The sequence below is a fragment of the Streptomyces catenulae genome (genome assembly GCF_000718015.1).
Taxonomy (GTDB): domain Bacteria; phylum Actinomycetota; class Actinomycetes; order Streptomycetales; family Streptomycetaceae; genus Streptomyces; species Streptomyces catenulae.
Genome location: NZ_JODY01000009.1, coordinates 114,185 through 165,063 on the forward strand (window position 1 = coordinate 114,185; position 50,879 = coordinate 165,063).

The 50,879-nt window shown below is 72.5% G+C and carries 41 protein-coding genes and 2 pseudogenes (1 of these 43 cut by a window edge); 16 read left to right on the plus strand and 27 right to left on the minus strand.

All coding sequences use genetic code 11. The annotated features are described in order from the left end of the window. On the minus strand, positions 1 to 294 hold the 5' portion of the coding sequence (locus IF23_RS0111275) for a hypothetical protein (protein WP_157848001.1). 330 nt of this gene lie to the left of the window's left edge; 294 of the gene's 624 nt are visible here — the first part of the coding sequence; its start codon is at positions 292 to 294; its stop codon lies beyond the left edge, outside the window. A 192-nt stretch (positions 295 to 486) separates the two neighbouring features. Here IF23_RS0111275 and IF23_RS0111280 point away from each other — a divergent pair, with 192 nt between their 5' ends. Next, positions 487 to 1,989, plus strand: coding sequence for a PucR family transcriptional regulator (locus IF23_RS0111280; protein ID WP_030282488.1), 1,503 nt, complete (start codon positions 487 to 489; stop codon positions 1,987 to 1,989). Positions 1,990 to 2,001: 12 nt separating this feature from the next. On the opposite strand, the gene IF23_RS0111285 is transcribed toward IF23_RS0111280, so the two are convergent. After that, a complete protein-coding gene (locus IF23_RS0111285) occupies positions 2,002 to 3,180 on the minus strand; it encodes a CaiB/BaiF CoA transferase family protein (protein WP_030282489.1) in 1,179 nt (392 codons plus the stop codon). A gap of 212 nt (positions 3,181 to 3,392) precedes the next feature. Between IF23_RS0111285 and IF23_RS0111290 the strand changes: the two genes are divergently transcribed. The 4 genes from IF23_RS0111290 (at position 3,393) to IF23_RS0111305 (ending at position 6,871) form a co-directional block, all read left to right on the plus strand. Next, the gene (locus tag IF23_RS0111290) at positions 3,393 to 4,556 is read left to right on the plus strand and encodes an acyl-CoA dehydrogenase family protein (RefSeq protein WP_051739502.1); all 1,164 of its coding nucleotides are present in this window, start codon (positions 3,393 to 3,395) and stop codon (positions 4,554 to 4,556) included. A 179-nt stretch (positions 4,557 to 4,735) separates the two neighbouring features. Beyond that, on the plus strand, positions 4,736 to 5,368 hold the full coding sequence (locus IF23_RS34875; protein WP_245654950.1) for a hypothetical protein: 633 nt from the start codon (positions 4,736 to 4,738) through the stop codon (positions 5,366 to 5,368). Between the two features lie 66 nt (positions 5,369 to 5,434). Further along, the gene (locus IF23_RS0111300) at positions 5,435 to 6,283 is read left to right on the plus strand and encodes a hypothetical protein (protein ID WP_030282494.1); all 849 of its coding nucleotides are present in this window, start codon (positions 5,435 to 5,437) and stop codon (positions 6,281 to 6,283) included. A 66-nt stretch (positions 6,284 to 6,349) separates the two neighbouring features. Beyond that, positions 6,350 to 6,871 carry an AAA family ATPase gene (locus IF23_RS0111305; RefSeq protein ID WP_030282496.1) on the plus strand — a complete coding sequence of 174 codons (522 nt, stop codon included), beginning with the start codon at positions 6,350 to 6,352 and terminating at the stop codon, positions 6,869 to 6,871. 22 nt (positions 6,872 to 6,893) lie between these two features. On the opposite strand, the gene IF23_RS0111310 is transcribed toward IF23_RS0111305, so the two are convergent. Further along, entirely contained in the window at positions 6,894 to 8,309 is a 1,416-nt protein-coding gene (locus tag IF23_RS0111310; RefSeq protein ID WP_030282498.1) for an aldehyde dehydrogenase family protein, read from the minus strand. A 58-nt stretch (positions 8,310 to 8,367) separates the two neighbouring features. Between IF23_RS0111310 and IF23_RS0111315 the strand changes: the two genes are divergently transcribed. Beyond that, a complete protein-coding gene (locus tag IF23_RS0111315; protein WP_030282500.1) occupies positions 8,368 to 9,003 on the plus strand; it encodes a TetR/AcrR family transcriptional regulator in 636 nt (211 codons plus the stop codon). A gap of 31 nt (positions 9,004 to 9,034) precedes the next feature. On the opposite strand, the gene IF23_RS0111320 is transcribed toward IF23_RS0111315, so the two are convergent. The 6 genes and pseudogenes from IF23_RS0111320 to IF23_RS0111345 all read right to left on the minus strand — a co-directional run bounded on the left by IF23_RS0111320 (position 9,035) and on the right by IF23_RS0111345 (position 16,847). Continuing rightward, entirely contained in the window at positions 9,035 to 10,213 is a 1,179-nt protein-coding gene (locus IF23_RS0111320) for an MBL fold metallo-hydrolase (protein ID WP_078653916.1), read from the minus strand. Positions 10,214 to 10,337: 124 nt separating this feature from the next. Next, positions 10,338 to 11,997, minus strand: a pseudogene (locus IF23_RS31100) (amidohydrolase). Continuing rightward, positions 11,988 to 13,574 (minus strand): AMP-binding protein, encoded by a 1,587-nt coding sequence (locus IF23_RS0111330; protein WP_051739492.1) that lies wholly within the window; start codon positions 13,572 to 13,574, stop codon positions 11,988 to 11,990. Before IF23_RS0111330 ends, IF23_RS31100 begins: the two are co-directional and overlap by 10 nt. Then, positions 13,571 to 14,413: an enoyl-CoA hydratase/isomerase family protein gene (locus IF23_RS0111335; protein ID WP_245654952.1), complete on the minus strand. Its 843-nt coding sequence runs from the start codon at positions 14,411 to 14,413 to the stop codon at positions 13,571 to 13,573. Before IF23_RS0111335 ends, IF23_RS0111330 begins: the two co-directional genes overlap by 4 nt. A gap of 262 nt (positions 14,414 to 14,675) precedes the next feature. Beyond that, on the minus strand, positions 14,676 to 15,377 hold the full coding sequence (locus IF23_RS0111340) for a TetR/AcrR family transcriptional regulator (protein ID WP_051739493.1): 702 nt from the start codon (positions 15,375 to 15,377) through the stop codon (positions 14,676 to 14,678). Between the two features lie 132 nt (positions 15,378 to 15,509). Further along, positions 15,510 to 16,847, minus strand: coding sequence for an amino acid permease (locus IF23_RS0111345; protein WP_051739494.1), 1,338 nt, complete (start codon positions 16,845 to 16,847; stop codon positions 15,510 to 15,512). A gap of 326 nt (positions 16,848 to 17,173) precedes the next feature. Between IF23_RS0111345 and IF23_RS0111350 the strand changes: the two genes are divergently transcribed. Next, positions 17,174 to 17,614 (plus strand): acyl-CoA thioesterase, encoded by a 441-nt coding sequence (locus IF23_RS0111350; RefSeq protein ID WP_051739495.1) that lies wholly within the window; start codon positions 17,174 to 17,176, stop codon positions 17,612 to 17,614. Between the two features lie 210 nt (positions 17,615 to 17,824). On the opposite strand, the gene IF23_RS0111355 is transcribed toward IF23_RS0111350, so the two are convergent. Both IF23_RS0111355 and IF23_RS0111360 read right to left on the minus strand, forming a co-directional pair. Beyond that, positions 17,825 to 19,696, minus strand: a complete 1,872-nt coding sequence (locus IF23_RS0111355) for an ABC transporter ATP-binding protein (RefSeq protein WP_051739504.1) — start codon at positions 19,694 to 19,696, stop codon at positions 17,825 to 17,827. Positions 19,697 to 20,298: 602 nt separating this feature from the next. Beyond that, positions 20,299 to 21,195, minus strand: a complete 897-nt coding sequence (locus tag IF23_RS0111360) for a helix-turn-helix transcriptional regulator (RefSeq protein WP_030282516.1) — start codon at positions 21,193 to 21,195, stop codon at positions 20,299 to 20,301. A 365-nt stretch (positions 21,196 to 21,560) separates the two neighbouring features. On the opposite strand from IF23_RS0111360, the gene IF23_RS0111365 reads away from it, so the two are divergent. From IF23_RS0111365 to IF23_RS0111375, 3 genes are all read left to right on the plus strand, one after another. Then, positions 21,561 to 22,493 carry an alpha/beta hydrolase gene (locus tag IF23_RS0111365; protein ID WP_030282518.1) on the plus strand — a complete coding sequence of 311 codons (933 nt, stop codon included), beginning with the start codon at positions 21,561 to 21,563 and terminating at the stop codon, positions 22,491 to 22,493. Between the two features lie 91 nt (positions 22,494 to 22,584). Next, positions 22,585 to 23,532 (plus strand): alpha/beta hydrolase, encoded by a 948-nt coding sequence (locus tag IF23_RS0111370; protein WP_030282520.1) that lies wholly within the window; start codon positions 22,585 to 22,587, stop codon positions 23,530 to 23,532. Between the two features lie 112 nt (positions 23,533 to 23,644). Beyond that, positions 23,645 to 24,184 carry a 2'-5' RNA ligase family protein gene (locus IF23_RS0111375; RefSeq protein WP_030282522.1) on the plus strand — a complete coding sequence of 180 codons (540 nt, stop codon included), beginning with the start codon at positions 23,645 to 23,647 and terminating at the stop codon, positions 24,182 to 24,184. Positions 24,185 to 24,225: 41 nt separating this feature from the next. Here IF23_RS0111375 and IF23_RS0111380 read toward each other — a convergent pair whose 3' ends face one another. Next, positions 24,226 to 26,895, minus strand: coding sequence for an NACHT domain-containing protein (locus IF23_RS0111380; RefSeq protein ID WP_051739496.1), 2,670 nt, complete (start codon positions 26,893 to 26,895; stop codon positions 24,226 to 24,228). Between the two features lie 317 nt (positions 26,896 to 27,212). Here IF23_RS0111380 and IF23_RS0111385 point away from each other — a divergent pair, with 317 nt between their 5' ends. From IF23_RS0111385 to IF23_RS0111405, 4 genes are all read left to right on the plus strand, one after another. Continuing rightward, a complete protein-coding gene (locus IF23_RS0111385; RefSeq protein ID WP_030282526.1) occupies positions 27,213 to 29,270 on the plus strand; it encodes a phosphocholine-specific phospholipase C in 2,058 nt (685 codons plus the stop codon). Between the two features lie 737 nt (positions 29,271 to 30,007). Then, the gene (locus IF23_RS34885; RefSeq protein ID WP_030282530.1) at positions 30,008 to 30,535 is read left to right on the plus strand and encodes an alpha/beta hydrolase; all 528 of its coding nucleotides are present in this window, start codon (positions 30,008 to 30,010) and stop codon (positions 30,533 to 30,535) included. Between the two features lie 104 nt (positions 30,536 to 30,639). Then, entirely contained in the window at positions 30,640 to 30,897 is a 258-nt protein-coding gene (locus IF23_RS0111400) for a hypothetical protein (RefSeq protein WP_030282532.1), read from the plus strand. Continuing rightward, positions 30,894 to 32,699 (plus strand): helix-turn-helix domain-containing protein, encoded by a 1,806-nt coding sequence (locus IF23_RS0111405; RefSeq protein ID WP_030282533.1) that lies wholly within the window; start codon positions 30,894 to 30,896, stop codon positions 32,697 to 32,699. The genes IF23_RS0111400 and IF23_RS0111405 overlap by 4 nt, the downstream gene beginning before the upstream one ends. Positions 32,700 to 32,816: 117 nt before the next feature. Here the strand turns inward: IF23_RS0111405 and IF23_RS0111410 are convergent, their stop codons facing one another. The 4 genes from IF23_RS0111410 to IF23_RS0111425 all read right to left on the minus strand — a co-directional run bounded on the left by IF23_RS0111410 (position 32,817) and on the right by IF23_RS0111425 (position 37,133). Then, positions 32,817 to 33,407 (minus strand): snapalysin family zinc-dependent metalloprotease, encoded by a 591-nt coding sequence (locus IF23_RS0111410; RefSeq protein ID WP_030282534.1) that lies wholly within the window; start codon positions 33,405 to 33,407, stop codon positions 32,817 to 32,819. A 445-nt stretch (positions 33,408 to 33,852) separates the two neighbouring features. After that, positions 33,853 to 35,223, minus strand: coding sequence for a glutamate decarboxylase (gad, locus tag IF23_RS0111415; protein ID WP_245654953.1), 1,371 nt, complete (start codon positions 35,221 to 35,223; stop codon positions 33,853 to 33,855). Positions 35,224 to 35,403: 180 nt separating this feature from the next. Next, positions 35,404 to 36,375 carry an SLAC1 family transporter gene (locus tag IF23_RS0111420; protein ID WP_078653918.1) on the minus strand — a complete coding sequence of 324 codons (972 nt, stop codon included), beginning with the start codon at positions 36,373 to 36,375 and terminating at the stop codon, positions 35,404 to 35,406. 92 nt (positions 36,376 to 36,467) lie between these two features. Then, positions 36,468 to 37,133 carry a DUF4232 domain-containing protein gene (locus IF23_RS0111425; protein ID WP_030282539.1) on the minus strand — a complete coding sequence of 222 codons (666 nt, stop codon included), beginning with the start codon at positions 37,131 to 37,133 and terminating at the stop codon, positions 36,468 to 36,470. Positions 37,134 to 37,367: 234 nt separating this feature from the next. Here IF23_RS0111425 and IF23_RS33990 point away from each other — a divergent pair, with 234 nt between their 5' ends. Then, on the plus strand, positions 37,368 to 37,541 hold the full coding sequence (locus IF23_RS33990; protein WP_157848002.1) for a hypothetical protein: 174 nt from the start codon (positions 37,368 to 37,370) through the stop codon (positions 37,539 to 37,541). A 76-nt stretch (positions 37,542 to 37,617) separates the two neighbouring features. Here the strand turns inward: IF23_RS33990 and IF23_RS0111430 are convergent, their stop codons facing one another. The 8 genes from IF23_RS0111430 to IF23_RS0111465 form a co-directional block, all read right to left on the minus strand. After that, positions 37,618 to 38,526, minus strand: coding sequence for a hypothetical protein (locus IF23_RS0111430; protein ID WP_030282540.1), 909 nt, complete (start codon positions 38,524 to 38,526; stop codon positions 37,618 to 37,620). Between the two features lie 315 nt (positions 38,527 to 38,841). Then, the gene (locus tag IF23_RS0111435; protein WP_030282542.1) at positions 38,842 to 39,387 is read right to left on the minus strand and encodes a GNAT family N-acetyltransferase; all 546 of its coding nucleotides are present in this window, start codon (positions 39,385 to 39,387) and stop codon (positions 38,842 to 38,844) included. 146 nt (positions 39,388 to 39,533) lie between these two features. After that, entirely contained in the window at positions 39,534 to 40,394 is an 861-nt protein-coding gene (locus IF23_RS31980) for a hypothetical protein (protein ID WP_051739497.1), read from the minus strand. Then, complete coding sequence (locus IF23_RS31985; RefSeq protein ID WP_157848003.1) at positions 40,391 to 40,834, minus strand: hypothetical protein; 444 nt, start codon at positions 40,832 to 40,834, stop codon at positions 40,391 to 40,393. The genes IF23_RS31980 and IF23_RS31985 overlap by 4 nt, the downstream gene beginning before the upstream one ends. Before the next feature lie 111 nt (positions 40,835 to 40,945). Continuing rightward, entirely contained in the window at positions 40,946 to 41,422 is a 477-nt protein-coding gene (locus IF23_RS0111450) for a (2Fe-2S)-binding protein (RefSeq protein WP_030282547.1), read from the minus strand. A 49-nt stretch (positions 41,423 to 41,471) separates the two neighbouring features. Continuing rightward, entirely contained in the window at positions 41,472 to 43,805 is a 2,334-nt protein-coding gene (locus tag IF23_RS0111455; protein ID WP_030282549.1) for a molybdopterin cofactor-binding domain-containing protein, read from the minus strand. A 277-nt stretch (positions 43,806 to 44,082) separates the two neighbouring features. Then, positions 44,083 to 44,763 carry a phage baseplate protein gene (locus IF23_RS0111460; RefSeq protein ID WP_169749993.1) on the minus strand — a complete coding sequence of 227 codons (681 nt, stop codon included), beginning with the start codon at positions 44,761 to 44,763 and terminating at the stop codon, positions 44,083 to 44,085. 187 nt (positions 44,764 to 44,950) lie between these two features. Further along, positions 44,951 to 46,129 (minus strand): aminotransferase class V-fold PLP-dependent enzyme, encoded by a 1,179-nt coding sequence (locus IF23_RS0111465; protein ID WP_030282552.1) that lies wholly within the window; start codon positions 46,127 to 46,129, stop codon positions 44,951 to 44,953. 473 nt (positions 46,130 to 46,602) lie between these two features. On the opposite strand from IF23_RS0111465, the gene IF23_RS0111470 reads away from it, so the two are divergent. Next, positions 46,603 to 47,061: a protein-tyrosine phosphatase family protein gene (locus IF23_RS0111470; protein WP_030282553.1), complete on the plus strand. Its 459-nt coding sequence runs from the start codon at positions 46,603 to 46,605 to the stop codon at positions 47,059 to 47,061. A gap of 110 nt (positions 47,062 to 47,171) precedes the next feature. On the opposite strand, the gene IF23_RS0111475 is transcribed toward IF23_RS0111470, so the two are convergent. The 3 genes and pseudogenes from IF23_RS0111475 to IF23_RS34385 all read right to left on the minus strand — a co-directional run bounded on the left by IF23_RS0111475 (position 47,172) and on the right by IF23_RS34385 (position 50,839). After that, a complete protein-coding gene (locus IF23_RS0111475) occupies positions 47,172 to 47,822 on the minus strand; it encodes a class I SAM-dependent methyltransferase (RefSeq protein WP_030282555.1) in 651 nt (216 codons plus the stop codon). Between the two features lie 335 nt (positions 47,823 to 48,157). Next, positions 48,158 to 50,447: pseudogene (locus IF23_RS34380) on the minus strand (type VII secretion system-associated protein). Continuing rightward, positions 50,429 to 50,839 (minus strand): hypothetical protein, encoded by a 411-nt coding sequence (locus IF23_RS34385; protein ID WP_169749994.1) that lies wholly within the window; start codon positions 50,837 to 50,839, stop codon positions 50,429 to 50,431. The pseudogene IF23_RS34380 and the gene IF23_RS34385 overlap by 19 nt, the downstream one beginning before the upstream one ends. Positions 50,840 to 50,879 lie beyond the last annotated feature (40 nt).

Consider the following 50,879-nt stretch of genomic DNA (forward strand, 5'->3'; position numbering starts at 1 on the left):
GGGCGCGTCGCCGCCCGGCGCGACGGAGAGCAGACAGGCCCGCCGCGCGTCCTTCGCGATGACCGCGCTCACCCAGGCACCCACCGTGGCGGCCACCGAGGACTGCTCGCCCCGCGGCGCCCCGTCGTCGCCCGCCGACGGCCCGCCGGGGCTGCCCGAGGAAGCGGCGCCGGGGGCGGGGCTGCCGCGGTCCGACGAGCCACCGCCGGAGCACCCCGCCAGCAGCGGCGCCGCCACCAGCGTGACCGCCGCGGCCCAGCTCATGACCCTCGTGCCGGATTCCCGTCGTGCCATGACGTTCCCCTCTGTCTGCGTACGTGGTGTCCTGCCCGGATCCTTGACGTCCCGCCCGGCAATCACGCAGCCGCGACCGGAACGGTTGCGCGGCCCACCGCGACGCGGCCGAACGCCGCCTCCGGCGCACCGGGAGCCAGCCGGTCAGGGGCCCGTTCCGGCGCCGTCCCCGCCCTGGTGCACAATCGCCGCGTGTCTGTCTCCCTCGCCGATCTGCTCGCCGAACCGACCCTGCGGCTGCGGGCGCTGAGCAGCCACTGCCACGACGCCGACCGGCGCATCGACTGGGTCTCCACGACGGAACTGCCCGATCCGCTGCCGTTCCTGCGTGGCGGCGAACTGGTGATGACCACGGGCATGCTGGAGCGCGACGGCGCCGGATGGGCCCGGCTCGTCGAACGGCTGGCGGAACTCCCGGTCGCCGCGCTCTGCTTCGGCACCGGACTGGTGCACCAGGAGGTGCCGCCCGCCGTCGTCGAGACCGCCGAGCGCGCCGGGCTGGCGCTCGTCGGCTCCCCGGTCGAGGTGCCGTTCGTCCAGATCAGCCGCCGGGTCGCCGACCGGATCTTCGCGGAGCGGTACGACGCGGTGCGATCGGCCGCCGCTCTCCAGGACCAACTGGTCCGCGAACTCCTCTCCGGCCACGGGCTGCGCGGGATGCTCCGGCGGCTCCACCGGGAGCTGGGCGCGGGCCCGGTGGCGGTGGTCGAACCCGGCGGCCGCGTCCTGGCCCGCCACCCCGCCCCGTCCCGCCGCCCGGACACCCGCCCCGCGGCGGACGGCCGGACCCCCGAGAGCGCGGGAACGTCCGTACCGGTCCTGGTGGACGGCGTACCCGTCGCGGAGCTGCGCACCGGCCGCCCCACCCCGCGGCACGACATCCTCTCCTTCGCCACCAGCATCCTCGGCCTCGAGGTGGCCCGCCATCAGGCCGTGCTCACCGGACGGCGGGAACTGCTCGGCCAGGTCCTGGAGGACGTCCTGCACCGTACGGTCCCCGACGGCGACGCCCGCCGCCGTCTCGCCTCCTACGGGCTCACCGCGGACGGCCCCCACACGGTCGTCGTCGCCCGGGTCGGCGGCGACCCCGCGCGGCTGCGCAGCCTGCCGTGGACCCTGGGCCCGCTCCTGGAACGGGCCCACGACCGGCTGCCCACCGCGCTGGTCGACGACGCGGTGATGGTCGTCGTACCGGACGCCGTCGACGCGGGCGCCGCCGCCGCGACGGTCGCGGCACACCTGAGCGTGGTGGACCCGCGGGTCCGCGTCGGGGTGGGGGAGCCGCGGCGCGGGGTGACCGGGCTGCGGCTCGGCTACTTCGAGGCCCGCCAGGCCGCCCGGTCCGGGCCCGGTGTGCACCGGGCGGCGCCGCTGAGCATCGCCGGTCTGCTGATGGGCAATCTGGACCTGCCGCTGCGGGAGTTGGGCCACGCGGTGCTCGCCCCGCTGCTCCACCACGACGAGGCCCACCGCGCCGCACTCGTCCCCACCCTGCGGTCCTACCTCTCCCACGACTGCTCGCCCGCCGCCACCGCCCGCGCGCTGACCCTGCACCGCAACAGCCTGCGCTACCGGCTCCGGCTCATCGAGCAGCTCACCGCCCGCGACCTCACCCGCCTCGCCGACCGTATGGAGCTGTGGCTCGCCCTGACCGCCCTGGACGCCGACCCGGCGGGGGCACCGGGGGAGGAGTGACGGGGCGCCGGGTCACCCGGCTCCGTCCCCCGCCAGCCACTCCGCGACGACCTCCTCGGCGTGCTCCCCGAGCGCCGGACTCGGGGCCGTCGGCGCGGGCGCCTGCGCGGCGGCGTCCGGGTCCGGCGCCGCGTCCCCGAAGTGCGCCGGTTGCCGCAGAAACGGGGTGCGGCCCAGGACCGGATGGTCGAACTCGCCGATCAGACCGCGCCGCCGGATCTGGTCGCTCCGTACCGCGTCGGTCAGCTCCCAGATCGGGGCGGCGGGCACGCCCGCCGCCCGGGCGAGTTCCAGGGCCTGTTCCGTGGTGACGCCGGTGGACCACTCCTCGGTGATCTCCCGGACCTGCTCGACATGGCGCGAGCGGGCGGTGTCGTCGCCGAACCGCGGGTCGCACGGCAGCTCGGGCCGCCCCACCAGCGTGGCGAACCGCGCGAACACCGCATCGCTCGCCACCGCGATCGCCACCAGCCCGTCGGCGGTGCGGTAGGTGTCGAACGGGGCGGAGACCGGATGCCGGTTGCCGACCCGCCCCGGCAGCCCGCCGGTCGCCGTCAGCAGACTCCACGCGGTCACCTGCAACGACACCAGCGAGTCGAGCATGGCCACATCGATGTGCCGCCCCCGGCCGCTGCGCTCCCGGTCGTACAGCGCCGTGCCGACGGCCCAGGAGGTGAACAGCCCGGCCAGCAGGTCACCGACCGACTCGCCCACCCGCGTCGGCGGCCCGTCCGGCGTGCCCGTCCCGGCCATCAGCCCGGACATCGCCTGCACGATCAGGTCGTACGCCGGGTGCTCCCGCATCGGACCGCTCTGTCCGAAACCCGAGATGCTCGCGTAGACCAGGCGCGGGTTGACCGCCGCGAGCGCCGCGTGGTCGATGCCCAGCCGCTGGGTGACGCCGGGGCGGAAGTTCTCGACGAAGACGTCCGCGCGGGCGGCCAGCCGCAGCAGCAGCGCATGGTCGTCGGGGTTCTTCAGATCGAGGGCGATGCTCCGCTTCCCGCGGTTGAGCTGCGCGAAGTAGACGCTCTCGCCCTCCCGGAACGGCCCGAGGTGGCGGGCGTCGTCACCGGCGGGCGGCTCGACCTTGACCACGTCCGCCCCCAGATCCGCCAGCAGCGCGGTGCAGTACGGGCCCGCCAGCACCCGGCTCAGGTCCAGCACCCGCAGCCCTCGGAGAACCGTCATCGCTTTCTGCCCTTCGGTCGGTGGATCACATCCGGCCTGCGGAACGTATGCGGGCGCCCACCGGGGCGTCGATGTGCGCCCGCACGGACATCGCGCCGATCACGGTGCACCCGCACATTGGCACGGCGCCTCGCCGTACGCCGGAATGGACCCGGGCCGCACCACCGGTGCCCCCGCTCCCCGCCGATCCCGCACCCGTGAAGGACGCCGTCATGACGGACCACGCCACCACGCCGTATCTGCTGCCCGCGATGTACGACGAGTTCCGCGCCGCGGCCCGCGCCGTCGCCGAGAAGGAGTTGCGCCCCCGGGCCGCGGAGGTCGATGCGCGCGGCGGCTTCCCGCACGACAACTACGCGACGCTCACCGCCGCCGGGCTGCACGCGCCCGGCATCCCCGAGGAGTACGGCGGCGACGGGGTCGACGCCCTCGCCGCCGCCATCGCCGTCGAGGAGGTCGCCCGCGTCTGCGCCTCGTCCTCCACCGTCCAGACCTCCAACAAGCTCGGCGTCGTCCCGCTGCTGCTCGCCGGGACCGAGGAGCAGCGGCGCCGGTATCTGCCCGAGGTCGCCGCGGGCGCGGCGCTGATGGCGTACGCGATCAGCGAGCGGGAGGCGGGCAGCGATGTCGCCGCGATGCGCTGCCGGGCGGTCGCCGACGGCGACGGCTGGGTGCTGGACGGCGTGAAGACCTGGATCACCTCCGCCGGGGTCGCGCAATACCTCATCGTCTTCGCGGTCACCGACCCCGACGCCGGATCCCGCGGCATCTCCGCCTTCGTCGTCCACGCCGACGACCCCGGCATCGGCTACGGCGAGCCCGAACGCAAGATGGGCCTGAAGGGCTCGGTCACCCGCGAGGTGTACTTCGACGGCTGCCGGATCCCCGCCGACCGCCTCCTCGGCGAGCGCGGCAGGGGGCTGCGGGTGGCGCTGGGCACCCTCGACCACACCCGCGTCTCGGTCGGCGCCCAGGCCCTCGGCATCGCCCAGGGAGCGCTCGACACGGCGGTCGGCCATGTACGGGAGCGACGGCAGTTCGGCAAGGCCCTCGCCGACTTCCAGGGCGTCCAGTTCATGCTCGCCGACATGGGGATGAAGGTGGAGTCGGCCCGGCAGCTGGTCTACGCCGCCGCGGCCCGCAGCTGCGTGGGCGCCGCCGATCTGACGTACTTCGGCGCGGCGGCCAAGTGCCTGGCCTCCGACGTCGCCATGGCGGTGACGACCGACGCGGTGCAACTGCTCGGCGGCTACGGCTACACCCAGGACTTCCCCGCCGAGCGGATGATGCGCGATGCGAAGATCACCCAGATCTACGAGGGCACCAACCAGATCCAGCGGATCGTGATGGCCCGCGAACTGCTGCGGACGCGGTAGCGGACCCGGAAGACCCACGACGCGGAACGGTGCGTCCGTACCGTCCCCAACGGCGCCGACCGGAGGCCCGGTTCATCACTTCGGTGGATTTCCCCCGGCGCTTCTGGTCGGCCGCGACCGGCCGCCTCGAAACTGGTACGGGATGTCGGGATCACCTGATCCGACCAGGTGTGTCCCGCATGCACAGAAGGGGGAAAGCGATCCGTAACGGAAGATTTCACCTCAGTGTTCTGGCCGTACTCGCCTCGCTGGCCGTCGCGGGCGCGGCGGCACCGGCGACCTCCGCGTCCGCCCGCGGCGCCCACACACCGGGAGGGTTCGCGCCGCAGGCCGCCGCGGACGCGGTGCCGGGCGTCGCACCGCCCGGCGCCGGGGCGACCGCGGTCTATCTGGACGGCGCCGGTCACGCGATGGACACACCCGGAGCCGAGCGCGCGGACCTGCCCTGGGAGGCCGTGGCGTTCGGCTGCACCCCGGTCAGCGGACGGGACAACCCACACCGTTCCGGCACCGGCGTGGCGGCCTCCGGACACGGCTGGTGGAAGAAGGGCAACTGCAGCAACGACCGGGCCAAGGTGTTCAACTGCCTGTACGAGTGGTATACGGACAACAGCTGGCGCCAGCAGGCGTGTTCCGCGACCGAGACGCTCAAGCCCGGCGGCGGGAGCACCCACCGCACGGCGGCCCGGCGCGACTGCCGTGACACCCGGCGGACGTCCTGGCGCAACCATGTGGACGTCGATGTGATCGGCGAGATCGACACCGCCGAGAAGCCGATGAACCAGGCCGATGTGGACTGCCGGGTGTACTGAGAGAACGGACACGGCCTGCCTTCCGGGGCAGGCCGTGGAGACCGCAGCGGAACCACGGAGGACGATGTGCCGGAGCAGGACGCCACCGCACACCCCGGCATCGCGCCCACGGGCCACCGCACCGCGGGCACCCTCTTCGCCGCCCTCTACGGCGAGCTGATCCCGCACCCCTGGCACGACCCCGAGCACGACGCCTACCAACTCTTCCATCAGCGCTCCCTCGCCATGGGCTGGCTCGACGACCGGTCCGGCGTCGCCGCGGAGGCGGACCCCGGGCGCCGCGCGGCCGTCGCCGCGGGGCTGTGGGCCATGAACGACGCCGGTTGGAGCCATCCGGGCGCCGCCCCCGAGCCGCCGCTGATCGCGTGGTTCCAGGTCGAGGCCGGTGCGGTCGCGGCGGACCGGCCGCTGCCCGTACAGCCGTTCCTGCGCTGCGCCGAGGACACGACGGCGCGGATCGGTACGGTGCGGCTCTCCGCGGTGCAGCTCCTGCTGCCGCTCCAGGGGCTCGACCCCGCGGCGCGCCCGCCCTCCGCGCAGCTGCCGTCGCTGCAGACGGCCGACTGGTTCGGCGCGTGCGGCCCACGGTCGCGGACGCCGGTGACGGTCCGCATCGACAGCGGCCGCTCCCCGTCGCTCCCCGCGGTCGCGCCACAACTCGTCCAGCGCCTCGGCCGGTGGGAGCAGAGCGTCTTTGCGTACGGAGCGAGCGACCTCGTGGCAGTGGGCGGGGCGCCGGTGCCGCCGTTCGACGACAGCTTCTGGAACGGTCCGCCGGGGCACGGTGTGACGCTCACCGGCGACCTCGTGGAGTGGTCGGGCGAGGCGGTCGGGTGGCTCGCCGAGGCGGTCGCCGACTCCGCCGCCGCCCTCGGTGTCCGGACGCCGCTGCTCGTCACCGTCACCCGGAGCTGAGCCGCGCGGATCCCCGCGCACCGCGGAGCCTGCCGCCGCGGCCCGTCCCGCGCTAGCGTCGGGCCCATGATCGTATGGCTCAACGGCACCCACGGGGTGGGCAAGACGACGACCGGCGCACTCGTGCAGCAGTTGATCCCGGACTCCCGGGTCCTCGACGCCGAGAAGGTCGGGGTGACCCTGATGGACATCACGCCGGGGCTGCCCTGGACGGGCAACTTCCAGCACTGGCCGCCGTGGCGCCCGCTCGTCGTCGAGACCGCCCGTCAGGTCCTCGACTACGCCGGTGGCACGCTGGTGATGCCGATGACCGTGCTGGTCGAGGCGTACTGGCGGGAGATCAGCGAGGGCCTTGCCCAGCACGGCATCCCCGTACGGCACTTCGTCCTCCACGCCGACGAGAAGACCCTCCGCGGCCGTATCGCGGGGGACACCGTGCTCGGTCCCGACTCGCCCTTCCGCCTCGGCCATCTGGAGCCGTACGCCGAGGCGGCCCGCACCTGGCTGCACGACGCGGCCGAGGTCGTCGACACCACGCACCGCACGCCCGCCGAGGCCGCCGCGCAGATCGCGGCGGCCGTCGGCTGAGCGGCCGGACGCGGCGCCGCGGTCACAGGAAGCGGCGCAGGATGCGGGACTTCCGGGCGGTGAAGGGCGGGTAGACCAGGCGCAGCGGGTCGGCGCGGAGCGGCTTGTCGAGGACGGCCTTGGTGTGGCTGAAGGTGTCGAGCGAGTGCTCGCCGTGGTAGCCGCCCTGACCGCTCTCGCCGACACCGCCGAACGGCAGCCCGGGGACGGTGAGATGGGCGGTGGGGATGCCGAAGGAGAGGGCGCCCGAGGACGTCTCGGTCGTCAGCCGCCGCCTGGTGGTGGGGGAGTCCGTGAAGGCGTACAGGGCCAGGGGTTTGTCGCGGACGGTGAGGAAGGCGAGGGCGGCGTCCAGATCGGGGACCCGGACGATCGGCAGGATCGGCCCGAAGATCTCCTCGCGCATCACCGGCGCGTCCGGGTCCACATCGGCGAGGACGGTCGGGGCGAGGTAGCGGCGGTCCCGGTCGTGGTCGCCGCCGGTGACGATCCGGCCGTCCGTGAGGAGCGCGGTGAGCCGGTCGTGGTGCCGCCCGTTGACGATCCGGCCGTAGTCGGCGCTCCGTGCCGGGTCGGGGCCGTACATCTCCCGGATCGCGGCGGTCAGATGGGGTTCCAGGGCTGGCCCCGCCTCCCCGACGGCGAGGACGTAGTCGGGGGCGACGCAGGTCTGACCGGCGTTCATGAACTTGCCCCAGACGATCCGGCGGGCGGCGGTCGCCAGATCGGTGTCCGGCTCCACGAGGGCCGGGCTCTTCCCGCCCAGCTCCAGGGTGACCGGGGTGAGATGGCGGGCCGCGGCGGCCATGACGATCCGGCCGACCGTGCCGTTGCCGGTGTAGAAGACATGGTCGAAGCGGTGTTCCAGCAGGGCCGTGGTCTCCGGCACACCGCCCTCGACGACGGCCACGGCCCGCGGGTCCAGGGCCTGCGGCAGCCGTTCGGCGAGCAGGGCGGAGGTGGCCGGGGCGAGTTCGCTGGGCTTGACCACCGCGGTGTTGCCCGCGGCCAGGGCGCCGACCAGCGGTGACAGGGCCAGTTGGAGCGGGTAGTTCCAGGGGCTGATGATCAGGACGGTGCCGAGCGGTTCGCGCACCGTACGGGCCCGGGCGGGCCGCAGCGCGAGGGGCACCGGGACGCGCCGCGGGCGCAGCCACCGGTCGAGATGGCGCAGGGTGTGGTCGATCTCGTGGCGGGTGAACCCAATCTCGGTGGTGTACGCCTCGGTGGCGCTCTTGCCGAGGTCGGCGTGGAGCGCGGCGGTGCACGCGTCCTCCTCCTCGACCAGCAGCCGCCGCAGGGCGCGCAGCTGGGCCTTGCGCCAGGCCAGGGGCTTGGTGCGGCCGGTGGCGAAGGTGGCGTGCAGCCGGGCGACGGTGGCTGCCGCGTCGGCCGTCGGGGCGGGCGCGGGCTCGGCGGTCTGCGGGGAAGCGGTCATGGCGGCGAGCATAAACGAAACGAAATGCTTTCGTTTCGTTTTCCGCTAGGGTCATGGCATGACCCGCACCACGCCCCCCGCTCCACAGCCCGCGCCCCGCCGGGGCCGTCCCCGTGACGCCGCCCGGGACCGGGCCCTGCTGGCGGCCACCCTGGCCGTCCTCGCCGAGAGCGGCTACGGCGGACTGACCACCGCCGCGGTGGCCGCCCGCGCGGGCGTCTCCACCGCGACCCTCTACCGGCGCTGGTCCTGCAAGGAGGACCTGGTGGTCGCCGCGGCCGCCACCTTCGCCGAGGACCCCTACGGGCCCCCGGACACCGGCAGCCTCGAAGGCGATCTGCGGGTGGTGCTCCGCGACAAGGCCGCCGCCGTGACCGGCGAGGGCGGCCGGTTGATGCGGGCCCTGATCGGCGAGGCGGCGCGGAACACCGCGCTGGCCCAGGCGCTCACCTCGGCCTTCCTGGAACCGGTCCACCGCCGGGTGGCCGAGGTCGTACGGAGCGCCGCCGAACGCGGGGAGATCCCGCCGGTCGAGGACGCCGACCTGCTCGGGGAGGTGGTGGTCGGCCCCGTGATCAGCAGGTTCTTCCTCACGCCCCGGCCGCCGGACCAGGTCGACGCGGCCACCGCACAGGAGCTGGCCGACCGCTTCCTGCCCTTCGCCCTGCGCGCGGTCGGCGGACGGCCCGCCTGACCCGGGGCGTACGGCGCGCGGCTGCCGCGGGTCACCGCCGGGTCAGCGGGATCCGGTCCAGGTCGTCGCCGACCACCACCCGGCCGTCGAAACCCCGTTGGGCCCGGCGCCGCCAGGAGTCGTGCGGGACCTGGAAGGTGTCCGGCGGCGCGAAGTGGGTGAGGACCAGGGTCGACACCCCGCAGCGCCGGGCCAGCGGTCCGACCTTGGTGACATCGGTGTGCGCCGCCGCCATGTGGTGCAGCAGCGCTTCGCCGTATCCGGTGCCGTTGCGGTAGAAGTCGAGGTCGATCACCTCGTGGACGAGGAGGTCGGCGCCCCGGGCCAGCCGGACCATGTTGGCGGTCGGCGCGGTGTCCCCGGAGAAGACCACCGAGCCGTCCGGGGTGTCGAAGCGGTACGCGAAGCACGGGAAGACCAGCCCGTGGGGGACGAGAACCGCGCTGACGCGGACCGTCCCGTCGTCCATGACGAGGAAGGGTTCCATCTCCGGCGCGGTGTTCCCGAGCGGATCGGCGCCCGTCCCGGGCGGCAGCGGTATCTCGTGGACGTCGATATGGGTGTGCGGGTCAGCGGTGCCGGACTCGCGCATGAAGATGTTGCTGCTGTACGCGGTGGCTTCGAGGGACTTCTCCGTCAGGGTCCGCAGCCCCGGCGTCGGATCGGCCGGGCAGACCGTCCCCACCGGCCCGCCGCCGTAGGCGTCCGGCAGCGCGCCCGCCGGACCGGGCCCGTAGGCGTCGAACGGCGACCGCACCCCGTCCGCCCTGCCGCTCGCGCCGTGCGCGGCGAGCAGGACGAAGTTGGCGTAGTCGGCGAGGTGGTCGATGTGCAGATGGGTGACGAAGACCGCGGCCAGGTCCTGGAAGCGCAGCCCGCTCCGGCCGTACTGGGTGACGGCGGAGCGCCCGCAGTCGACGACGTACACCTTCCCGCGGACGGAGAGCGCGGAGGCGGTGCCCGCCCGGGTGGTGACCGGCGGGGGACCACCGGCGGTGCCGAGCAGGAGGAGTTCGGTGCCCGCCCGGGAGGGAGGCGACGGCGGCTCGGTGGCCCGGGCCGGGTCCGCGCCGAGGACGGTCCCGCCCGTGGCGAGGGCCGCGGCCGAGGCGCCGAGCAGCCGACGGCGGGAGAGCGGGCCGTCCGCGGTGCGGGGCCCGTCCTCGCCGGACGGTGCGGAAGAGTCACGGCGGCGCTGGGCAGGCGTCATGGACGAGTCCTCGGGGCGTGGAGGAGACGGGCGCGTCGAGCATATGGATAGTTAAGCGCTTAGGGAAGACGGGGAGTTGGACGGAGCGGGCCGCCTGCTCGGCGCCGGTCCGGACGCCGTCGCCTCAGCCCCCGGACGTGACGAGACCGTGCGGATCGTGCGACGGACGGCCGCCGACCAGGGTGGCCAGGACACCGATCGCCCCGATGCGGTCGGGGGCGCAGGTCGTCGGATCGGCGTCGAGCACCGTGAGGTCCGCCAGCAGCCCGGGCACCAACCGGCCCTTGCGGTCCGCGGCGCCGGTGGCCCGCGCCGAACCGACCGTCCAGGCGCGCAGCGCGGTCGCGGCGGGCACGCTCTCCCGCGGACCGAAGGGCGCACCGGTCTCCGTCAACCGCTCCACCATCGCCTGCATCGCGGCGAGCGGCGCACCCGGCGCGACCGGCCGGTCGGAGCTGCCCGGCACCGTCAGCCCGAGGTCGAGGAAGGAGCGCAGCCGGTACGCCCAGTCGGCGCGGCGCTCCCCGAGACCGGCGGCCATGCTCCCGCCGAACGCCGGGATGAAGTTGTGCTGCGGTACCGGCACCACCCCCAGCGACGCGAACGCCGCGAGCTGGTCGGGGCGGACCACCCCGGCGTGCTCGACACGGTGCGCCACCCCGGGACGCGGTGCCTCGCGCTGCGCCCGCGCGTACGCCGACAGGGCCAGATCGACGGCGCGGTCACCGATGGCGTGCGCGGCCACCGTCCAGCCCGCCCGGTGCGCGGCGACGACCGTGTCGGCCATCGCGTCCGGATCGCCCTGGAAGTAGCCGGTGTTCTCGTGCGGGCAGCCGCAGAACGGTTCGGTGACCGCGGCGGTCCGCCCGAACAGCGAGCCGTCCAGGAAGATCTTCACCGGCCCCACCGAGAGCGTGTCGTCCCCCAGCCCCGTCCGTATGCCCAGGTCCAGACCGAGCGCGATGCCGTCCTCCGCATGCGCGGTCAGCGGGTGCAGCACATCGGCGGCCACCATCAGCTGCGCCCGCGCCCGGAGCCGTCCGGTGTCCCGGGCGTGCTGGTAGGCGGCGAGTTCCACGGGGGTGTGGCCGATCCAGCCGCCGCCGATCCCGGCTTCCGTGAAGCTGGTGATGCCCTCGGTGAGGTAGTGGCCGGTGGCGCGGTCGACCGCCGCGGCGACCGTCTCCACGGAGTACGGCAGCACCTGGTCCTGGACGAGACGCTGCGCGGTCTCCTCCAGCAGCCCGCCCGTCCGCGCCCCGCGCCACCACCCCGCCGGGCGGATCGGTGAACCCCGGCTCCAGCGCCCCGGCCGCCCGCAGGACCGGCGAGTTGACGAGGCAGCCGTGCCCCGAGGCGTGCTTGAGCCAGACGGGCCGCCCACCCGCCGCCTCGTCCAGCGCGTCCCGGTGGGGCCGGGGGCCGCCCGGGTCCAGGCCCGCGCCGACCACCCACGCCCCGGCGGGCAGCCGCGCCGCGTGCGCCGCGACCGCCGCGCAGACCTCGTCCGCACCGTGCCTCCCGGACAGATCGAGCTGACTGAGCGTCAGCCCGAACCAGGCGGTGTGGCAGTGCGCGTCGTGGAAGCCCGGGACGACGGTCGCGCCGCCCGCGTCGAGCACCCGGACCGCGGCCAGGTCCGCCACCTCCTCGTCGAGTCCGACGACGCGACCGTGCAGCACACCCAGGGTGTGGGCGGTGGGCCGCCGGTCGTCGAGGGTCAGGATGCGCGCATTGCGCACCAGCAGATCGAGCAGCACGGGATCTCCTCTCCTCACCGCCACACGGTGTCCTGGCGGTCGTACGTCCGCCCCGCGGATACGGGGAGCTTGCGGAGTTCGCCCTTGGCGACGCGCTCCGACGGGGTCAGCGGGAGCCGGTCGCGCAGCTCCCAGTAGCGGGGCACCTTGAAGGCGGCCAGCCGCTCGCCGCAGTGGGCGGCCAACTCGTCCGGACCGGGCCCCGGACCGTCGCCGTCCGGTACGACGTACGCCTTGATCTCCTCGCCGCGCAGCTCGTCGGCGACCGGGACGACGGCGGCCAGCCGGACCCGTGGATGCGCGGTGAGCACCTCCTCCACCTCCGCCGCCGCGACGTTCTCCCCGCTGCGCCGGATCATGTCCTTGAGGCGGCCCCGGAAGTGGACCCGGCCCTCCTCGTCCAGATGACCGAGGTCCCCGGTGTGGAACCAGCCGTCCGCGAACGCCGCCGCCGTCTCCTCCGGGCGGCCGAGATAGCCCGCCATCATGCCGGGCCCGCGCAGCTGGATCTCACCGACCGCACGGGCCGGGAGCGCGGCGCCGTCCGGCCCGGCGATCCGCACCGCACGGTGGCGCAGCGGCCGTCCGATGCAGCCGCTGCCCACGGCCGCGTCGTGGTCCGCGGGCCCGACCCGCAGATCCGCCCCGGTCTCCGTCATCCCGAACGCCTCGTACCACGGGACGCCCCAGCGCTCCTCCAGCCGGGAGTGGAGCGCGGGCGGGATCGCGGAACACTGCACGGCACGGACGTGGTGGTCACGGTCGTCGGGGTGCTCCGGCATCCGCAGCAGCAGCGTGGGCATCAGGCCCAGACAGTAGAAGTACGTGACGCGGTGCTCCCTGACCTTCCGCCAGAAGGTGGTCGGGTGGAACCGGTCCAGCACGACGAGACGGCTGCCCGCCAGGAGCGCCGCGGCGACGTTCCACTGCGGGTCGATGTAGTGGAACGGCTGGCAGGTGAGGAGTGTGTCCTCCGGCCCCAGGTGCGGGAACTCGGTGACGAGACTGCCCGCCAGCGCCAGCCAGTAGCGGTGCGGCAGCAGACAGCCCTTGGGGCTGCCGGTGGTGCCGGAGGTGTACTGCACGTTGACGAGTTCCCCGGGCCCGGAGGGACCGCCGGGCGACACCGGAGCCGGGACGGCGGGCGGCGTCGACCCGTCCACGTACCGCACGGCGCGCAGCGTCGGCACGGACGCCAGCAACTCCTCCGCCAGCGGCCGGAACTCCTCGCAGGTGACGAGGAGATGGGCGCCGGAATCGCGCAGTACGTGCTCCGCGTCATGGCTGCGGTAGGCCGTGTTGACCGGCACCATCGCGGCACCGAGCGCCGCCAGGGCCAGCCAGGTGAGCGGAAACTCCGGGCGGTTGCGCAGCAGCACCGCGACCCGGCCGTCCCGCCCGACCCCGGCCGCGCTCAACTCCGCCGCCGTCCGCCGGACGCCCCGCGCGACCTCGGCGAAGGTCAGGTCCCGCCCGAACTCGTCGAACGTCCAGGCCACCCGGTCCGGCCACCGGGCCGCCGCCCGCTCCACGAGCGTCGCCAGATCCGGCACCGACTCCGGCGGCAGCCCCGCACACTCCGCGGGGTCGTACCCGCTCATCGCCCGCCCTCCCCGACCTCCGCGGCCACCTGCGCGAACGCCTGCCGGGGGCGCTCGTGTTCACCGCTCCCCCCGGTGATCTGGGCCGCCGCCACCTCCCGCGCCAGGGCCTGGTCGACGGTGCCGTCCAGCCCCTCGTCGATCAGCTGCTTGGCGAGCGCGAGCGCGAACGGCGGTCGCGCGGCGAGGACGGCGGCCAGCTCCAGCGCCACCGCCTCGTGCCGCCCCGGCGCGCTGACCCGGGCGACCAGCCCCAGCCGCCGCGCCTCCCGGGCGTCGAAGTGCTCGCCCAGCAGGACGAGTTCCTTCGCCTTGAGCGCGCCGACGGCGGTGGTGAGCAGCCGCGAGACGCCACCGGTCACGCTGAGCCCCACGCCCACCTCCGGGAAGCCGAACCGGGCGTCCTCCGCCGCGACGACCAGATCGCAGGAGAGAGCGAACTCGCAGCCCGCGCCCAGCGCATAGCCGTGCACGGCCGCCACGACGGGGAAGGGGGCGTCCCGGATCAGCCGGGTCACGTCCTGGATCCGGTCCAGCCGGGCGCGGGTGCCCGCGGCGTCCGTCGGCGCGGGCTCGGCCTTGAGATCGTGACCGGAGCAGAAGGCCCGGCCCGCACCGCACAGGACGACCGCGCGCACACCGTCGTCGGCCGCCCGCCGCAACGCCGCCAGCAACTCGTCGACGAGCTGCTCGGTCACCGCGTTCAGCCGGTGCGGACGGGACAGCCGGATCCGCGCGATGCCGTGGTCGAGGACCGTGTACGCGACGCGGGGATCCCCGGCGCCGTCGGCCGGCCGGGCGCTGTCCGCCGTACCGGTGGGGATGGTGTCAGTAGCCACAAGGTGCTCCTCGGGAGTCGCCGAACAGCGCGCACGTTACTCTATCGATCGGTCGATCGATAGAGCTTGGTGTGCGGAAGTGCGACCTGATGGAGGAGCGGCTCCACGGCGTCCGGAACGGGGCCGGAACGAGGTCGGGACGAGGCCGTGACGGGGCTGGACCGGGACGAGCGGAGGGCACGGCCGTACGCCGCCGCGCGAGGCGCCGCGTGAAAAAGCCCGGCCGGAAAGGGCCCGGCCGGAAAGAAAGAAGGGGCGGCGGTCAGGCCGGATCGGGTGCGCTCGCGCCCAGGCTGACCTGCCAGATCTCCTCCACCAGCGCCCGCGCCGCCTGGATCTCGGCGGGATCGGGGCGCGGCATCGTGTGCGCCGGGACGCCGAGCAACTGCAATGCCAGCCGCGCGTGGGCCGTCGCCACCCCGTCCAGGGCGATCGAACCGTCGGGGGAGTACCACTTGGCCACCCCGGAACACATCTCCAGCAACGCCATCCGCGCGAAGGTCCGGTCGGGCACCGTGAACAGACCGGAGGCGCAGCCGTTGGCGATGGCGCGCCGCCAGTGGTCCTCGTACGCGTCCCGGAGCGCCACCATCGCCGTCCGCCGCTCAGCCCTCAGCGCCTCCAACTCGTTGTCGACCACCGCGGTCTCCTCCGGGCGCAGCGCATGGGTGAGCACATGGACGTGGACCAGCCGGACGATCTGCGCCTGCGGGTCCGACGCGTCCGCGGTGACCCGACCCGCCGCGTCGTTCAGCCGGTCCAGGCTGGCCCGCATGATGGAGGCGAGCAACTCCTCCTTGGTGCCCATGTAGTGGTAGAGCGTCGCGGACGACATCCCCGCGCCCTCGGCCAGCTCCCGGATGCCCACCCCGTGGAAGCCCTTCGCGGCGAACAGCCGGATCGCCGCGTCCCAGACCTGGCGTCGAGCCTGCGCGCCGGCGCGTGTGCTGGGGGACTTGGCCACGGGGACGATCCTTCGCTCGGGGCGGGCACGCTGGACGGACGGTCCGAGCTTACCGCGCCCTATCGGTCGATCGATTGGCGAGCGGCCGCGGCGGACGGCTCCGCCGGGACGGGCCCGCCGCCCCGGACACCGCTACCGCACGGCCCCGGCGCTCCCGCGCGCCCGTCGCTGCCGCACCGCCCCGACACCGGCCGCCGCCACGGTGACCGCCAGCGTCAGGAACAGCGAACGCTGGGTGGTGGCGTCGAAGGCCAGCAGGAAGGTGAAGATCGTCGCGGTCCCGGCGAAGTACTTCGAGGCGAGGGTGGTCAGCCCGGCGAGCGCCGCGACCAGCACGGCGGCCACGGGGACTCCCCGCGCGTCGGTCCGTGCGAAGGGGCGGGGCGCCTCGCCCTTCTGCGCCAGCGCGAAGAGCATCCGGGACGCCGTGTAGAGGCCGGAGTTGAGACAGGACGCCACGGCGACCAGCACGATCAGATCCATGATCCGGCCTGCCTGGGGCACCCCCAGCGCATCGAGCGCCGCCGAGTACGGGCTGGCGGTGACGCTCGCCCGGTCGTACGGGAGCAGCGTGACGATGACCCCGATGGAGCCGATGTAGAAGATGAGGATGCGGGCGGTGGTGGAGCGGATCGCCTTGCGTACGGCCTCCGCCGGGCGCGGCGCCTCGCCCGCCGCGATGGTGACGACCTCGGCGCCGCCGAACGCGAAGATCACGGTGAGCACGCTCGGCAGCACCGCGTACCAGCCCTCCGGGGCGAAACCGCCGTGCCCGAGGAGGTTGGCCGTACCGGGGGAGTCGGTGCCCGGCAGCAGCCCCGCGACGGCCAGCACACCTAGCCCGATGAAGGAGACGATCGCCACCACCTTGATCAGGGCGAACCAGTACTCCGCCTCGCCGAACGCGGCCACATGGACCAGATTGGACGCGGTGAGCGCGGCGAGCAGCACCAGCGACGCCACCCAGGCGGGGACCGCCGGGACGAGATGATGGGCCAACTCCCCGCCGATCACCGCCTCCAGGCCGACCGTCACCCACCACGAGTACGCGTAGAGCCAGCCGATCGCGAGCCCGCACCAGCTGCCGAACTCCCGCGAGGCGTAGTGCGCGAACGAGCCGGTGCTCGGATCCGCCACGGCCAGTTCGGCGAGCATCCGCATCACGAGGATGACCAGCAGCCCCGCGATGGCGTACGAGACCAGCGCCGCCGGGCCGGTGCTGCGGATGACCGTGCCCGACCCCACGAACAGGCCCGCGCCGACCACCCCGCCGATGGCGATCATGCTCATCTGCCGGTTCCGCAGGCCGCGCTTGAGCCCGGATCCACCGTCCGGCTGCCCGGTGGCCGGGCCGGAACCTCCGGCGTCGGTCGGCTCTCCGGCTTCCGGGTGGGCCGTCTCCGTGGCGAGGGGGCGGGGTGCGGTCTCGGGCGGTGGTGCCTGTCGTGGTGCTGCGGAGTCCCGGGTCATGACCTCTCCCTAGCCCGATCGATCGATCGATTGATTTGCGACAAGGTAGGGCCGGAACCGAGCCAGGACAAGACCTCTCGCCGAGAGGATTCCCGTAGACGTGACAGAAGCCCTGGTCACCGCATGATCACCCCGTTGCGGAGGTTCCGGAGGGGCGCGGGAAGGTGGCGGGAGCCGGTGCGGCGGAAGCATTGCGCCGCACCGGACCGGCGCCCTACGCTATCGAACGATCGAGCGGGGAATGCCGGTCCGCATCACCCCGTACCGCCCCGCATCACCCCGTACGCCCCGCCGCCGGGCAACGGACGGCGAGCCGGAGGAGCACCGTGGACGTTCCGCATCTCACCCATGCCGCGCCGGTCCACTTCGACGAACTCGACCTCAACGGCCATCTGCACAACACGCGGTACGCCCTGTACGTCGAACGCGCCACGACCGCGGCTTTCGCCAAAGCCGGATACGACACCAGGGGCACCGCCGCGCGCCACCCCGACCTGCACTATGTCGTCCGCCAGTTCGCCATCGAGTTCCACGCCCCCGTCGACGGCGCGGACCGCCTCACCGTCGACCTCTGGCTGACCCGACTGGGCCGCACGAGCATGGCGTGGCGCTTCCACGTCCGCCAGGGCGACGACCCGCTGCCCCGCGCCACAGGCACCCGAACCCTCGTCAAGATCGCCCCCGACGGCCGCCCGTCCCCGTGGTCCCCCACCATGCGGACCTGGCACGAGAAGCTGCGCGCCGTCCCGGCGCGGGTGCACGCCTGACGCCTCCCCCGGGCAGGCGCCCGGTCGCCGGACGACCGCCCGTCCCGGGGGAGAGCCCGAAGCCGGTCCCGTACCGGCGGCCCACAGGGTGCACCGCCGGTACGGACGGAAGGCATCGGCGACACCGACACCGTCGCGGACGAGGTCACGGTCGCGGACGAGGTCACGAGCGGGCCCCGCCGGGCCGGTGTTCCGGCGCCCCTGGAGGGCTCAAGCGGGCGTCCCGTGCCGGTCGTCCTCGCCGTGTGCCGTGTCGGAGGTGATCTGGCAGGCCAGCAGCGTCCGGAACAGGCCGTCCTGCTCGGCGAGTTGCCCGTAGGTGCCCTCCTGGACGATCCGGCCCCCGTCGAGGACGACGATCCGGTCGGCCACGGCCAGGTTGGCGAGCCGGTGGGTCACCAACAGGACCACCTGGTTCCGTGCGAGATCCCGCAGCCGCTGGAAGATCCGGAACTCGGCCAGCGGATCCAGATTGGCCGTCGGCTCGTCGAGCACCAGCAGCCCCGCCTCCCGGAAGAACGCCCGCGCGAGAGCGACCCGCTGCCACTGACCGCCGCTCAACTCCTCCCCGTTGAGCCACTCACGGGCGAGCAGCGTGTCCAGCCCCGAACCGAGCGCCCCGACGACCTCGTCCGCCCCGGCGGCCGCACACGCCTCCCGCACCGCCGCGTCACCACGCGGCGAGGGCTGCCCCAGCGTGACGTTCTCGCGTGCGCTCAACGGCCACCGCGCGTACTCCTGCGGGACGAGGGCCACCTGCCGCCACAGCGCCTGCGGATCGGCGTCACCGGTGGCGAGACCGTCCCACCGGACCTGTCCGGACGTCGGCAGATACAGGCCGCTGACCAGCTTCGACAGCGTCGACTTCCCCGAACCGTTGAAGCCCACCAGCGCGGTCACCTCGCCCCGGCGCAGGGTGAGGGAGACATCGGAGAGAGCCGGGCGGTCCTTGCCCGCGTAGTGGTGGGTGACCGAGGCGATCTCGAAGCGCTCGGGCGGTCCGGGGTGCCCGGCACCCCGCCGCATCCGGAAACCTCCGGCCCGGTCGAGGAAGCCGCTCCAGTCGTCCATGTAGAGCCCGGTCCGTACGGCGCGGGCGCCGACGCTCACCAGCCTGCGGACCGCCTGCCCCACCGTCTGCAGCGCGAAGACGGCCGTCCCCGCGTGCCCGACGCTGATCCGCCCGGAGGCCAGCAGGAACACGACCGCCGCCCAGACGACCGCCGAGCCCACACCGCCGCACACCGCCCCGACCAGGGACATCCGGGCCCCCTTGTCGGCCGCGATCCGGTCCTCGCGGTTGATCCGGGCGACCGTGTCGCGGTACCGGCCGGACAGGAACGCGGCCATGGTGCCCGCCCGGATCTGATCGGCGGCCTCCCGGGTGAAGATGTGCCACCGCAGCACGGAGAGCATCCGGTTGGCGCCGTTGCTCCGCAGGTTCGCCAGATACCGGACCCGCGCGGCGCTGACCTGCGCCAACGCCTGGGGGAGGCTGGCGGCCACGAGAAGCGGGAGGAGCACCGGGTGCACCCCGGCCAGGACGATGGCACCGGCGAGGAACGACGCCGACGAGGCGATCAGGTCCTGCCCCTCGTCGATCAGATCGCCGGTGACCTGCGCCCCACGGTCGGCCGCCTCCCGGTCACGGTTGAAGGTCGGCTCGTCGTACGCGCACAACTCCACCTCCGCGCAGGCCGCCAGCAGCATCTGCTCGGCCTCCCGGGACATCAGCGGCCGCAGCCGCGAGGAGAGCCAGGTGACCGCGATCCCCAGGAGGGCGCGTACCCCGGAGGCAGCCGCCAGCAGTGCCACGGACGGCCAGGCGCCGAGCAGTCGATCGTAGACGTCACCGCTGGTCAGCAGGGCGGTGAGGGTGCCGCTGATGGCGACAAGCCCCAGGGCCTGCATCGCCCCGGCGACCGCCTGGCACACCACGAGACCGACGGTCGCCGCACGGTCGACGCGCCAGGCGAGCGCCAACGACCGGCGCACCAGCCGCGGCAGCCGCCGCGCCATGTCCCGCATCCGGATCGACCGCCCGGCCGCCTCCCGGCTGCCGGTCACATCCACGTACCGCAGCGCCGACCCGGTACCGTCCTCCGCCGCGGGCGCGGCCCCGGGACCGGGCGGGGCGGCGCGCGGCCCCGGAATCTTCTCGGCTGAACCATCGCCGGACCCGCTCACGCCGCCCACCGCCGATCCGGACCCGCGCAGACGCCGCTGTCGCCGGTGCCGTTCGATGCCGTGGTGAGCCGCTGTCCGGGCAGCGGAGGGCGGTGTGTCGTACGAGGGGTGGGGTGCATCGTGCGTCCTTCGGAGGGTGCCGTTCTGTCACGGCGTCCAACGAGAAGGCCCGGCGCGTCGAACACATGTGTTTCGGACGTCGCGGGAACCCCGCAAGGGAGCGAAAAGATGTTCGTTCCGCCTACATCGACCCTTGGCGGACCGGGAGCACCCACCGAAGCCCCGTGACCGAAACGCCGATGGTCCCGATCCGCACGGACCCGATAGGTGGGGAAGGGCGGGAGCTGTCCCGTCTCCGCTTCGCCGGAGAATGCATCAACTACCCGGTATCCAAGGGGAGTTGACGCCATTGATCAGAGATCTCATCCGCCCGGCCGCAGAACCTCCCTGACCGTTCGCGAGAACAGGCGGTCAGAGCGGCGGCGCCACCGGGACCATCACGTCCGCCGGTCGGTGAGGGCGGAGGCGTCGGCGGACGGGGACGCCTCTTCGGTGGCGGACCAGGTGGCGAGGAGTTGGAGCCGGTCGTGGTCGGGGGTGTGGGGCGGGGCGCTGAGGGCGGTGAGGGTGAGGCCGGGCTGGGCGGGCAGTTCCATCGTGTCGAAGTCGAGCGTGATCTCGCCGACGGCGGGGTGGTGGAAGGTCTTCCGGCCGGTGTGGTGCAGGCGCACGTTGTGCTGCGCCCAGGCGGTACGGAACACCTCGCTGCGGGTGACCAGCTCGCCGATCAGGCCGGTCAGCTCGGTGTCACCGGGCGCGCGACCGGCCTCGGTGCGCAGCAGGGAGACGGTCGTGTGCACCATCTCCTCCCAGCGGGGGAAGAAGTCGCGCCCGGCGGGATCGAGGAACTGGAAACGGGCGATGTTGACCGGCTCCCGGGCGCCGTCGGCGTACAGCGGGCTGTACAGGGCGCGGCAGAGAGGGTTGGCGGCGAGGATGTCCAGGCGTCCGTTGCTGAGGAAGGCGGGACAGCCGGTCAGCGAGTTCAGGACGCGGAGCACGCTGTCCGGCAGCGGTCCGCGGGGGCGCCTGGCGCGCCGGGTGGGGCGTTTGGCGGCGGCGCGGGCCAGGTCGTAGAGGTGGGCGCGCTCGGCGTCGTCGAGTTGGAGGGCACCGGCGACGGCGTCGAGGACCTCCTCGGACGCCCCGGCCAGTCGGCCGCGCTCCAGACGGACGTAGTAGTCGATGCTGACCCCGGCGAGCAGCGCGACCTCCTCGCGGCGCAGACCGGGCACCCGCCGGTTGCCGCCGAACGCGGGCAGCCCCGCCTGCTGCGGGGTGATCTTGGCGCGGCGGGAGGACAGGAACTCGCGGATGTCACTCTCGGTACTCACCTCTCCAGGCTAGAACGGCTTCCGCGCGCGTGGGGGGTTCTGCCGGTACCTGTAACGGCAGGCCCTTCTCCCAGCCTGTGACCTGCTGTTTCCTCGATATCGGCGCCGGTTCGGTACCGCTTCCGCCCCCTGGAGGACCCCCTCCGGGCGGGCGCCGGACGGCCACCGCGGCCGCGGAGCGACACCAGGGCCGCACCGTCCGTACGGAGGCGCTTCCCGGCGGGAGGACCGCCGACCCGCCTGCGGCTCCGGACGCGGCCGGGCGGCGCCGACCGGACCCCGGAGACCGAACGGGCCCGCGCCCGGCCCCCGCGACATGGCCGACCCGTCCACCACCCACCCCCGCATCACGCAAGGAACGCACCATGGAATCCGTCACCTTCCCCAACGGCTCCCTCACCATGGTGGGCCACCTCCACACGCCCGAGGGCTTCGACCCCAGCACCCGGCACGCGGCGCTGGTCGTCGTCCACCCCGGTGGCGGCGTGAAGGAGCAGGCCGCCGGGGTGTACGCGCGCAGCCTCGCCGAGCAGGGCTTCGTGGCCCTCGCCTTCGACGCCTCCCACCAGGGCGAGAGCGGCGGCGAGCCGCGGCACCTGGAGGACCCCTACGCCCGCGTCGAGGACGTGCGCGCCGCCGTCGACCACCTCCAGTCCCTGCCCTACGTCGACCCCGAGCGCATCGGCGCCCTCGGCATCTGCGCCGGTGGCGGCTACGCCGTCAACGCCGCGATGACCGACTACCGCATCAAGGCCCTCACCACCGTCAGCGCCGTCAACATCGGCACCTCCTTCCGCCGCGGCTGGTACGGCACCGCCGCCGACGCCGCCGCCGTGCCCACCCTGGAGACCCTCGCCCGGCAGCGGACCGCCGAAGCCGCCCGCGGCGCCGAGCCCGCCCACCTGCCCTACGTACCGGCCGAACCGGACGCGAACACCCCGCGCGACCTGGTCGAGGCCGGTGACTACTACCTCACCCCGCGCGCCCGGCACCCCCGTGCGGAGAACAGGTTCCGCTTCACCCGGAGCGTCTCGCGGATCTTCACCTTCGACGCCTTCCACCTGGTCGAGGACCTGCTCGCCCAGCCCCTCCTGATCGTGGCCGGCGGCGACGCGGGCTCGCTGTGGATGTCCACCGAACTCCACGGCCGCGCCCGCGGCCCCAAGCAGCTCCGGATCGTCGAGGGCGCCACCCACATGGACTTCTACGACATCCCCGAATACGTCGACCGGGCCGTCGCCGCGGCCGTCCCGTTCTTCACCGAGCACCTCACACCCGCGCCCGCGGACGCGAGCTGAACCGCCCCCGGACGGCGGCGCCCCGGCGCACCACCACCGCGTCCCTCCTTTCCGGCAGCCCCCTCACCCCCTCCACGAGGAGAGTCCCCCGATGACCGACACCACCCGGCACACCACCGTCGAGCACACCACCGTCAAGGCCCTTGCCTGGGAACTGGCCGCCGACCTCCATCTCCCTCCGGAGTTCGACGAGACCCGGGCCTACCCCGCGCTCGTCAGCGTCCACCCCATCGGCTCGTGCAAGGAGCAGACATCCGGCAGCGTCTACGCCAGGGCGCTGGCCGCCGAAGGGTTCGTCGTCCTCGCCTACGACGCCTCCTTCCAGGGCGCGAGCGGCGGCACCCCGCGGGCGGTCGAGGACCCGTACTTCCGCGTCCAGGACATCGGCTACGCCATCGACCACCTCGTGACGCTGCCGTACGTCGACGCCGACCGCATCGGTGCCATCGGCGTGTGCGGGGGCGGCGGCTACGCCGTCAACGCCGCCATGACCGACCGCCGCATCAAGGCCGTCGGCAGCGTGACCGGGGTGAACTTCGGACGCCTCATGCACGAGGGCTTCAGCGGCTACGACCCCCTCGCCACCCTCGACGCCGTCGCCGCGCAGCGCACGGCCGAGGCCCGCGGAGCCGAGCCCCGGGTGGACCCGTACCTGCCGCCCTCGCCCGAGGCGGCCGAGGAGCAGGGCCTCACCGAACTCGACCTGACCGAGGCGGTCGACTACTACCGCACCGCCCGCGGCCGGGCGCCCGGCGGCCGCACCGAGGCGCTGTTCTCCCGGCAGGCCACGGCGGTCGGCTGGGACGCCTTCCACCGCGCCGAGGTCCTCCTCACCCGACCGCTCTGCATCGTCGTCGGCGACAAGCCCGGAGCGTTCGGCGCCTACCGGGACGGCCTGGAGCTCTACCGCCGCGCGGCCTCCACAGCCAAGGAACTCGTCGTCGCGGAAGGCTTCTCCCACTACGACCTGTACGACCGCCCCGAACCGGCCCGAATCGCCCTGACCCACCTGATCCCGTTCTACAAGAAACACCTCTGACACCGGCGCCGAATTCGCGCCACGGCCGGAGCCACCGCACAGCCCGGAAGAACGGGAACGGTGGCGGCCGTGGCACGGACGTCGGCGTGGCGGGCTGGAAGGATGCGGTGCCATGTCGGACAACAACACGAGTACGTTCCAGGCAGGTCAGACGGGCCTCGTCGTGAGGATCCCGGAAGCGGAACCGGCCGTCCGCGCATGGCGCGCACGGTTCGACCCGTCGGCGCGGGCAGGGGTCCCGGCTCACGTCACGGTGCTCTTCCCGTTCCTCGACGAGCGCCGGACGGACCCGGACGTCCGCTCGGCCCTGGCGGATGTCCTCGGTCGCCACCACGCCTTCGACCTGCGGTTCGAGAGCTGCGGACGGTTCCCCGGAACGCTGTTTCTCCGCCCGGCCCCGGACGCGCCGCTGCGGCGGCTCACCGAGTCGGTCGCCGCGCGGTGGCCCGAGGCGCCTCCCTACGGCGGCCGGTTCACCGAGGTCGTCCCGCATCTCACCGTCGTGGACGGCCAGGACGACGCGGTCCTGGACAAGGCCGAGGCGGACCTCTCCGGCGCACTCCCCGTCATCTCCCGGGTCACGTCCGTCGACCTGATGGCGTACGACGGCACCGCCTGGCGCCTGCGGGAGTCCTTCGCACTCCGTGGCTGAACGGGGCCCGGGACGGCCCCCCGCCCGACACATCGCCCCGCCTACGGGGCGAGGGGTTCCGGGTCGTCCCGGTGGGCGAAGACGAGGTGGACGGAGTCGGGGATGGTGTGGGCGTCGAGCGGGTGGGGCGGTTCGGGGAGGACGAGGGTGCGCAGGTGAGGGAAGCCGGAGAGCCAGTTCATGCTGTGGAAGACGGTGGTGTAGCCCTCCCGCAGCCACAGGTGGGTGAGGCGGTCCGGGGAGAGGTGTGAGGCGAGGTCGCTCGGGTGGTGGGTGCCCAGGACCTGGACGCGGGCGCGGCCGCCCATCGCGCGCAGCGCACGGAGATGTTCGGTGGCGGCGGCGGTGAAGTACATCTCGTCGTCCTCCGGGAGGTGGGAGATGATCTCCTCGGCGTAGGCGGTGCAGTCGAAACGGTGCCATGACCAGGCGAGTTGGCGGCGGATGGCGGGCGAGGAGTGCGTCCGGAAGCCGGTCAGATAGGCGAGGGCGGCGTGGGACGCCAGCCGGGTCGCGGTGATCGCACACGCCTCGGCCTCATTCTCGTCGAGATGCTGGGGGCCGGGCAGCATCGCGATCACGTTCTGTCCGCCGTACTCAGCCAGACGCCGGGCGGCGCCGGGATCGCCCGGCGGCAGCAGATCGCGGGTCAGGTACATGATCCTGTCCCGGACGGCCGCCTCCACCTCGGGGGCGTGGTCCAGACAGGAGCGGGCGAGCAGGATGCGGCGCAGCGGCAGCCGCCGCCCCTTGGAGGGCTTCGCGGCAGGGGACATCCGCGTCCGCTGGAAACGGAGTTGGGGCCGTACCGGGCTCGTGTCCTCAAGGTGCCGTGTGTGACTGAGGACGGGCACGAGCCCGCGCAGGATACGGGCCCGCTCGTCGGGTCGGCCGTGCGCCACGGCCATCCGGATGACGTCCTCCCACTGCGAGTTCTCCGCGTTGTTCTCCAGCCACGGGAAGTCACGGGCCTCGACGATGGCTTTCGCGGCGAGGTAGTCCTGGAACGTGCGGTGGACGAAGTCCACGGTGTCGACGGTGGGTTGCCGCAGCAGACCGCTGCGGTCGAGCAGATGACGCAGCACGCTCTCGGCGTCGGCCTCGATGTGGGTCATCGAGGGCAGGTGCTCGGCGAGGACGGCGTGCGCGTCGTCGCGGCCGATCTCGGAGCGGTCGTTGCGGACCATCCAGTGGGCGATCCGCTGCAACAGCGCGATCTGGGGTTCCTTCCCGATCCGCAGATCGCCCTCGTGGTGCATACCGCGTTCCAGGTCGCGGCGTTCCAGGAGCATGCCCAGGGCGGCGTCGTACAGCTCCTTGCGGTCCTCGGGCAGGAAGCCGCGGCGCTCACGGTGGAGGGCACACAGCAGGCCGCACATCAGGGGGTTGACGGCGAGGCGGCCCAGGTCCGGTTTGGTGCGGACGGCGGTCAGCAGCGCGTGCGCCGGTCCGTCCCCGGCGCGCGCCGCAGTGTGCCAGCGCCGGATGAACGCGGCGATGTCCTCCTCGGTCATGGGCATCAGGGACAGTTCCTCGAACGTGTCCGTCTGGAGCCAGTCGTCCTGGACCGCCGAGGGGCGGGTGGTCACCAGCCACAGATTCTGCTCCGGGAAGGAGGCGATAAGCTGACGCAGCCACCGCCGTGCGGCCTCGCGCATGTCGTGGGGGACCTCGTCCACCCCGTCGACGAGGAGCAGCCCGCGACCGGCGGTGAGCACCCGCTCCGCCCAGCCGACGGGCTCCTCCAGGGGGAAGCCCACCGAGGACAGGAACTCCGACGGGCGGGGCAGCGTTCCACGGGCGAGGGTCCGCAGAGGTAACACGAACGGGATCCGGCCACGGAGCGCGCCCAGTTCGTCGGGGAGTTCCTCCCGGGCGGTGGAGACGGCCAGCCACTGCAGCAGCGTCGTCTTGCCGGACCCCGCCAGACCACGCAGGAGTACCCGGTCCCGTCCGGCGAGGATGCGTTCGGTGGGGACGGGCACCGAGGGGCCCTGCCGGGTCTCGGCCTCCAGGGAGATGTACGCGGTGTCGAGCTGCCACTCGCGGGCGTGGCGCAGATCCAGCCCGTAGATCGTCAACTCGCTGTGCCGCCGGATGAGGTGCTGGGCGTACCGGAGCTCGAACTCCGCATCCCGGGAGCCGACGCTGGGGAAGCGGTCCAGCAGGGTCGAGGTGTCGGAGCGGATGAGCCCTTGCCGCCGGGTCTGCTCCACCAGGGCGCGGGCCACGAACGTGGAGCGCCGCGTGAAGAAGTGGAGGATGTGACGGCACGCCACGCGCAGGACGGCGTCATGGAGGACCACGGCGTCCTGCGAGAGGAAGCGGAAGGCGGCGGACGGGACCTGCTCCTTCAGGCAGTCGGCCAGCCGGTTCTCGCCCAGCTCGACCGCCTGGACGTCATCCATGTCCAGGTCACCGAGGGCGTGCAGGGTGAAGGCGAGGGCGTGCGCGGTGGCGGCCACCTCGTCCGGGGCGGGCCGGTCACCGGGCGGCAGCGGCTCGACCGCCCGCCGCACCAGCTCCGACGCCAGTCTGTGCAGCTCCTTCTCGCCCAGCCGCTTCTTCTCCCCGCGGAAGGAGAGCCACCCCGACATCCGTACCGGACGCTCCACCACACCCGCGCCGGGCCCGTCCGCGACGAGCAGTTTCCGTACCAGCGGCTGGAGTGCGGCCGTCCCCAGCCGCGTGGCGATGACCGACGGATCCATCTGACAGTCCCCTCCCGTACGCCGTGCCGTGCCCGGCCGTGCGGACCGAGTATGGCGGATCGTCCCCGAGGATCTTCCGGCCGCGGGACGCCCGGGGCGCCTGGTGGATCCGTGGCGCGCGGGCGGGTTGGTGAGCGGCGGGGCATGGGGCCTCCGAGCCTCCTCCGGACCCGCCGCCCCCGGACATCCTCCGGCCATCTCGCCCTCTTCCCGGGATCCGTCCCTCTTGGAACACTCGGCTCTCCGACCCGTCCCGTACCGCCTGTCACCGTGCCGCCCGACCACGGCACCCCCCCACACACCAAGAGGTCCAGGCCATGCCAGAGCTCAACCGCCGCAGGTTCCTTCAGATCGCCGGTGCGACCGCGGCGCTCTCCGCGCTGTCGGGCAGCATCGCCCGCGCCGCCTCCATACCGGCCCGCCGCAACACCGGCACGCTCCAGGACGTCGAGCACATCGTCGTGCTGATGCAGGAGAACAGGTCCTTCGACCACTACTTCGGCACCCTGCGCGGCGTACGCGGCTTCGGCGACCCGCGCCCGGTGACGCTGCCGAGCGGTCGATCCGTCTGGCACCAGTCCGACGGCACCACCGACGTACTGCCCTACCACCCGGATGCCGAGGACCTCGGCATGCAGTTCATCCAGGGCCTCAACCACGACTGGGCGGGCGGCCACCAGGCGTGGAACGACGGCCGCTACGACCGGTGGATCGCCGCCAAGGGCACCGGCACGATGGCCCACCTCACCCGGAAGGACATCCCCTTCCACCACGCCCTCGCCGACGCCTTCACCGTCTGCGACTCGTACCACTGCTCGATGATCGGAGCCACCGATCCCAACCGCTACTACCTCTTCTCCGGCCACGCCGGGAACGACGGCGAGGGCGGCGGCCCGGTCCTCGGCAACGAGGAGGCCGGATACGGCTGGACGACCTACCCGGAGCGGCTGGAACAGGCCGGAATCTCCTGGAAGTTCTACCAGGACGTCGGCGACGGACTGAACGCCGACGGCGGATGGGGCTGGATCGACGACGCCTACCGCGGCAACTACGGCGACAACTCCCTCCTCTACTTCACCAAATACCGCACCGCCCAGCCCGGCGACCCGTTCCACGACAAGGCCCGCACCGGCACCGACGCCAAGAACGGCGACGGCTACTTCGACCATCTCAAGGCCGACGTCCAGGCCGGAAAACTGCCGCAGGTCTCCTGGATCGCCGCCCCCGAAGCGTTCAGCGAACACCCCAACTGGCCCGCCAACTACGGCGCCTGGTACGTCTCACAGGTCCTCGACGCCCTCACCTCCAACCCCGAGGTGTGGAGCCGGACGGCACTGTTCCTGACCTACGACGAGAACGACGGCTACTTCGACCACGTCCTGCCGCCCTTCCCGCCGGCCTCCGCCGACCAGGGCGCCTCGACCGTCGACACCGCCCTCGACCACTTCCCCGGCAACGCCACCTACGCCGCCGGTCCCTACGGGCTGGGACAGCGCGTCCCCATGCTCGTCATCTCCCCGTGGAGCACCGGCGGGTACGTCTGCTCCGAGGTCTTCGACCACACCTCCGTCCTCCGCTTCATGGAACGCCGCTTCGGCGTCGCCGAGCCGCACATCTCCCCCTGGCGGCGCGCCATCTGCGGCGACCTGACCTCCGCCTTCGACTTCACCCTCCAGGACACCGCCCCCGCCGCACTCCCCGGCACCGGCGGCTACGAACCGCCGGACCGGGACCGCCACGACAGCTACGTCCCGCACCCGCCCGCCACCGGTGCCCTCCCGAAGCAGGAGCCCGGCTCCCGCCCGGCCCGCCCGCTGCCGTACGCCCCGCTGGTGGACGGCGCCGCCGCGCCCGACACCGGCAAGTACACCCTCACGTTCGGCGCAGGTGAGGACGCCGGGGCGTGCTTCACCGTCACCGCGGGCAACCGCACCGACGGCCCCTGGACCTACACCGCCCACGGCGGCAAGCAGCTCTCCGACACCTGGAACACCGCCTACTCCGAGGGCGTCTACGACCTGTCGGTCTTCGGCCCCAACGGCTTCCTGCGCACCTTCCGGGGCACCGCGGCCACCACCGGCCCCGAGATCACCGCCCGGCACGACGCCACCACCGGCAACCTCGCCCTGACCCTCACCAACCCCGGCACCACCGACAGCCACCTCACCCTCACCAACGCCTACGACGACACCTCCGCCACCCTCACCGTCCCCGCGGGCGGCAGCCTCCGGCACACCGTCGACCTGCGCGCCGGAAAACGCTGGTACGACCTGTCCGTCGCCTCCGACACCGACCCCTCGTACCTGCGCCGCCTCGCCGGTCATGTGGAGAACGGCGAGGCGGGCGTCAGCGATCCGGGGCTCATCACGGACTGAGCGGCAGTCACGGGGCCGCCGAGTTGCTGTGCTGACTTCACTTCACATCAACTCGGCGTCCCTTCGCCGCAGATGGGGTCACCCGCTGTCCGGATCCGGGTGCATGTCATACCTGGGTAGCGCCCGGCGTACGCAGCGGGTCTGATCACGGCCGCTGCAGTGAGCTCCACGGGGTGATGTGCCGGTCGCCACCGGTACGCGATCGTCGTGGCGATCACGAAGACGACCGGAAGGAACGGACCCGTGCGCACACGACGCTGGGCCCCTCTGCTCGCCGCGCCGGCCTCCGCCCTGCCCGCACAGGCATCCGCCGCGGACCCGCTGGACCGCCTCCACCACCAGCGCCCGGCATGGCACCGCTGCCACACCGCGACACCCGCCGCCTACCGCTGCGCCACACTCCGGGTCCCGCTCGACTACCGCCACCCCACCGGCAGAACCATCGACCTCGCCGTCTCCCGGATGAGGACGAGCACCCCGGGCAAACGGCACGGCGCGCTGCTCTTAAACCCCGGGGGCCCGGGACTGGAAGGCGTGGCGATCCCCCTGGTGATGGCCCACACCCTGCCCAAGGAGATCCGCGAGCGGTACGACCTGATCGGCATGGCCCCCCGCGGCGTGGGCGGCAGCACGCCCCTCAGCTGCGGACTGACCGAAGCGGAACGGAACATCAAGCGCCCCTACCACCCCGCCACCTACGGGCAGGACGTCGCCTGGGCCCGGACCGTCGCCGCGAAGTGCCGGGCGCGGCGGACGGCACTCTCGCGGACGGCACCGACAACGGCACCGCGGCCTTCTGGTCGGTGGTCTGCGGCGACACGGCCTGGCCCCGCGACCCCGCGCAGTACCGCCGTGACGCGGCCCGCGACAAGCGCAGGTACCCGATCTACGGCGACTTCACCTCCACCATCACCCCCTGCGCCTTCTGGGCCGCACCGACGGAGAAGGCCACCGACGTCCACAACGCCACCGACGTCCACAACGCCACCGACGTCCACAACGCCACCGGCGTGCTCATCGTCCAGAACCAGTGGGACTCCCAGACCCCCCTCGCCAGCGGCCTCGGGATGCACCGCGCCCTGAAGGGCTCGCGGATGCTCTACGTAGACGGCGGTGAAGGGCACGCCGTCTACTCGGCGGATCCCCGCCCCTGCGCCAACCGCACCGTCAACGCCTACCTGACCACCGGGCACCTCCCCACCCGCGACCTCACCTGCGAGGCCAAGGCCCCCGACGCCTTCGCGAGGGCGATACCGGCACACTGACGCCCGACAGCGGTCCCCGCGGCCGACCCGTGAGCCATCTCGTCCGCAAAACGCCGATGGTCAAGGTTTTGACTGCCGTAGCGGGAATTGACACGATCGATGATGTGACGGATTTTGCTGAGGACGAGGGTGAGCTGGCGGCGGCGGTCGAGGCGCTGAAAGCCGCCGAGGAGCGGGTCGCCGCCGCGCTGCGGAGCTATCTCGCCCGTGACCCGGTGACCGGACGGCCGGTGCACGGCCGGATCGGACGGGCGGCGCAGATCACCGGGTGGGGAGAGCAGCGGGTGAAGGAAGTCGTCACCCCGGAGCTGGCCGAGCGGCGCCGGGCCCGGCGCGCCGGTACGGAGGCGGTGGAGCGATGAGCGAGTTCGAGGCCATCGACTCCCTGCTGGCATCCCTCGTCCCCGAGGCGGAACTGCCCGACGCGGCGGCCCGCCGGACCCTGCGCGAACAGGCCGGACTCTCGAAGGCGCAGGTGGCCCGCGCACTGGGCGTGAGCCCCTCCACGGTCACCGGGTGGGAGTCCGGCCGTGACCCGGCCGGGCAGACCCGCGCCAAGTACGCCTACCTCCTGGACGGCCTGACCGCGAAGCTCACCCCAGAGGCCGACGCCCCGCCCGTCCCAGAGGCGGAAGCCGCGCCCGCCCCCGAGGCGGACGGCCCAGGGGCCCCCGAACAGGCCGCTCCGGCCCGGCGGGACGAGCCCGCCGTGGGCACCACCCCGGCACCCACCGGCGGCGGCCACGGCGAAGCTCGAACCGAAGGGCCCGAGGACGCCGGGCGCGTAATCCAGCCCGAGGACGCCGAGCGCGCAGAGCAGCCCACGGGCGTCGGGCGCGTAGAGCGCACCGAGGACGCCGCGCACGCAGAGCACCCCGACGGCGTCAGCCAGGACAGCAACGACGGCACCGGCGATGAGGTCGAGAGCCTGGCCGTGCCGGAGTCGTGCGTGCTCTGCGGACGCCCGGCCGTCCACCGGGTGGCGGGCTTCCCGCAGCATCTCAGCGCCGCCGACTGTCAGGGCACCGCAGGCCCCCCGGCGGCCACGCCGAACCCGCAGCCCGCGGCGGCAGCGGCGCCCGCACCGGCCCCCGCACCCGCGCCGAAGGCGGACGCCCCGCGCCGCGCCCCGGCCGCCCGGCGCCCCTCCGCGCAGTCCGGCAAGCCCGCCGCCCGACGTGGCTTCCGCGCCCCGTCCGAGCCGTCCGACGCCATCGGAAAGGCGGTTCAAGCCGCCCTCGCCGACCACCACGGCGACACGGAAGCGGCAACGGCGGCGCTGGTGAGAAGGGCGATCCCGGACGCGATGGCGCTGTTGGACGAAACCCGTAAGGGCGCCCGTTACGACATCATCGCCCACCCCTGGATGCCGGACATCCTCCAGAAGCAGAGCTCCCGCGGCCCCGACCACATCTGGGAAGCCCGCCCCAAATGGACCCGCGGCGAACTGCCCCCGGGCGAACACCAGGTCACCGCGCTCGATATCAACGGCGCATATCTCTCGGCGCTCAAGACCCATCTGCCGATCGGCCAGTTGGAACACTCCACCGGCTTCTCCCACGACCGGCGCCGCGCCGGTGTCCACCTGATCACCCCGCCGCACTGGGACCACGAGCACACCCTGCCCAACCCGCTCGGCCAGCGCGACGAACCCGGACCGCTGTGGGTCACCGAACCCACTCTGCGCCTTCTGCAGCGCCTCTCGGGCCCCCGGTACGGACTGTGTGAACCGCCGGAAATCCACGAGTCGTACACCTCGGGCGCCACCGAGAATCTGCTGGAGAAATTCCGTACCGTCCTCAAGGACGCACGTGACGGCGCGCTCGCCGCCGAGGACACGGTGACGCTGGAATACGTCAAGGCGATGTATGCGAAATTCGTCTCCACCATGGGCGAATCGAATTACAACCGGCAGCTGTACCGCCCCGACTGGATGCACCTCATCCGCTCCCAGGCTTTCGCCAACCTCTGGATGAAAGCCCTCAAGGCCCATGAGGAAGGTCTGACCGTCGTACGCGCCATGGGCACCGACGAACTCCACCTCATCGGCGACTGGCGGCGCGTCTTCCCCGAAGGCCGCGCGGTGACCGAGGTCAAGGTCAAGGACGTCTACACCGCCGGGACCCCCGTGGAAGCCGCAGGCGACGCGGGGGAGGGGGAGTAGCCCCACGGTTCCGTCCCGTCGGCGGTGAACCGCCGACGGGACGGTGCCCGGCCGCTCCGGCGCGCTCCCGCCCGGACGACCGGCACACCGTCCCCGCCCGCACCGTTCGGTGGCCGGTCAGCGCGTGGTGGCGAAAGCCGGGGCGTCGCGCCAGACGTCCACGACCACATGACGGGCCTTCAGACGCGCCGCCGATGCGCCGCGGGCGTAGTTCTGGTCGACCTGCGCCGACTCGGTGGCATCCGGCTTGTCGTTGGTGCACGAGGGGCCCGGACCGTGACCGGACATGATCTCCGAGCAGGGACCGTCGTAGTCGTCGGGCAGCCCGAGGATGTGCCCGGTCTCGTGCGTCACGACGCGCGCCAGGTCGTACCCCTCGGTCACCGCCTCCTCGCCCAGCTGCACCTCACCGCTGCCGCCCGGGAAGATCGGCCCCAGCGTCGACTGGGGCCAGCCGCTGGTCGCCTTGTAGACGAAATCCGCCGAACCGGCCGATGTCGCGGGCTGCAAATGCACATTGTGCTCCGCGGTATTCCAATTCTCCGCGGCCTTCTTGATCGCATCCGCCCACTTCCCGGCCCCACTGGCGTCGTAGGTGAGCGTGACGACCGCCGTCGTCCTCGGTGCGGCCTGCGCCGGAACGCTCCCGGCCGTAGCGCCCAGCACCGCCGGGACCAGGGCCGCCGCCGCGACAATTCGATTGATCATGGGCCTTGTTCGCCTCCTCGGGCATCAGTTGCCTTGCAAGCGGTAAGGCCACCACGCAGGAATCCGCCGCCACAAGTCGGCAACCGGCCGCTCTCACCCCCGCAATTCCGCTGCACATGACGAGAGTTCGGCAACTATGTCGCTCTATGGAAGCCCCCGCACCGGATGCCCCGGCTTTCCCCGCGCACTTCCCCCGATTGAGGGTGGTTCCGGCCGATGCATGAACCGGTACGCGATCCGCCCGGCGCATTTCCCGATTTCCCGTTCCTCCGGGCCGGATGCCGGGGGCGTACGCGGCCCCTCCGCGCCGGTCGGCCGACCGCGGCACCGACCGTCCCGCCCTACGCGCCACCCGCCGGAGCGGGGCCCCGGACCGGCCGCGTCCCGCCGACCGGCCTGGGCCCCCGCCCCGCGACACGGCCCGCCCCGGGGCGAGCCGGGCCGGTCAGGTGTGGGCGAAGCCGGATCCGGCCTCGTGGGCGGGTGGGGTGGCGGTGAGCCGGTCGACGGCGTCGCCGAGGGCGCTCAGGAGGGACTCCGCGAGGTCCCGACCGAAGCCCTCGCGGACCACGATGCGCAGGACGGAGATCTCCTCGGCATTGGGCGGCATGGTGTAGGCGGGCACCTGCCAGCCGTGGCGGCGCAGTTCGTCGGAGACATGGAAGACCGTGAACCGGCTCGCGTCGTTGAGCTTGAACGACACGACGGGGATGTCCGTACCGTCGCTGATCACGTCGAAGACGCCGAGCTTCGTGATGCCGTCGGCGAGGAAGCGCGCGGTGTTCCGCAGCCCGGTCATGACCTTGGTGTAGCCCTCGCGCCCGAGGCGGACGAAGTTGTAGTACTGCCCGACGACCTGGTTCCCGGGGCGGGAGAAGTTGAGGGTGAAGGTGGGCATGTCACCGCCCAGGTAGTTCACATGGAAGATCAGGTCCTCGGGCAGCTCCTCGGCCGCGCGCCAGACGACGAAGCCTATGCCCGGGTAGGTGAGGCCGTACTTGTGGCCGGAAACGTTGATCGACTTCACCTGCGGGAGCCGGAAGTCCCACTCCAGGTCGGGGTGGAGGAACGGCGCGACGAACCCGCCCGAGGCGGCGTCGACATGGAGGGCGATGTCGGTGCCGTGCTCGGCGTTGTAGGCCACCACCTTGTCGTGGATGGCCTTGATGGGCTCGAACTCGCCGGTGTGGGTGGTGCCCAGGATCGGCACCACGCCGATCGTGTTCTCGTCCACGTAGGACATGGTCTCGTCCGCGTCGACGGTGAACCGGTCGGTGGCCACCGGCACATAACGGGGCTCGACGTCCCAGTAGCGGCAGAACTTCTCCCACACCACCTGGACGTTGGAGCCCATCACCAGGTTCGGACGGTCCGTGGGAAGACCGGCGGCCTCCCGGCGGGCGCGCCACTTCCACTTCATGGCGAGACCGCCGAGCATGACCGCCTCGGAGGAGCCGAGGGTGGAGACGCCGACCGCGTCGCCCTGCGTGGGCGCGTGGAACAGCTCCGCGACGATGTTGACGCAGCGCCGCTCGATCTCCGCGGTCTGCGGATACTCGTCCTTGTCGATCATGTTCTTGTCGAACGTCTCGGCCATCAGCTTCTCGGCCTCGGGGTCCATCCACGTCGTCACGAATGTCGCCATGTTCAGCCGTGAACTGCCGTCCAGCAGCAGTTCGTCATGGATCATCCGGTAGACCGCCTCGGGCGCCGCCTCCTGGTCGGGCATCCTGTTCTTCGGAACCTGCACGCTCCCCAGACGTCCGGTGTAGGCCGGATCGATCAGCGACTCACTGCTGTCATGACGGTGCACCACGAGAACTCCCACGTCGGTCGGGTCGGTATGCGGACCGGTCGGCCCGCCGGGTCCGAGGGCTCCGGCGCCCGGACATGCCGATGCTGCCAGGTCCGCTGTCTGCCACGAGGACGATCGGAGAACCGATGCGGTTCACTCCGGATACCTATGAGTCCCGGCGCTCCGCCCGGTGCCGCCCGGCTACGGCATTTGTGGGGGTTCTGGCCGCCGTCCGGCGCGCGGTCGCGGCCGGGGGAGGGTACGGCACAGGCCGTACGCGGCCGGGAACCAGGCGGCCACGGCGATCCACAGCAGGACGTGACCGAGGGCGCCCAGCCACGGGACGGCGGCCACGGTCGCGGTGGAGAGCGCCGCCACCGCGGTCATGGCGAGGGGGAAGACCGTGGCCCAGCGGCGCACGTCGTACACCGGACGCGGCCGGACGATCTCGCCGCCCAGCAGCACCGCGTACCAGGCCAGGGCGAGCGCGAGCAGCACGAGATCCGTGATCCGCAGGGCCGCCGCCGTGCCGCCCGACCACACGCCGGAGGCGAGGAGCCGGGACCCGGCGAGCGCCGAGATCGCCATCGCGCCGCCCGCGATCCAGTGGTCGCCCGCACCCGTCACCACCTGGCGCAACTCGAACCGGGCCAGCACCACCACGTACAGCACCAGCCCCAAGGCGAAGGCGGCCAGTGCCGCCCGGGCGAGCCAGTCGCCGACCGCCGGGGCGAGCACGGCGGCCAGCACCGCGAGCCCCTGGGTGGCGACGCAGATCAGGAACATCGCGCCCGGCACCCGCCGCGGCAACCGCCGCACCACCGAGGCGAGCAGCCCCGGCCACAGCACGGCGGCGAGCAGCAGCAACGCGACGGCGGGCGGGACCGCGCCCAGGAGCGCGCAGCGCACCCCGAGCACCGTCGTGGCGGCGACGGCGGTGAGCGCGGGCGGGGTACCGGCCTTCCCCCGCCAGCGGCCCCGATCCCCCAGGAACAGCGCCGCGAACCCGTACGCGAGGACCACCCACAGGGCGGCGGCCAGGGCGAACGCCACCAGGGAGAGCACCGCGTATCCGGTCAGATGCAGGCCGACCGAGAGGGTGCCCGTGGCCATCACCGCGGCTCCGGTCGCCGGTGGCAGGTCGGCCCACCAGGGGGCGCAGCGCTCCGTCATACGCCCATCACAGCGGGATCGGCCCGGCGGTGCCAGTACGCCCCCACCGGGAGCGCCGCCCCGGGGCCGGGGCGGCGAGGGGCGCGGGCCCGTCAGAAGTCGTAGGGCTTCTTGGCGTTCCAGTTCAGGACGTCGGCCTCGTTGTAGGTGAACTCCGGCTTCTCGCCCTTGACGTCGACGGAGTAGGCGGGCTTGTCCTGGCCGTTGTGGCCGCGCAGCGCGACGGAGAGGCCGGTGCCGGTCCGGTTGTCCTTGCCGTAGTCGAAGAGGTTGACGGCGCTGTAGAGCTTGCCGCCGGGCCGCACCGTGATCGCCTGGTGGCCGCCCTCCTCCTTCTTCGAGAGCGGCAGCGTGGTGCCCTCACCGTTGATCTTCACGGACGGGTACGAGGTGATCAGGCATGGCTTGTCGCCCTTGTTCGCCGCGGTGAGCAGCAGATGGTCACCCTGCTGACCGGCGAACCGGTGCTCGGCGGTGACCAGCAGTTCGTCGCCGACGCACTCCTCGACGCCCGCCTCCGTGCCACCCTTGCCCGCGGAGGTACCCGCGCCGCCCGACGCCGACTTGGTCCGCCCCTCGGCGTCCGTGCCGTTGGCCTCGGCCGAGGAGCCCTTGGCGTCCGCACCGGACGCGGGCTTGCTCTGCCCGGATGCGTCGCTCTTCGTGGCGCTGTCGGCGCCGCCGCAGGCGGTCAGGCTCAGCGCGAGGGCGGCGGTGGCGGTCGCCAGGACGGTGGCGCGGATGCGGGAAGTGCGCATGGTTCGGGTCCCCTGTGGTCGGACGCGGGACCTCTCCGTGTCGTCCCGCGGTGTGATCACCACTGTCGCCGGGCCCACTGACGTTCTGGAAACGCCTCACTTACGTCCCACAGGCGACGGCGTACGGAGAGGTTCCGCGGTGGCGCGGAGGCAGCGGTCCGGCGGAACACCGGGTGGTACAAGGGGCATCCTGCTACTGTCCGTGTACGTACAAATCACCAGGGGGTGGCACACATGGGAATTCGCTCCGGACTGCCGGCCAAGATCGTGGCCTTTGTGCTGCACGGCCGTCGCGCCCGAGCCACCGACACCGATCCGCACGGCCCCGGACCGGACAAGCACGCCGGTCTCGCCATGCACTACCGGCCGACTTCGTCGGCCTCGTACGGGAATTCGCGGACTCTGTGAACTCCGGACGCCGTTCCGCCTGCCGGAGAAGGCCGCGGGCACCGGCGTCACACCGTAGCCACGGGCGGAAGCCGGTTCAGAGGTGGTCGGCCGGGTCGCCGTCCGGGGCGAGGCGCATCCCGGGCTTGAGACAGGCGCGGCCGGTCCTGCCGGGCGGCAGGACGGGCGCCAGGGCGCGCAGGACGCGGGCGGGGGCGTCGCCGGTGTACTGCTCCAGCAGCGGCGTCGCCCGCAGGAGGAGGCGGCCGCCGGACAGTTCGGTGACACCGTGGAAGGCGCCCGAGGCACGCAGCGTCCGCGCCCCGCCGACCTTCGCGGCGACATCCGCGGAGCACACGGTGGCCCAGGAGTAGCCGCGCAGCGTCCGTTCGCTCTCCGGCACGGTGTCCTCGGCGAAGAGGTTCAGCGTCCGCTCCAGCGCGGTGCCGAAGTCCGCGTCCGCGTCGTCGCTGAGATGTCCGTACGTGGCGTTCAGCCGCTCCGTCCAGACCGCGAGGTGGTCCAGCCACCGCTGCTGGACCGCCCCGGAATCCCGCCAGGGTATGAGCGCGGGCGGCGCCTGGGCACCGAAGCGGACCCACTCGGGGCGGTCCGGCAGCCGCTGGAACTCCAGGGTCACCGCCACGTCGTCCTCCACCGGGCGGCCGTGTGCGTCGAGTTGGTGCATGAGGAGTACGCAGGTGACCGGCGGGGTGACGGCGAGGCTGTTCAGGAGCCGTTGCCAGCTCCGCCGGGTGTACCGCGACTGCCGCATGGCCCCCGAGCGCTGCACCAGCAGCTGCGCGCTCACCCCGTACGGCGGGCCCCAGGGCGCCCGGTGGTCCTTCTCGTCCGGGCCGCGGGCGGCGGGCTCGGCGGCCAGACCCGCTTCGTACCCGGGGAAGATCTCGGCCCTGGCCTCGGTCAGCCAGGCCCGGGCCGATCGGACGAAGTCCTCCGCCCGGTCGATCCGGCAGGTCAGTTCGAGCAGCAGCGTGCCCGTCATACCGTCGGTACACCATCCGTCACTGTCGCGGGCGGGTCAGGAGAGGCCGTCGAGGGAGCCGCCCAGGTGGCCGGGACGGCCGCCCCGGCGGCTCGGCGGCGGGGCGGGGGAGGGGCGCAGGGACTTCGGGGTGCGACACGCCACGACTCCGCTCCGGTCGGACTCGACTCGGCTCGGCGAACATCTTCCCCCAACAGTCCGTAAAATTCCGGGAGTTCGGCCCTTCGGCGTTCTCGGGCGCCTCGATTCCGCGAGCCGTGCCCGACACCGCACAGGGCCGCGCGGACCGGCCGCGGGCCGTCGGGCGCCGCACCGTCACCGCGGCGCGGGCTCCGGGTCCGTCGCCAGCCGCGCATGGAGTTCCACGTCGAAGCGGACCCCGTCGTAGGCGAGCTTCTGCCGCTGCCGCCCCTCCACCGCGAACCCGGCCGCGCGCGCCACCCCGCAGGAGGCGGGGTTGTTCACCCGGTGCCCGAGCTCCAGCCGGAAGAGTCCGGCCTCGTCGAAGGCCCAGCGGGCCACCGCACCGCAGGCGCGCGACGCCACGCCCCGGCCGCGCGCCGTCGCCGTCGTCCAGTAGGAGACCCACCCCACGGCATGGCGCCGGTCCACCGGGCCGACGCACACCTGGCCGAGAACGTGGTCACCGCCGTCGACGACGGCGAAGGAGTAGGCGGAACCGGCGTCCCACCGGTCACCACGGTCCGCCGTCCACCGCTCGGCCGCCCGGACGGAATCGACCGGCTCCACGGACTGCCCCTGCATCAGCGGATCCGCGAACGCGATCGCCACCGCCCCGGCGTCCTCGGCCCGCCACCGGCGCAACACCAGGCCGTCGGTGGCCGCCACCCGCTCACGCATCCCGCGAGTCTCACCCGGCGGACGGCATCTGTCACGCCCGTTTCGCCGGACGGCCCGGGGCCACGGGGGGAGGCGCGGACCGCCCGCGGCGACCGGACGCGTACCGGCCGGGCAGTTCCCCGGGACGGAGCTGCCCGGCGAACCGCTCACCCCGTGACGGAGAAGGACCTCAGCACGATGTCCTGCCGCTGCCGCTGCTCCGGCCGTTGGTCGGTCGGGTCGGCGAGCAGGATGAAGTACCGCACGCCGTCATCGCCGGTCAGGGCGCGGTCGAGGACGCGCCTCGGGCCCAGATCCGGACTGTCGTAGGTGTACTCGAGTTCCGCCGGGGCCGTCGCTCCGGAGCCCAACTTCTCCAGGCGGACGCGCCGGTAACCGGCGTTGGCCGAGACATTCTCGGCCGTGGTCTTCAGCGATTCGTAGGGAGTCTCCCTCGGGCCCGTGTCGCGGTAGATCTGGATGAAGCTCCTGCCCCCGGGGGACCGGTAGAAGACCGAGCCGGTCTTCTGCGTACGCCGCCAGCCCCGCGGCACGTCCAGGGTGAAGCCCTCCGCATCGTGCACCCGCCGGTATCCGGCCGGGGTGTCCGGGGCGGCGGAGTCCGACGGACTGACCGTGGCCGACGGTGGGGTGGGCGACGTCGAGGCGTAGGGCAGCGTCAGCACCGCGGCCACCGCCGCCGCGCCCAGCGCAGCAGCCGCGACCAGCGCACGCATGCCGGTACGGCGTGGACGCAGCGCGGCGCCCGGCACGAGCCGCGGAGCACGCACCACCACCGGCGCCAACTCGGTCTCCGGCACGCGTGCCGCCGACCGGCGCGAGTCGGCCGCCGCGCTGCGGCCGTCCGAGGGCGCCGTGCGGGGGAGCGGGACGTCGAGGAGCGAGGCGACATAGCGCCGCCACAGCGGATGGCCGGACGGTCCGGTCCGGTCTTCCTCAAGCGGGCGCTCGACGAGGTCCGTCGCCAGGAGCGAGGCGCGGTACCGGTCCAGCAGAGGGCCTTTCATCCGCTGCTCTCCTCTCGCTGCCCGCCCGCGCTCTCCAGACCGAGCGCCGTCCCGTCACCGGCCGCGCCGCCGTGTGTCGGCTGCGGTTCGGCCGACCCGTCCGGTACGGGACCGCCGATGAGGTCCCGGACGCTCCGCGCGGCGCCGACCTGCCGCAGCATCGCCGGGGCGGAAGCCCCCACGGCGACCGCCGCGTACACCCCGCTGATCTGGGAGTGGAAGAGCCATCCGGCCGCCGCACCGAGGAGAAGGCGGGTGGTCGCCGCCAGGAGATCCGACGGGAGGTCGATGTAGCGCCGCAGCGGGGGCAGCCGCCCCCTGCCCTTGGTGAGGACACGGTGGCGGGCGGCCTGCCAGGTGGAGATCCGGCCGTAGAAGACCACGGCTTCCACGATGGCACCCCCCGCGGCCCCGTAGGCCATGTATGCCGGCCAGTCCAAGGCCGTCCTTTCTGACGAACGTTCCTCTGCTTGGCCGAAACAGCCTCCCAGACGGGGGAGTTCCCCGGCAAGGCACTTGCCGCCACCCGGTGGCCGCGGACGGTCGGTGGGTCACATGTGTGCGGCCGCCGCCGTGATCGCCTCGCGTATGCGGTGGTAGGTGCCGCAGCGGCAGATGTTGCGGATCTCGTCGAAGTCCGCGTCGCCGATCTCGTGACCGGCGGCCCTGGCCTGCCTGACCTTGGCCACCGCCGCCATGATCTGCCCCGGCTGGCAGTAGCCGCACTGCGCGACGTCGTACTCGATCCAGGCTTCCTGCATCGGGTGCAGTTCGGTGTCCACGGTGTCGGCCAGACCTTCGATCGTGGTGATCTCGTCGTCCGCCTTCACGTCCTTGATCTGCACCGAGCAGGGGTTGAAGGCCCTGCCGTTGAGGTGGGACGTACAGGCTTTGCAGACGTTGATGCCGCAGCCGTATTTCGGGCCGGTGACGCCGAGGACGTCGCGCAGGACCCACAGCAGCCGGACGCTGTCGTCGACGTCGACGCTGACGGGCTTGCCGTTGAGGAGGAAGGTGTGGGTGCTCATACGCGGTCCTGACGGGTGAGGGGAGGGGTGGAGGGCATGCGCGGGGTCCTCAGTAGGTGTGGCTGAGGCCGTCGGTCGGCGACGCCGGGACGGGCGGGACGAACGGCTTGACGTCGAAGGACACCGTGCCGTGGTTGACGGGGAACCGCGTGGGCACCGTCCCCGTCGCCCGGGCGTACGCGCAGGCGACCGCCGCCACGGACGCGGCCACCCCCGCTTCCCCCGCACCGCCGGGCTGCTCGGAGTCCGACGGCATCACGACGCACTCGAACTCGGGGGGCGTGTTCCACTGGCGGGTGTAGAAGTAGTTGTCCCAACTGGCTTCCAGGAAGTGCCCGTCGCGCAGGTGCAGGCTGCTGGTGAGGGCGAGGGCGATACCGTCCGAGACGCCGCCCAGCATCTGGGCCTCCAGCCCCTTGGGGTTGATCACCAGCCCGGCGTCCACCGCGATCACCGCCTTGGTCACCCGCGGTCCGGTCACCGCGTCGCGGATCTTCCGGTTCACCGCCTCGGGGCGGCAGTCGATCTCCACCAGCACCGCGGTCGCCCCCTTGTACTCGCTGTGGACCGCGATGCCCTGCGCCGTCCCGGCGGGCATCGCCCTGCCCCACCGGCCCACCTCGGCGACCTTCTGCAACGCCGCCTTGACCCGCTCCTTCTTCAGGAACGCGAGACGGAACTCCAGCGGGTCCTTGCCCATCTTCGCCGCGAGCTGATCGATGACCAGCTCATTGGCGCACGCCACGTCCGGCGAGTAGATGTTGCGCATGCTGCCCGTGTTGAACCGCCCGTCGGTCTCACTCAGCAGCTGGGTGACGAGACCGAAGTGGTAGGGGAGTTCCTGGGTGAGGGTGAAGATGGTCTCGGAGAACGCCAGACCGCCCAGCCCGCCGGGCAGCCGGTCGACCGTCGCGGTGATCATCTCGCCCAGCCCGTGGCTGAAGTCGGTGACCACACTCGTGTGCCGCTGCTCGAACGTCAGCACCTGCCCGCCCAGATGGGTCGCGCGGATCCGCGACGTCGCCATCGGATGCACCCGGCCCTGCCGCGGCTCGTCCGCCCGGTGCCACATCAGCTTGACGGGCTTGCCCATCGCCTTCGACACCTTGGCCGCCTCGACGGCCGCGTCCCCGAAGAGCTTGTGCCCGAACGAGCCGCCGCCGGTGACCACATGGACCGTCACCGCGCCCATCGGCAGCCCGACGGCCTTGGCGATGTCGCCCTGCGCGACGATCGGCGACTTCAACCCCGCCCACACCGTCGCCCGGTCCGCCCGCACATCGGCGATCGCGCAGTTCGGCTCCAGCGCCGCACTGCTGCGGAACATGAACGTGAAGTCCGCCTCCACCGTCTCGGCCAGCGCCGGGATCTTGGGAACCGCCAACGGCAGCTCCGCCTTCCGCAGCCGCGCCAGCACCGTCGCGTCCGACTCGCCCTCCACCGAGCCCGCCGCCCACTCCACATCCAGCGCCCGCACCGCGTCGATGCACTGCCCGAACGTGGCGGCGCGCACCGCGACGCCGGTGTCGACCTGCGCCACATCCGTCACGCCCGGCATGGCCAGCACCGCCGCCTCGTTCCGGACCGACACGGGCGACCCGTTGAGCGTCGGCGCCCGGCACACCATCGTCGGCAACGCATCCGGAACCTGGAGGTCCATCACGTACTTCTTCCGCCCGGTCACCGCGAGCCGCGCGTCGTCCCGGCCGTGCGGCTTGCCGATCACCGCGTACCCCGACGCCGGCTTCAGCTCGGTCTCCACCGCCTTCACCTTGCGGCCGGCGGCCTTCGACGCCAGGGCGCCGTAGGGGAGTGACGAACCGTCAGGCGTCAGTACGACCCCGGCCTTCGCCGTCAGCCGGGTCACCGCCGCGCCCAGCTCGATCGCCGCCGCCTCCAGGAGCGCCTTCCGCGCGATGGCCGCGGCGACCCGTACCGGCGTGAACATCGAGACCGTGCTGTTCGACCCGCCGGTCATCTGATTCAGCAGCAGCTCCGGACGGGCCGGTGCCAGCGTCACCCGCACCTTGTCGACCGGCAGATCGAGCTCCTCGGCGATGATCATCGCCATCGAGGTGGTGATCCCCTGCCCGACCTCCATCCGCGGCAGCTCGAACGATGCCGTACCGTCCTCGTGCAGCACGATCTTGATCAGCGCGGAGGTCGGCAGCGCCGCGTCCGTCTGCAGATCCTCCAGGTCGTACACCTCCGGGATCTGGGGCACCGACGCCACCGCCGCCTGCGCGGGCGCGCCCAGCCGGAGATCGGCGGCAACGGCCAGCGTCGCTCCGGCCAGCACATACCCGATGAACGCCCGGCGCCCCACCGGCGCCCGCTCACCGCGCCTACCGCTGTGTCCACCCTTGGCAGGGACGTCGCTCATCGGCGTTCCTCTCTGATCCCGTCATCCTTCGCACCCCCAACTCCCCGCCCTCGCCAGGTCCATGACAGCCACTCCGGCACCGGGCGGGGACAGCTGCGGGGCACCATCATGCTTGACCTCGACCGGGGTTTCGGACATCGGGTTGCACCGGGCGAGCGGACCACGGACCGCCGCCCGGGACGAAGACCACCCGGTCACCGCATACCGGGCGGCAGCCACGGCAACCCGCGCGAACGGCGGCCCCCGCCCGGCAGCGGACCGCCGCCCCGGCCCCGCCTCACCAGACCAACTCGTCCTTGTGGAACAGACAGGCCCTGCGATCCCCTCCGGCACCCATCGCCACGCCTATGATCAGCCGCAGCTGCCCGGCAGCGGTGCGGTAGATCGCCAACCCCTCGGGCTCATGGTGCGAATGCCGACCGCGCGCCTCACCGGCGTGGCTGAGAACATTGCCCTGGACCACCGCGCCCGACGTCGCCGACCCGCTCCACAGCCTGATGTTGTTCTGCCCGTTCTTCCCGGTCGCGGCGTACCGATAGCTGCCCAGCAGCGTGTAGCCCTGGAAGTCACCGCCCGCGTCGAACGCGGCGGGCTGGGCGAAGGCCGACAGCGGAGATCCGAAGGACCCCGCGGAGGCGTCCTCCAGCCGGAACACCCGGTAGATATGGACACGGTCGGACACCCGACGCGCCCGGACCACCATGCGGCCGTACACCGGATCGATGGCGCAGGTGAGTTCGTCGTACCCCTTCGCCAACTGCCCGTACGGGCGCGTCTGCGAGGCGTGCAGCATGGTTCCCGGAGCGAACGGGAACCGGGCCAGACCGGTGCCGAAGCCGGAACCGGCCGCCCGGGTCTCCGTCCACAGCAGCGTGCCCGCACCGTGGCTCTCCGCCGCGATCGAGACACCGTGCCCGAACCCCAGCAGATACATCGGCCTGTCACCCTCGGGGATCAACCAGTGGGTGTGCCCGCCGGTGGTGTACGGCCGATGCCTCCCAGGTCCCCGCGCACCGCTCCGACACCGGCAGCCGATGCCGAGGCCACCGAACCGGCGCCCCGAGGGCGGCGAGCCCCACCCCGACACCGAGGCGCAGCGCCCCGCGACGCCCGACACCGCCCTCCGCACCTCGCGGAGCAAACCCCTAGCGAGCCGCGGCGATTTCCGTGCACGCCTCGACAGTGCGATCGATCTCGTCCTCGGTGTTGTAGTAATGCGGCGAGAGTCGCACCAGCGGATGGATGTTCCGCTCCTCGGTGTCGAACTGGGTCTGCACCGGATCGGTGACGCTCACATTGATCCCGCGCGCGGCGAGCGAAGCCGCGACCTCGTCCGCGGTCATTCCGTCGACGCTGCACGTGACGATCGCGCACCGCTGCCGACCGAGATCATGGGTGGTGACACCGGGCACGGAATCCAGCCCGTCGCGCAGCCGGTCACCAAGGGCGAAAGCGCGTCGACCGATCTCGTCCATCCCCAGATCCGACGCCTGCCGGGCAGCGGCACTCAGCCCCAGCACATTCGCATAACTCGCCTCCCAGGTCCCGAAACGCCGCGCACCGTCGTGCCAGGTGAAACCGCGATTCCCGTCCCAGGTCGCCGCGGCGACCTCCACCACATGCGGCTCCAGAAAGGAAAGCGCCTCGGACCGCACCCACAAGAATCCCGTACCCCGCGGACCGCGCAGAAACTTACGCCCGGTAGCGGTGAGCATGTCGCACCCCAACTCATCGACATCCACCGGAAACTGCCCCACGGACTGGGTGGCGTCAAGAAGAAAAGGAACACCGGCGTCACGGGTGAGACGACCGACCTCGGCGACCGGATTCACCAGCCCACCGCTGGTGGGAACATGGGTGACACCGACCAGCCTGGTACGTTCGTCGATCAGATTCGCCAGGGCGGCCGTGTCGAGCTGCCCGTCCTCGTCGTTGGGAACGACAACAACTTCCGCCCCGGTGCGCTGCGCCGTCTGGAGATACGCGAGGACGTTGCTACCGTATTCGGCCCGACCGGTGAGAATACGGTCACCCGGCTTGAACGCCAGCGAGTAGAAAGCGGCATTCCAGGCACGGGTGGAATTGTCGAACAGTGCGATCTCTTCCGGCCGGCCACCCACCAACCGGGCCAGCTGCCCGTAAGTGGCGTCGATCCGCTCCCGCTCCCGGCCCGCGGCCTCGTAACCTCCGATCGCGGCCTCCAACTCCAGATGCGAGACCACCGCCTCCAACGTCCGCCGCGACAACAGCCCCGCACCGGCATTGTTGAGATGAATCCGATTCCCGGTGCCCGGCGTATCCCGCCGCAGTGCCCCGATATCCATATGCTCCCTCTCCCGGCAACGCGATGGACCTGGACCCCTACCTGCCTCCTACGTGTCCACCTCCCTCCTGCTTCACGCAAAATCGATCGAGAAGAGTCCGGAAGCAGCAGCCTTCGCGCCGATGTGGGGGCTTTTCGGTCGCCCTGGGGTACGGCTAGGGTGCCGTCTCTCTGGGGCTCCCGGTGGAAGCGCTGGTCACGGATAGGCGGTGACACCTTGTCGGGGTGAAGGGCTGTGCCGGTGGCGATGGCCGGTGCTGCCGGAAGCCGGGTGCGGCTGGTCGTCCGGGATGCGGTCGATGCGCCACCACCGAGCCGCCTGTCTGCCGGTCCGCGCACGCAGGTGCACCAACACCGCCTTCAGTTCATTCTCGCTGGTCTTCCACGCCCGAAAAGCGCTTCCCCAGATTTCGTTGGGGTGATAGCGAGAGCTGACAACGCCATCCGGCGCGACGTATCAAAACAGGAGTCTTCATGACCGAACTATGGAATACCGACACCAGGGGAGTGATCACACTCCCCTCTGGGCGGATGATTCGTGGACGCGGACTCAGATATGACCTGCCGGAAGGCCAGAACCCCACGTTCGCGGTGCATCTGATGGGCCACCAGCCGCCCGAGCCGCAGTGGGATTCACTGTGGGTCACCTGGCGGGATTTCTGGCTTCCCGCCGATCCCGTGGACGCGATGCGGAAGCTACGCACCGCCTACGACCGGGCGGCAAACGAACGCGTGGAGGTTTGCTGCGGGGGCGGCGTTGGACGCACCGGCACGGCGCTCTCCGCGATCTGCATCTTCGAAGGCATGGACCCCAAGGCCGCAGTCAAATGGGTGAGGCAGAATTATCACGCGCGGGCGGTCGAGGTGCCGTGGCAGCGGCGTTTCCTTTGGCAGGTCTTCGCGGCTGACGGCTCCGGACGGCACCGGCAGTGATTCCTGGTCCCATCGGCGTGGGGCGAATGCCCTGGCCCGCTGCCATGGTGGCAACCGGCCATGGCAACCTCCTCCAACTACCCCGGCCGAGGCCACGAGCCCGCATGTCGCTACGGCACGCGGGGCTTCGGAGGGCGGGCGATGCCGATGACGGACGGTGACGCCAGGCCCGCCCTGCCCTTGATCAGGAACTCGAAGTGCCGCACCTGCTCGATGGTGAACCCGGCGTCAGTGATAGCCCGCACGGTGTCCCGCGTCAGATGGCAACCGCCTCCCAAGAGCCGCCACAGTGGGTCCAGCAGACGCTGCCACCGGAGAAAACCGGGTCGGCCGGAACGGACGTGCTCGTAAAAGCGCAGCTCGCCGGTGGGCTTGAGCACCCGCGCGGCCTCGGCCAACGCGGCGGGCACATCGGCGATCGTGCACAGGACCAAGGAGGCCACCACCACGTCGGCCACACCGTCGTCGACGGGTAGTTCCTCGGCACGGCCGGGCAGGACACTCACTGGTGCAGAGCCCGTTTTCGCCGACTGTTCGGCCAGCGCCCGCAGCCGCGGCTCCGGCTCGACCGCGATCACCTGCTCGACGTCCGGGCCGTAGTGCCGGAAATTCGCGCCCGTACCCGCGCCGATCTCCACCACCCGCCCTCGTACGCCGTCCAACAGCTCTCGCCGGTGGTCGAGCGAACCATGGGCCTCCGCAAAGGCGTTGATACGGGGATACATACGGGCGAACAGTGGATGCGAAACCGTCTTGGTCATGACTCTTCCCCTTCGTTCTTTCCGTTCGGGCGATGTTCCTGCCGCTAATGCTGGTAGAGGTTGGCACCTGCGTACCAGGGCCTGTCTTGGTCTGGACGCCACCGGGCACGGCCTCCTCGGAGGACCTGCAACCACACGGAAGGCCGTCGGCCGAACGCCACGCGCCGATCCAGCCCCCGCGGAGTGCCCTCGTACCCACAACGCCCTCGACTGGAGCACACTCGGCCGGTCTGCGGTCTGCGGTCTGCGGTCTGCGGCGCCGGGGCCGACCTGCTTCGGCCCCTGCTGGTGCACTCCGCGTGCCGTCTGTCCGTCAGGGGATAGCGGGGCAGCCGTCAGGCGTCACGCCAGGTCGGCAAGAGTTCGTCGAGGAGGGTCTCGGTGCGGGGCGGGAGGCTGCGGGGGCCGCCGTGGTGGGCGTGATTGCGGGCGATGAGCGAGGCTGCCGTTGAGGCGAGTTGGGCGGTATCGCCTGTGGCGTGTGCGGCGCGTAGAAGTTCGTTCCCGTATGCGTGCGTTCCTTGCGGCTCTGCCCGTGGTGGCCTCGTGGTGGAGGGTGCGGAGCACGTCGAGGTCGGAGACGACGGACGGTGCGAGGGTCAGCCGACCGGTGGTGTCGGTACCGAGCCGCGGGGCTCCGTCGGGGTCGGTCCCCAGCCAGGTTCGCAGGCGTTCGACGAGAGTGTCACGGACGTCTTCGGTGACGCCGCCGGGCCACAGACCGGCGGCCAGAACGCGCGGGTGCACTCCTTCGCGGTGGAGCAGGAGCATGACCAGCGCTTCGTGCAGAAGCGGGCTGTGCTCGGCGGCGGGTGTGTCAAGGCCGGTGGTCTCGTAGGTGCCGATCAGCCGTACGTACACTGCGGGGCGCCCGCTCGGGGTGATGTCAACCATGAACTGCGGGGCGCCGGGGTCCGGGAGGCCGTCGGGCGTGGCGTTGGCGAAGAGCTGGACCACGGAGTCGCGCTGCGCCGGGGGCAGGAGTTGTGCTTGCAGTTCCAGGCCGAGGCTCGGGGCCAGGAGGCGTCCGTCGGGGGTGACGTCGAGTGGCCAGGTCGTACCGGGCAGGCCGTCCTTCTCGGTGGCGGCCAGATAGCTGATGCCCAGTCGGCCGGAGTCGGCCGGAGTCGGCCGGAGTCGGCCGGAGTCGGCAGCGAGCGCGGCGATCTTCGACGCCTGGGCTTCGGTCGGCTGCGTGGCGAGGAGGACCAGGTGGGGCGCCCACGGTGAGGGCTGCGAGGGGTCGGCGCGGGCGGTGAGGACGGAGTCGTGGCCCGCGACGGCGAGGGCATCGCGCCGCTGCCGGGTTTCCGCGTCCATGGATTCCAGGAAGGCTTCGACGTCGTCGAAGTGGCGGACGCGGGTGGGATCGAGCGTGGTGAGTTCTGCGCCGAAGCCGACGAGGGTGACTGTCGTACGGTCCGACCGATCGCTGGTGGCGAGTTCCGCGGCGACCGACGTGAGGACGGCATTCCGGTCGGCGTACGCGCCGGTGAGCGAGACCGGTCCAGGAACGGCTTCCAGATTCAGCAGCAGGTGCGCGCCTTCGAGGCTGCCGAGGCTGACCAGGCCCGGACAGGGGGCGGCCGGGCCGGTGCCCGTTTCGTCCATCGGGATGTGGGCCCGTTGGATGCGCCAGAACGTCTCGTTCCGACCGAGTTGCCACGGCGCCGGGGGCGTATCTGCGGGGTGGGCGAGCTGGAGGGTGAGCTCGCTGTCGGTGAGCCAGGCAACGTAGACGGTCGGCAGGGTGCGCGATTCGGCGGCCAGGGCGGACGCCAGTCCCCCCAGGGCGCGGTCGAGATCGCGTACGGCCTCCGGGGCAGCCCCGATGAGCAGCGCGTCTTGGGTATCGGCGGCGGCGCCCTTCGGCTGCCGAAGCTCCGGGGTGCGGTGGTCCTCGGCGCCCATGGCGGACTGCCACAGGGCCGTGCGGCGTCGACGGCCGAGCGCCGCGAGCAGACCGGCGGCAAGCAGCGGGGCGTTCCCGAAGGACTCCGGGAGACCGCCGGACGACGTGACGGAGGAGGAGCTGGGGCTGGGGCCCTCGCCATCGGCTCGGACCCCTGCCTCGCCCGGGATGGTGAGGCTGATGCGGTGGCCGGGGTTGAGGCGGATCGGGAGGCCGGTGGCGGCGAGGTGCCGACCGGTGATCTGTTGCCACCGGGGCCAGCTGTCGGGGGCGTGGGTGGGGTGGGTGAAGGCCGGGATGCAGCGGCTGCCGTCGTCCTCGACGATGGTGTAGAGGCCGGTCTGCCCCTCCTCGGTGAACAGGAGGAGCGTGGCGTCGCGGAAGGCCGTGAGGAATTCCTGCTCGCTGCCGTAACCGGTGACGGCGCGCTGCAGGGCTTCGTCCAGCGCGGTGGCAGGGGGCGGGAACTCCAACGCCCTCGGCGACGGGCGGTAGTTCGCGTTGTGCGTGAAGGAGACGAGCCGACCGGAGCTGTCGACGGACCAGCCGCCGATGATGCCGAACGGGGGGACGGCGCCGTCGGGGTCGAAGTACGGGTCGATCGCATACACGTAGCCGCCGCGCTGCTGTGCGGCCTGGGCGCGCAGAGCCTGGGTGACCGGAGGAACGGCGGGGGCGGGGCCGGACGGGGTGGTCACAGCGACTGGCTCCACTGCTCTTCGAAGGCGATCTGCTCGGCGACGGTGGCCAGCGTCTCGCGGGGCGCGGGGTGGAACGTCTGGATGCGATCGGCGCCGGTGGGGCGCAGCCCGGGCCTGAGGTGGTAGACGAGGAAGCCCCCGGTCCCGCGGCACATCCCGGAGGGCCAGGTGTCGCGACGCGAGCCGTTGACGCCCAGGAGCCACCCCTGGGGTTCGATCTGCTCGCGGATGCGCGTGAGTGCCTCGAAGCAGTCATCCGCTCGGCCGGTGACATGTCCCCAGGGGCCGTCGGCGGTCACGGTGAATTCGTGGTTCCCGCCCTCCCAGCGCAGCACGGCACCGGCCTGCCGGCCGCCGTTGAAAGCGAGAACGTCGAAACGGTCGGGGACCAGGCGGCCACTCATCGGGTCCATCCTTCGGGCAATTGACTGGCGGGTGGCGGGT

Bases quoted from the DNA above. Each gene is read 5' to 3' on its own strand.
- IF23_RS0111465 (WP_030282552.1), bottom strand. From the start codon at position 46,129: ATGGATATCGGGGCACTGCGGCGGGATACGCCGGGCACCGGGAATCGG.
- IF23_RS0111290 (WP_051739502.1), top strand. From the start codon at position 3,393: ATGACGGACCACGCCACCACGCCGTATCTGCTGCCCGCGATGTACGAC.
- IF23_RS0111370 (WP_030282520.1), top strand. From the start codon at position 22,585: ATGACCGACACCACCCGGCACACCACCGTCGAGCACACCACCGTCAAG.
- IF23_RS0111435 (WP_030282542.1), bottom strand. From the start codon at position 39,387: ATGCGTGAGCGGGTGGCGGCCACCGACGGCCTGGTGTTGCGCCGGTGG.
- IF23_RS0111425 (WP_030282539.1), bottom strand. From the start codon at position 37,133: ATGCGCACTTCCCGCATCCGCGCCACCGTCCTGGCGACCGCCACCGCC.
- IF23_RS0111450 (WP_030282547.1), bottom strand. From the start codon at position 41,422: ATGAGCACCCACACCTTCCTCCTCAACGGCAAGCCCGTCAGCGTCGAC.
- IF23_RS0111285 (WP_030282489.1), bottom strand. From the start codon at position 3,180: ATGACGGTTCTCCGAGGGCTGCGGGTGCTGGACCTGAGCCGGGTGCTG.
- IF23_RS0111315 (WP_030282500.1), top strand. From the start codon at position 8,368: ATGACCCGCACCACGCCCCCCGCTCCACAGCCCGCGCCCCGCCGGGGC.
- IF23_RS0111405 (WP_030282533.1), top strand. From the start codon at position 30,894: ATGAGCGAGTTCGAGGCCATCGACTCCCTGCTGGCATCCCTCGTCCCC.
- IF23_RS0111430 (WP_030282540.1), bottom strand. From the start codon at position 38,526: ATGACGGGCACGCTGCTGCTCGAACTGACCTGCCGGATCGACCGGGCG.
- IF23_RS0111410 (WP_030282534.1), bottom strand. From the start codon at position 33,407: ATGATCAATCGAATTGTCGCGGCGGCGGCCCTGGTCCCGGCGGTGCTG.
- IF23_RS33990 (WP_157848002.1), top strand. From the start codon at position 37,368: ATGGGAATTCGCTCCGGACTGCCGGCCAAGATCGTGGCCTTTGTGCTG.
- IF23_RS0111420 (WP_078653918.1), bottom strand. From the start codon at position 36,375: ATGACGGAGCGCTGCGCCCCCTGGTGGGCCGACCTGCCACCGGCGACC.
- IF23_RS0111305 (WP_030282496.1), top strand. From the start codon at position 6,350: ATGATCGTATGGCTCAACGGCACCCACGGGGTGGGCAAGACGACGACC.
- IF23_RS0111320 (WP_078653916.1), bottom strand. From the start codon at position 10,213: ATGACGCCTGCCCAGCGCCGCCGTGACTCTTCCGCACCGTCCGGCGAG.
- IF23_RS0111375 (WP_030282522.1), top strand. From the start codon at position 23,645: ATGTCGGACAACAACACGAGTACGTTCCAGGCAGGTCAGACGGGCCTC.
- IF23_RS0111365 (WP_030282518.1), top strand. From the start codon at position 21,561: ATGGAATCCGTCACCTTCCCCAACGGCTCCCTCACCATGGTGGGCCAC.
- IF23_RS0111380 (WP_051739496.1), bottom strand. From the start codon at position 26,895: ATGGATCCGTCGGTCATCGCCACGCGGCTGGGGACGGCCGCACTCCAG.
- IF23_RS0111345 (WP_051739494.1), bottom strand. From the start codon at position 16,847: ATGACCCGGGACTCCGCAGCACCACGACAGGCACCACCGCCCGAGACC.
- IF23_RS0111470 (WP_030282553.1), top strand. From the start codon at position 46,603: ATGACCGAACTATGGAATACCGACACCAGGGGAGTGATCACACTCCCC.
- IF23_RS0111455 (WP_030282549.1), bottom strand. From the start codon at position 43,805: ATGAGCGACGTCCCTGCCAAGGGTGGACACAGCGGTAGGCGCGGTGAG.
- IF23_RS34875 (WP_245654950.1), top strand. From the start codon at position 4,736: ATGCACAGAAGGGGGAAAGCGATCCGTAACGGAAGATTTCACCTCAGT.
- IF23_RS31980 (WP_051739497.1), bottom strand. From the start codon at position 40,394: ATGAAAGGCCCTCTGCTGGACCGGTACCGCGCCTCGCTCCTGGCGACG.
- IF23_RS0111310 (WP_030282498.1), bottom strand. From the start codon at position 8,309: ATGACCGCTTCCCCGCAGACCGCCGAGCCCGCGCCCGCCCCGACGGCC.
- IF23_RS0111475 (WP_030282555.1), bottom strand. From the start codon at position 47,822: ATGACCAAGACGGTTTCGCATCCACTGTTCGCCCGTATGTATCCCCGT.
- IF23_RS0111330 (WP_051739492.1), bottom strand. From the start codon at position 13,574: ATGAGCGGGTACGACCCCGCGGAGTGTGCGGGGCTGCCGCCGGAGTCG.
- IF23_RS34385 (WP_169749994.1), bottom strand. From the start codon at position 50,839: ATGAGTGGCCGCCTGGTCCCCGACCGTTTCGACGTTCTCGCTTTCAAC.
- IF23_RS0111385 (WP_030282526.1), top strand. From the start codon at position 27,213: ATGCCAGAGCTCAACCGCCGCAGGTTCCTTCAGATCGCCGGTGCGACC.